Here is a 57,671-nt window from a genome sequence, read left to right as displayed (position 1 = left end):
AAGCAGAATGCTCAAATGCTTGCTGATTTTATTAGTAGGGCTCAGTCCGGCAAAGTGCAGCCAGTAACTAATTTTGTTGTAGCAGCAGGTAGTTCTGATCAGGCGGCTCAGCAAGTTGCAACACGAATCAATCAGGACGATCCGACCTTGCCACTGGAAGCATTAGAAAAAACGGATCGGACTATTGTAACGACTGTCCCTACGACTGAGCAGCAGAAAATAGAAATTGATAAGCAGAACGCTCAGAATGGAACGACGCTCAATGACCAGTACCAGGTGCAGGTATATAAAAACAATAATTATCGCAATTGGGAGTGGTCTGCTGGGTATGGCCAGCATGGCGGTGATCGGTATGTGCCAGTCGAAGTTCAGCGAAACTTTAGCAAAGACGCGGCTGTGAGTTATGAGCAGCATGTTGGTGGCCATCAATCTGGGTTTGAAGTTAAATACACAGTGAAGATTGATAAGCTATTTGGGTTATTTTGAATTTGGCCACTCAAAGTTTGAGTGGCTTTTCCTTATAGGAGGGATATATTGGAAATTATGGATTTTGTACCACTTGTAAAGAAATACACTTGGAATAAATCAGACGATGAAAAAGCCGAAGCATGGTTGGCAGTTGTTGAAGCATTTGCAACATATGACTCAAATAAAGGGGTGCGGTTGCCGGGATATGTTGAAAGTCGTGTTAAATATGCTGTATGGAATATGCTTAAGAAGCAACAGCGATATGTTAATCATGAAAATATTGAAAGTTGTTTTGAATCACAACCGGATCATATCGATGTAGCCGAAGTAGTAGAGCTAAAGCTATTGCGGAAAAGGCTTAGCAAAGCACTGGACACTCTTTCAATTAAGCAGCGGCAAGCGATAGTAAAAACAATAGTTTTAGGATACAGCCTGACGGAATATGCCCACGAATTGGGGGTTACACCGCAGGCTGTATTTAATTTGAGAAAATGTGGTTTGAATCGTTTAAAAAAGTATCTTACAAGAATGTATATAAGTGAAAGCCGATATACAGGATATACACAATTAAAATAAGAGATCCTTGGATATGCCGATTTCAATAAAATATTTGGAGGTAATAAAATGGCAGTAGATGACAAATATACAGTATCGTTATTACATTTTGATGGCGGAATCACAGACGAAAGTGGAAAAGTATGGACGGCAAATAATGGAACGGCTGTAAGCACAGCGAAAAGTGAGTTTGGAGAATCAAGTTTATATTTCAATGGTACAAGTCAATACTTAACTACACCTAACAGCTCAGACTTTGATTTTGGAACAGGAGATTTTACCATTGATTGGTGGGAATATAGAACTTCGACTGGTGGGAGCTGCGTTGCCGCAAGGAATTATAACGCCACAAATGGTTATCCAGCTTGGTTATTAGGCTGGGTATCAAGTGGGGTATGTTATTTTTATGCTACTAGTAATGGAATAAATTGGGATGCGGCTTCTGCGGTTTCTATGGGATCTATAATGCTTAATTCTTGGACACATTATGCAGTAGTTCGACATGGCTCGACTTTCTATACATTTCAAAATGGAACGTTAATCTCAACAGCAACATCATCATTATCGATATATGTACCTACTGGTACGCCTTGTATTGGATCATACTATTCAGGGTATTGGTTTCCGGGATATATTGATGAATTTCGTGTATCTAAAGGTATAGCTCGTTGGACCTCTAATTTTATTCCTCCAACGGCACCTTATTCACCACTAAATGCACCAACCAACCTAACTGCCACCGCAGGCGATTCCCAAGTAACTCTATCATGGACAGCAGTTACAGGCGTAACCGGCTACAATGTAAAACGTTCCATTATTGCGGGCGGCCCATATACTACCGTAGGTGCAAATGTATCGACTAATAGCTATGTAGATACCACCGTAACAAACGGTACCACTTACTATTATGTGGTAACAACTGTAGATGCTGATGGTGAAAGCGCAAAATCCAATGAGGCATCTGCTACGCCGGTCGCATCCAGCAAGGCATTGTTGCGAGTCACGATGAGCGATTCTAGCGAACGGGAATATCAGTTGTCGGAATCTGAAATTGATGGTTTTATTAATTGGGTAAAAGGTCATGTAAGTATTGATCCTAATTGCTATATGCTTAATAAAATTGAAGTTTTACAAAATAGTAAAGATTATTTAATGTTTGAAAAGATCATCAGTTTCGAGGTTATGCCGCTTACGAAGTAAAAACGCTGAAGCTCCTGTCTCAGCCGATTGGTTGGGATAGGAGCTTTTTTGTCATAAATTTGTCATATTTAATTGCTATAATTAACGCGAAGGGATTGTCAAAACCTTCTCTATTATTTCCACATGCCAGAGTTGACCGTTCTGGCAATAAAATCGAGGCTCATTCTCCGGCAGATGCTGGGGGATGGGCTTTTTATTTGTCTAAATAATATTTATAAATCTAATATAAAAAAAGCTCCAATGTTTGGATAGGGCAAACAACTGAGTAAAGACCAATTCGAAATAATGGAAGGCGTAATTTGGGAAACAGGACTTAGTAGAATTTTCAGAACTTGATGAAACAAATAAGATATAAACCCGCGAAGGGAAAATCTAAGCTAAAAGCCCAATATGGGGCTCTTTTATTGTCAATTATTCCAACTTGAATATCATTGAATATATGTTCTATAATTAGAGAAACAAACATATGTTCTAATGGGTGATGAATGATGGTTAGAACTATTCTGCATGTTGACTTAAATAATTTTTATGCCAGCGTCGAATGTCTTTATCGATCTGAAATACGAAATAAACCTGTTATTGTTGGTGGCGATGTCGAGGCTCGGCACGGCATTGTATTGGCTAAAAATAATATCGCTAAAGTTGCTGGTGTTAAAACAGGTGATGCAATTTGGCAAGCAAAACAGAAATGTTCGGGGCTTGTCGTAGTCCCTCCGGACTTTCGCAAATATCTCCGATTTTCGCGGATGGCTAAGGCCATTTATGCCAATTATACTGACCAGGTAGAGCCTTTTGGGATAGACGAATCATGGTTGGATGTTACCGGTTCTGTTCGATTGTTTGGTGATGGCCGAACGATCGCTGATACTATCCGGCAACGCATGAAAAATGAGCTTGGCGTTACTGTTTCCGTTGGCGTGTCATGGAATAAAATATTTGCAAAGCTTGGCAGTGATATGAAAAAGCCGGATGCCACCATTGTTATTAATAAGGATAATTTTAAGCAATTAGTTTGGCAGCTACCTGTTGGTGATTTGCTTTATGTTGGACGGTCAACGCGAAGGAAACTTGAACATAGAGCTATATTTACCATTGGCGATTTAGCTAAAGCGGACGTCCGTAATTTGAAACTTTTATTGGGCGTTTGGGGTGAAACGCTTTGGCAATTTGCAAACGGTTTGGATTCGGCACCTGTGCGAAAAGCTGGCATAGAAAGCATAGTGAAGTCCGTTGGTAACAGCACGACCACAGCGCGTGACCTGATTAATAATGAAGACGTAAAACTGATTATTTATGTGCTGGCTGAGAGTGTAGCGGTGCGGCTCCGAGCACATGGACTAAAATGCTCAACGGTTTCTATTTATGTACGGGACAATGAATTGTCGTCATTTGAACGGCAAGGAAAGCTGACTACATCGACTTATATTTCAGGGACAATAGCGCAGAAAGCTTTAGAATTGTTTTCTAGAAACTATCACTGGAATAAGCCTATTCGCAGTATTGGCGTGCGCGGTGCTGACCTAGTAACTGCTGATCAACATATACAGCTTGATTTATTTGGAGAAGATCCAACCACGAAAGAACAATTAGAAAAGACGATAGATGACATTCGCCGCCGATTTGGTCCGTACAGTATCCAACGCTGTTCCATGCTGAATGATAGACAACTGACTGGTTTTAATCCTAAGGATGATCATGTAATTCATCCGGTATCATTTTTTAGGTAGGAGAAGCAATGGGAAAGATATTTGTAAAAATAACAGCAGAGCACGATACGAATGGGACAGTTCGACCACTTGAAATGACATGGGGCGATGGCCGACATTTTTCCATTGATCGGGTTTTAGATGTTCGGCAGGCGGCTTCACTTAAAGGCGGTGGAGTGGGGATGAGGTATGTGTGCAGGATATGCGGTAAGCAAGTTCATTTGTTTGATGATGAAGGACGTTGGTTTATTGAAACGTAGTGAATGATAAAGAGGCTTTCAATCGATTTATTTGTATGTTTCTCAAAAGTATCATTTTACTTTCAGAGGTATCGTTTGAAAGCCCCATTCTCTGGCAGATGCTGGGGGGACTTTTTAGTTCTATAAGATAGTGTCATTTATGATTTTCTAGCATAATCTGTAGTAACTCAACATTTTTGCAGGTATTTGTTATTAATATTTGTATTCTTTTGTTGAGAGTTTCTGCCGCAACCAGGAACCGAAATCCCCTATCTCGGGTCGTGTCGGGATAGGGGATTAAAATTTTCCGTTTTGGCGGCGGGTTTGGGATCATTATCATTATTATTATTTTGCTCCTGTTCTTTTGTTGTGTAGGTAACGACTCAACTAGTTGTTAATTATTTTTGTACCACTCCAGTTGAGATCGACCGCCCAAATAGAACAGAATATCAAAGCCCATACTTAGCATTGTGCTAGGAATGGGCTTTCTTCATTTATTGCACACGCTTTCAGCATACGTACATAAAAGCACCGGAATACCAATATTACGAATTTGCTGTTACTTTCGTATCTTCAGAATCACACTCAGAATCGCATTTACCACCGATGGCAATAAATTGAACTTCGTTTACACTGATTGCGACAATTGTTCCTGCATCAAATTCTACACTATTAATGAGAGCGCTACATGCTAACTGGAGTAAGAAAAATACAGGGGCGTTATCACATTTTAAGTCCACATGAACCGGCGGACATTTTGTGCTACGTTCGTTTCTAAGCTCTCCTAAAAATGTTCCAATCAAGACTACATCTTCCAGAACAACGGTTATTAATAAACCGCAAGCCAGATCAAATCCTTTACCTTTTGGAATTTTCATAGTTTTCCTCTCGCGTTTTTTGCTAATGGGTATTTTCCGTTTATATTATTCACTGATTATGAGAAATGTGATATGTAAAGTAAGTGGAGGAAAACAGCCTTCAATCGATTCCGGTTGGTGGCTTTTTTTATTGTACATCAATTATTAGCTATTGTTTTTCTGTTAAGTATTGCAGTGGATTGGGTTCCTCCCTAGCGAATGCTGAGGGATGGGCCTTATTGGTTCATTAATTGAAGGAAAAAATGACTTTGCAGTCATAATTTTGTCATATTTCCATGGTATCGTTTACCTGAGGATATAAGAACAGTGGATTGGAGGGGTGTGAAAAACATAGTGAAGAAAATCATGTATATTCAACAGACTATTTTATTTTAGAAAGGATTGTTCAATAATGAAAACGAAAATTCTAGCTCTTATCGCCGGAACGATGCTGGTTTCAAGCATTGGTTTTGCCGCTCCGATTAGTGACTTAGCTCCAGGAGAAGCAACTATAGGCTATAATCATTACAACATGAGTAATGACACTGGTAATAATAGTATTTATCTAGAAGGTGCTGTCTCCGACAAGTTTACGCTGGGGATTGAGCATAACCACTATTCTGCCAATTCTGCAGACTGGAATACTACCGATATTTACGCTCAGTATAAGTTGGACCCGAGTGTTCACCTGATTGTCGGTGACCGTAGTTATGGTTATGACAATCAATCTGACAAAGTCTTTTACGGCATTGGAGTTACCACGAATTTAGCTCCCAAACTGGATGGTTATGCGTCGGTTATTACTAACAACTATACTACCGAATGGCAAGCTGGCGTTAATTATGCATTGAATGACAAGCTGGCGCTCAATGTCAATTATAAATCCAATAAAGATAATGATTATCCCACTTACGACGGGGTAGGCATCGGTCTTAACTGTAAGTTCTAAGCTTACTCTATTGAGACCCAGTATCTGCGCCCCTATCTCCAAGGAGAACAAATGGGCTAAAAGCTCATTCGCAAAATTCACATTTAAGAGGATAGTGGCTATAAAAGAGTCTTTATTTCAGTTAGCTGGGATAAAGACCTTTTTGTTTATGCATATTTAATAAATAATAGAAGTACTTCTGTTATGTTTTTATAGCTGTTATTTGCTGAATTAGTAGATACGACTTCAAAGGCGAGATGGCCAGCTATGGGGCCAATATCCAGAGATTTAAACTTTGATTAAGTCTAATTTGTATTGTTCCTTATTAATTTTAGTACGATAAAGAAGTGGTTCAAATTTCATTTTTTTTATCGTCTTTCGAAGTTCTTCAAAATTTGTATCATTCATTTTACAACCTGCGTAGATTGCTCTTAGATATGAGGCGGGATAAACTAGAGGGCCAACATATCTGTAGCAAATTATTCGGTATTCATTTTCAAGTTTCCATTCTTTACACTTAGAAGTAAGACTATTATAAAGTTCTTCCTGACCGATATTTAAAAAATGATATATAGGAAGTTCATTCCCGTATTTGATCGGGAAAGGTCCTCCAATTTTTATGTTTTGATTTCCGCTTAGTAGTGAAAAATCCGGTTTATTATTCGGAAAATTAAACTCTAGGCATACTCCGGTATCTTTATCTCCATAATATCCCCACATTAGTAATTTTTCTGGTGAGTTCTGAGAAAAACAGGTAACGCCTGTTTCTCTTCGACTTGTTAAAAAAGTGTTTATTATCATTTTTTGAAATGTCTTCTTACTCTTATAACGTTTATCCGTTTTCAGTATTTCCTTAAAATTTTTCATTGCCAATTTCTTAGGTTGCTTATACTGTTCCATAAATACTTTAATTCCAAATTTCTTCAATTCTTTCTCAGTATGTTCCGTTATTACTATTGGCAATGTATCAAATGGATCATTAAATTGTTTTGGTGAATTGAAGAAAAGCTTGGAATTTAATAGATTTTCCTTCGTATGGCATTTTTGTACAAGAACGCAATCCTTCTTCAAATCACAACCTTTTTCCAACGGACGCCAGGTTGTGTACTTATATAATTTCACAAAAATCCCTCCAAGATAATTATGCTGGAATAATTCGGAAAAAGGTATATTTACCTTAAAGAGGCGATTTACTATTATTTCAAGAAACTGTCGTCGGCGGTGAGAGTACGGGAATTGTTATAACTCTTGAACTATTATTCATAGAAAAGCCAGGACCTAATTGGTCCTGGTTGGAGAGAGAAACTTACGTTTATATTGTGCCTTGAAAATCGGCTTTTATACATGGAAAACCCCGAAGATAAAAATTTTATGCGGAAGGGGTTAGCTTTGACGCAAAGACAGGTGGATACAAAGAAAGTTACAGCAAAAGATAAAAGAGACGAGAAAATATACACATAGCAAGTAGGCAGTGCTAATTATTGTTTGATACGCTTTTGGTAGAAGTAAAGAGTGACAGGTAACTAAATCAAGTAATAAATGGGAGAAAATAAGATTTACTAATCGTTATGGATTCTAGCTTATTTAGTATCTGTTGTCTACAGAAGATGCATTGTTCATGGCCGTTTCATATTCGGATTCTGTTAATGATCCTGAACTGTCTGTATCGAAGCTATTATAGAGATTTGCAGCCATTTCTTCGGTAACGTTACTAGGACGTGCTGCTGCGAATTCCTCCGCGCTCACTGAGCCATCACCGTTGGTATCCATTTTACTGTAAATTTGCGCTGCAGACAACTGAGACGATGAGGTAATGTTAGATAATTGAAACGTATCACCATCAGTACTAATGCTGGTGATACCCGATAGACTGTCACTATTTGATGTGCTGGTACTGGCAGTATTTGTCGCTGCATTGGTGTTTTGATAAGCAGCATACTGATTTAATAATGTAGTCCAATCGCTGTTGTTTACAGATGATATACTCATACTTTTTCCTCCTTATTATTGACTCCCAATATTACTTGCTATTAGTATAGAAAAAAATAATTATGAATTCCTTAATTTTTATAGCCGTAATTATAAAAATCCCTGTATCATCAAAAATTGGCATCGAAAAAAGAAGTAGGACCAGTATGGCGGTGATCGAATGGCCTGCTAGGGGCGGCTTTTTTAATTACGTTTTAATCCCATTCTAAACCTATTCTAATTAGCGAGTATTATACAACTAGGTAATTATACAGTAATAAGGGGGCATTTAAATGTTTCTACATTTAGTGTATGTCTTTATTGGATTATGTTTTATTGCTATTGAAGTAATGATAAATAGATTGCTTGATATGCCATGAATTTAACCTTGAAGTATTATGTTAAGGCCCATTTTTCGGCGGGATGCTGAGGAATGGGCTTTTAAACATTTTTTGATACTAAATCGTGATCAGGATTAGCCGGGGCGTGTCGGGATATAGGATTAAAATTTTTTCAAGCGGAACCTATAGCATCATATGGCATAGACTATAATATCTAAATCTTTGCATTAATTTGGGAGGTGCTGTTATGGGATTTGGTGGTTTTGGTGGACGCGGCTTTGGCGGCAGCGGGATTATCATTATCATTATTATTTTACTCCTGTTCTTTTGTTGCGGAGATAACGACTCAACTAGTTGTTAATTAGCATTTTTGTACATGTCTGTTGTGAACGCTGGCCCAAATAGAACGAAATAGCAAAGCCCATACTTAGCATTGTGCTAGGAATGGGCTTGCTTGTTTGTTACACTATGTGGACCGCCGTTGAATCGTAGATTAAATTGTGAAGCAAGATTGAAATGTTAGATTTAATGGCTTCACTGAAAGGTGGTGGGGTAGGCATGTATAGTATAAAAGTTAAGCATTTTTTTTGTTAATCTTGTTTTTCGTCATCGCTTTTATCCAGTTTAGATGAAATGCGAGATGAAACATAACTAAAATGGTTAGGGCATAGCTTGTCCATTCATGCAAAGACTTGATGTGTATAGACATTAAAAATGGCATTAAGGATGGTGGTTTTATCGCCAAAGCAATTCCTGTAAGAACACAAATTGTTCCCAATACTAGCAGTATGATATTTAAATAATAATTTCTTTCGGGTTTTGATAGCATAAGTTGATCCTCCAAATTTTAAAAGTAATCCTAATTATACTTGATGAGGTCCATTATGACAAAACTATGACAAAAAATTTATAAACGTGGTGGGAACAACTCAAACAAAGCAATCTGGTAATATGTCAAGCAATAATAAATTTGTAAACAATTCGCAAAATGGACGCACTAAAACAAATCTCTTTTTCAGTGACAAGGGGGCATTTAAATGTATAGGCCTTTATTGGGTTAATTTTTCTGGCTATTGAAGGTGATAATCAATAGATTGTTTGATATGCCATGAATTTAACCTTGAAGTATTATGTTAGGGCCTATTCGCCGGGATGCTGGGGGATGGGCTTTAATGTTCATTAGATTTAAGAAGAAAATGACTATACAGTCATAATTTTGTCATATTTCCATGGTATTGTTTACATAAGGAGGAACAAATTGAAAATGATTAATAAAATTTCCCAAAAACTACATAGGGATCAATAAATTTAGAATATTATAAAGGTGGAATATTTTATGAGAAAAGTAGTGAAAAAGATAATTATTTATTCAATGGTAGGTATGATGCAGATTGGTCTTGGTGCCACTGTATTAGAAGCCTCACCATGGCACAATGATGATTCACAGCGAATTGTACAATTAGATGATAGACAGCAGCAAGAAAATGAGCGACACGAGTGGGAGATGCGGCGGCACCATCACGAAAGTGTACGGGAATGGCATGAACGTCAGTGCAGAGAAAATGAAAGGCATGAGCGGTATATTAGACAAGAAAACGAACGTCTAGAAAGAGAAAATCAGCGTCATGATAATACGATAAATGAAATTGCAGCTGGTGTAATTGGTTACTTAATTGGTTCAGCGAATAAATAAAATATCGCAAGGCCCTCAATCGTTTTTTTTCGGTTGGGGGCTTTCCCCTATCTCGGCTTATGTTGGGATAGGGGATTTATTTTACGAATGTTAGGTATTGGGGTGATTTGGTTGATTTATGCTGGCAATATATGCAGCATTTTTTATATCTTGTTCTTTTTCTTTTGTACTTCTTTGTTGCTGCTGTTGTTGTGCATTATTGGTCTTTTTAGCCATATAATCACCTCCTGGACCGTAGTATTTACTCGTGGTTATTGATATATGCAATTGATGGTTACCACGCTATTTTTGATCAAGCTATTAAAAATGGATGAATATTGTTATATAAGGACGTTAACTTTTTTCCAGTAACTACCATACATACTAGCTCTTAATACAAACCACGCTATTGTGGAAAGGAGCTGGTACATATGTCGGAGTTAAAGGCAATATTAGAAACAATTGAGGATCTAAGAAAAAAGTTGAACCAATTGTCTGAGGGCAAACCCTTAACAGATCCAGAAGTAATAGCTGCTAGTCAGATGTTGGATGCCGCTCTTAACGAATATCAAAGACTTATGAAAGATAAAAGGAATCACCCATAATTTTTGTGTGATTTCTTTATGTCTAAAGCGAGGTATATGGCCTAATTTTACTGACGGCAGATACTCGAGACTGCTGGTAATTAAGCGGTGTCTGCCATAAGTTATAGACCAAAGATTGTGGTGTGTAGTGAATTCTTAATTCCGATAATGGGTTTGACTCAGCGGGATTAAGACAGTGGCTTCAATTATTTTACGTTTCCAGTATTGTTGTTTGGTTTATCCTGATTTTGTTGCTTGAAGAAACTTTGAGGATTTTGTTGACTACGGACTTTGGGGTGTTTATTACGAGATTGGTCATTTTTCCATCTATGTTATATAATATGTAATATCACGTATTTACCTGGTGCGATGAATGGGATTAGCAATATGCAATTAGACGACCGCTCTATTAGAGCGGTTTTCTTATTGTACAAATTTTACAAATACTGTAAAATGATTATGAGGTGATTAGGCAAATGATTATTCATATGGTTTACTTTGGAGTTGGTGTGATTGTGGGGATATTCATTTGTTTATTAATAATATCACTTTTAATAGAGCATCGTGGTAAATAAAGTTTAAATAGAGAGAGCCTTCGAGGTTCTTTTCTTTTTGTCTAATAGGATGTACTGTGTCACTAATACTTTGTTATGGATTTTTTTATACATAAAAATTGGATTGATAGAATAAGTATGTAATAGCAAATGTCAATAAGGAGATTAGCGCTATGGATGTGCTTACTTTTATAGCAAATATAATTAATTCACTTGCTTGGCCTATTGTTGCAATATCGATAGCTTGGATGATGCATGGACCGATAGGTGATTTTCTAGTTGCTTTAAAAAGCAGAAGTATTGAAATAACATTTAAAAAATGGCGTATAAGTTTTAAAAATGAATTAACGGAACTTAGTCATTGCTTGGATTCTAGCAAGAGTGAAGATATTGTATTAGCTCAGCAAAAAATTAACAACATGTTAAAGCAAATGGAGGAAGATTCCGAGCTGTACGGTAATATTTTAAAAAGTCCATCAAGAGAAATTGAGAAGTTTTAAGTCAATCTTAAGCCGGAAGGCTTTTTTTCATGTTCGCTTATCATTTGGATAAAAAGTCCTGTTTATTAAAATGGAGCAGGAAACTATCCTCATTTATCGAAAATTGTAAAAACAACTGCCAATTGAATATATTATTATTTGCAGAGCAATGAGGGGGGATACAACAATGGCGACATTTCAGGAAAAATTAGAACACGCATGTCGTGTTTTTTCTGTAACCTTGGATGATGTGTGCAAAGCAACAAAAATAAGCCCGTTTGCTATGGAATTGCATGCAAATGGTCAAAGAAATTTAAGTCATAATGACATGGTACTTTTATGCCAATATTTTGATCTTAGGGGCGATTATTTTACAAACGATAATATTCGTTATGTTGCTGAAGATACTCTTCCGACCAAAGTACGGGAATTGTTATCTGAATCAGATGATAAGAGAGGAATAATGTGCTATCAAGTAGTTAATAATAATGATCCCGATGTGACTCCTGAGCAATTGGAGAAGTTCCTTGAATTTATTGAGGATAAGAAAAACCATTGAAAAATATTTACGGGATTTAATAGTGCCTTTTTGGGTGCTTTTTTTTGTATCCAGTAATCTATCATGCATTATTATTTCATTGTTAACTATGAAACTATTAATGATTGACAATACTTAAACATTGATTTATACTTGCCAGTAGTTGTTAAGGGGAACTTCAGGTAAACGTTTTTGTGAGGAGGGTAATATGTCTCGAAGAAATAAGTTGAATGATATTATTTATGCAGGACTTTTCGCGGCTCTGACAGCAGTATTGGGGCTGATTTCGATACCGCTGCCCATAAGTCCTGTGCCTATTAGTGGGCAGTCTTTGGCTATTATGCTGGCGGGCAGTATTTTAACAGTACGACAAGCAGCTTATAGTGTGTTGACGTTCCTGTTCGTTGGAGCAGCCGGAGTACCGGTTATTTCGGGGGGGAATGGGGGAATTGGGGTTATTGTTGGCCCTAGAGGTGGCTATTTAATAGGCTTTTTAGCAGGCGTGATTGTTATTGGTTTAATAAAGGGATCCGGTAATAATATATGGCGTCTGGCTTTGGGTAATATTATCGGCGGTATTGTAGTAGTTTATATAATGGGTGTGCTGTGGTTGAGCTTTACTACAGGCATTGATTTGCAAAAAGCACTGATAGCGGGTGTTCTGCCATTTATACCAGGAGATTTGTGCAAGGTTTTTATAGCTTCGGTAATTGGGGTTGCTATTAATAAACGATTACATCAGGCTAGGTAAGATGAATTATGTTAAAAAGCAAGAAGGAGCCAATAAAGTAATAACCAAACAATCTTTAAAAATAGCAGAACGATTGAGCGTAAAAATTTTAACCTCTATCCTGGGCAGTTCAGTTGGGATAGAGGTTAAAATTTTTCTTATTGTAATGGAGGCGAGAACGTGAGTGAAAACCATAGATATTCAAATTGTCAATGATGATTGCCTGAAAGCACTGTGTACAATACCTGAGTTCGTGAAGTACACCGAGTGTTGTATAGAAAAGGCCAGGACCCTATTGAGGGCCCTGGCTAAGGAAGCGGAAGTTAACGCAGGGATGTTTAATGGCGGGGAAAACAAGATTGCCGAGGGAAGCAAGATTGTCGAGGGAAGCAAGACTGTCGAGGAAAACAAAATTGCCTAGGGAAACAAAATTGCCTAGGGAAACAAAATTGCCTAGGGAAACAGAATTGCCTAGGGAAACAGAATTGCCTCGGGAAACAGGATTGCCTCGGGAAACAGGATCCGAAGAAAAATTGTCGCTCGTTTTGCCCTTCGTCTTCCCGATATTCCGGATCATCGTCCCAGTCCTCTATTTCCGGGCCCTCCCAATCATGAGAAGCCATGTTAATGTTTCACCTCCTAATCTAATAGAGAAGTAGTTTCTCCATACATAATATGATAATAGTTAGTTATGGGTGACAAGTATTTCTGGCTTATAGGCTCTGTGCTGCTTCGCGCTGTAACTTCCAACACTATATAAAATTTGGTAATCTAGTAATTATGTGCATATCCAGACTGGGTAGGCGTTTTTTTTGCTTTTGTAACTAATTTGTAATATTTAATTGCTATAATTGTCACTGATAGTGAAAATGTCATCAAGGATTACTAGAAATAATGACGGTAAATAATATGATTAAAATTTGGCTGGGAGGTATTCGTGATGGACAGTACATCGGATAGTACGGATAGTAATATATTAAGTGAGGAAGAATTGGAAAAATTGTTGGCGGACATATCAACTATTCTTGATGATTTGGAAAAAGTAAATGCGTCAGAGATAGAAAAATAGACGGGACGTTTATCAAGCGCTGCAGAGATACAACAGCACGATCATGAGCGGTGGGAAGCATGAATCTGATAATATGGAAGATTGTCATTAACGATTAAACGATTGCATATGATACTAGAAGGCGGTGGGCTTGTGGCACTGCATACATAAACAGGGAAAGGTTGTTGAACAAGATGTGAATGTGCCGTGAAAGCGGCGGTGATTGTTCAACCTTCCCTGCACTAAAGGAATCCGGGCTGCTCAGATGAGTGGCCTTTTATATTTGCCAAACAAAAAGAACTTTTTAATGTTTGTTATCGACCATTGAACAGTTCTGTCCGGCTTTGTTTAACAGGAATTTGGCTGCAACAAGAATAAAAATAAAAATTCCAATTCCCAAAGTCAGCCATAAAATCGAATAGCTACTTATCGAAAGCAACCAACTGTTGAACAGCGTTCCTAATCCGCCGCCACCAAAGAGACCTAAGCCAATTAATGCCGATGGAAGTCCCTTGCTGTTACTTGACACATCAAAAGCGATTGTTGCTAAGGTAGATTGAATGAAAATATAGCCAAAGCCCAAACTAATGGTTGCTAAGCATCCGGCTTCCCAAGAGGGGAACATTATTAAAAGAACAGTTGCAAATAAGGCTAGATAACCACCCATAATAACGGTCTCTTTTTGTCCAATCCGTTGTTCCAGTTTTCCGACCTGCCCACCAGCTAAAAAGCAGGAGAACCCAAAGAACATGATGACGATGCCAACTTGTAGATAATTTAGTTCAACCATTTCATGCAAGAATGCTCCTAAATAACTATATAGTCCAAGTAATAAAAATCCGGCCCCAAAAGCCAAGGGGAAGATAACTTTTCCCTTTGGAGAGCGTGTTACTCGGTTAATTTCCGAAAAAAACTTATGACTTGTGTGAATAGACATACCTGGAGGTAGTTTTTTCAAAAGAAATACTGTACAAGCAGCTGCTATGGCAAAAAAGGCAAAGGATGTTCGCCAGCTAATATACTTAGCAAACGCTCCACCTAGTCCTGCACTTAAACCTTGACCGAGAAAAACAATTCCAATAAATATTCCCACATACTTTTGCCGTTCTGAAATTGGAACGGTATCGCCAATTAATGCCAGTGAAACAGCAATGATTCCAGCAGCAAAAAAGCCTGTAACTGACCGCCAAAAGCATAATATCCATAAAGAGTTTGCCGAAAAACAGCCTATTGTGCCTAAGGAAAGCCCTGCGACAATCCATTGTAGTAGTTTTGCTTTTCCAAAGCAATCACTGAGAAAGCCGTAGACAGGCTGCATGATTCCGTAAGGTATCAGATAGGCAGTCAATATTGCTCCAGCCTGAGTGATTGAGATATCGAATTCGGATGCGATCGCTGGTAAGATGGGGGAAATAACCCAGTTATCTGCTGCGGAAATAAATCCTGCAACACTCAATTTCCAAATAAGTGTTTTATTATTTAATTCAGCCATATCGCCTCATCCCTTTCATAAAACTGATTCTCGTTATATGATATTAGTACAGTTTTAAGTATATATAAGGAAAAAGTGAACTTCAAGAAGTTCATTTTAAATTGTACCGGTACAAAGCGGGGACGGGAGAGTGGTTATGAAATATAATCAAATAATTAATTATATTCAAAATGAAATTGACAATAAGCGTTTGCACAGTGGGGATAAAGTACTTTCAATAAGGGAAATGTCTTTGCTGTTTCATTGCAGTAAAGCTACGGTTATTCGGGCTTATAGTGAACTTGAAACGAAGCATATTTTATATTCTGTTCCGCAGAGCGGCTATTTTGTCGTGAATAACAACAGGGTAAATGCTTCTGGCATGTCTGTTATTGATTTCGCGTCAATGATGCCTGAATCTTCCATGATTCCTTATGTGGAATTTCGTCATTGCATCAATCAGGCATTAGATGTATATCAAGAAAAATCATTTATGTATAACGAAAAACAAGGGCTGCCTGATTTACGGGCAGCCCTATCAAAACAATTGCAGGATGTTCAAATTTTTGAAAACCCGGAAAATATCTATATTACTGCCGGTGCACAGCAAACTCTCGATATTCTGGTTAGAATGCCATCTCCTAATGGTAAAACTACCGTGTTAGTCGAACAGCCTACTTATTCCGGTATGCTGAAATCTTTAAAAATTGCCGGAGTTACGGCAGTTGGTATTACGAGAAATTATAATGGAATCAACTTTGATAAGTTAGAAAGCTTTTTTAAAAATGGAAATATAAAATTCTTTTATACCATGCCTCGTTATCAAAACCCTACGGGGACATCTTATTCATGCCAAGAGAAAAAAATGATTTTGGATTTGGCGTGTAAATACGATGTTTATATTGTGGAAGACGATTATTTAGCCGAGTTTAATTTTGACACAAAAGCAGATCCTTTGTATGCAATGGATGATTCGGAACATGTTATTTATGTCAAAAGTTATTCTAAAGTTTGCTTGCCTGGTTTGCGCATTGGTGCAGTATTATTGCCAAGAGCGTTTAGAAATGTATTTTTAGAATATAAGTGTTGTGTTGATCCTTATGTTTCTTCTATTTTGCAAGGAGCCTTAACGATGTTTATGAAAAATGGTATGTTTACTCATCACGTAAAAACGATTAAAAAGTTTTATCATAATCGTGCTTCCACTTTTGTACTTGCTTGTAAACAACTGCCTGTCGAAGTCATTTGGCAATATTTTGCTCATTGTGCCTTCGCTTTTCTAGAATTGCCTGATGAAATAAATTTTTCAAGTCTTATCGCGAGTCTACAAACGAAAAATATATTTATTCAAGGTGGAGATCTGTGGTATTTGCCTAATTTTGAGAAGAAAAATGGACTGAGATTATGTGTCTATCAAACGAATGAAGAGCAAATCACTACAGGGATAGCGATTATTGCTGAAGAGATCCGACACTGTCTAAGCTCAAAAAAAATAAATCTGACCGAATTCTTATATGAAGGTTAATTGATCAAAAAGGGCTTTCTGACGGTGAGAACTTAAATTTAATAGAAAATAGCTAGAACCTCGGTTTTTCTCAAAAGGTCAGCTTTTATGTGTGGAAAAGCCAGAGTTCTGGTCGCTACAGACTTGGAACTCTGACCTTTAAAGAAGGACTGGCGTATCTGCCATCCATGTTAATAAGATATTCAAGAATAAAAGTATTATGCATGGAAAAGCCAGATTCATGTCATATGTAGTGAAATGATATTAGGTAGAAAAAGTGCTTAATAGTGAGAGTTTAGCATCATAAGAGTAAACTATTGCATATGATATATTAGGCAGTGACCATTTATGGCATTGACCAATTAGAACACAGGGAAGGGCGATGAGCCAGATGGTGCTACGCCGCGGAAAGCGGCTTTGATTGCTCACCTTCCCTGCACTATAAGGATAACGACCGCCAGACAAGGACGGCCGTTTTATTTTGTCTACTAATTTTCAAAAGGAGAATTAGTGATGCCGGAACTAGCTGATTTATTAAAGCGAATTGAAGAACTTCGAAAGATTCTCAGGGGCTCTTTTCTTATGTATGAATATGGAAAGTGGTATTTAAATAGCAATAAATAAGCTGTCAACATAACATAATAGGGGGGAGTTTGATGAGATTAGGAAGTTTAAGTGCAAAGTACAAAAGCAGCGGTGATTTTGCCACAGTATCTTATCAATTTTCCAGCGCAGCGGAGAAGGTACCAGGCCCTTTTGGGCACTGGAAAATTGGGCGTCAGAATGTCTTAAACAGGCTAGGGGAACAATAATGTGTCCCTATGCTTATGATTGTAGGCATATTTGTCATGTCAATAGCGAGCATTACGAAGCGTGTGCGCGCTATCAGTTGGCTCATGTTATCGGTATTCAATTTGTGCCGCACGATATGACGTCGATTGATTATGCGAAAATATCGGAATTGATTAGAAAATGGAGCTGCGGGGACTGAACCCAAAAAATGTATCTAGGAGCTTTGAAATCCTCTATTTCGGCCAAAGGGCTTGGATAGAGGATTTTGTAATTTATTAACAGCAAAAATAAGATGTTTGAGTTGTCCATTCAGTAGGAGTTATGTAAACTGTCGGCGAATAATTAATCTCACCAATATCGCTTTATAAAAGCAGAGGAAGATGAGGGTTTTAAAAAGTGAAAAGAACAATGTCGATAGTATTTGGCATGCTTGTATTGAATTCTGCAATAGCCCTAGCAGATTCAGTAGTGCCGGTGGATGTTTCATTTCAAAATTGGAATATAAAGGGGAACTTTGATTATACTTTACACTATATAAACTCATCTCAAGTGTTGTCAAAAATCAGTATGCCACAAAATCAAAATATGAGTATTTTGACTACAAAGGTTAAGACTAATGATGAAAGTTACATAAACATACGATATGGGTCGACTGCGTTTGAGAACAAAGGAGCGGGTTCTGATTCGGACTGGCAGAACCCCGGCTCTAGTACAATAACGGACTATGGCACGATGAATTTTAATGGAAAACAAAAAATGTATTCCATAGATTTTGGAACGAAAGTTTTAGAAGACGAAAGGAATAACACGAGCATTTTTATTGGGTGGGGCGAGAATACGACTGATAATGCGCTAACGAACGTAATATATCATTTAGAAAGTGGTATAAATGTAGGAAATGTGCCCCAGTCAGACAATGGCAGTTATTTAAACGGAACTTTTAGCGGGTTACGCCTGGGTGCAGAAACTAGGTATAAAATCAATGAGAAACTTACACTGAACGGCGGATTGACTACATCATTTTTAACAGCAAAGGCCAATGGCCATTGGGGCAATCATTCTCCTGCCTGGGACTGGACTGACTCAGGAGATACGTTTGGATATAATATGAATATTGGTTTAAAATATGTATTTACTCGTAATACCTTAGCAGAAATAGGCTATTATTATTCCTATGCGAAGATGACCAATGGTAGTGAAACTCTGAATTATAATAATGGAATATCAGATAAATTTTCAGGAATAGGCTTGGAATATAAGCAACGAGGATATTATTTCGGCTTAAATGCTAAGTTGTAATTTAAAAATAGGACTTATATTTAAATTTTATGGGGATTTTGTATAGCTGACATGGAAAATCTTCCTCACTGGCTAAAATAGTTTTTATTTCTATCCTTGTCAGTAAGGAAGATTTTTCATACCTAGTTAGACAAAAATTCTTGTATCCTCTTATTGAGCGACATGAGAAATGGATGACAAATTGCTGTTCACTTTCTTCTGTGTCTTCTTTTTTGCTTCTTTTTTCATTTTTTCTTTATTCTTAGGATTTTTATCTCCCATAATCAATACCTCCCTTTGATATGAACCCCCTGATATGCTCAAAAGTTTCATTAGCTGTCACATTGTAACAACTTGCTTTTATTATATCACTTTTACCAATAATATTATAATGGACGTATCATAATAGATTTGCCCTATTTATCCGAAAAAATGACCTTGTCACAGAAAAATACAGACTTTTAAAAGTTTTTCTATACAGAACATCTGGAATAAAGTATAATAGCGGATGGCCTGTAAAAGAGAGAGCTTTATAAAGGAGTGACTTAAAATGAAACATAAATTTGATATTGGAATTATTGGTGGCGGTCCTTCTGCAATATATGCGGCCTACGATTTAATCAACAAACATCCTACAGCGAAGATTATCATGGTAGAAGAGGGCAATGACATTTATGCGCGGCGTTGTCCTATTGCCGAAAAGAAAGTGACAAGCTGTATTCGCTGTACGCCTTGTGGGATTATGCGCGGTTTCGGTGGTGCAGGTGCTTTTTCTGATGGTAAATATAACTTTACAACGCAATTTGGCGGTTGGCTTAATGAATATATTCCCGATCAACGAGTTTTGGATTTAATTGATTATGTTGATGACATTAATACAAAATATGGAGCGCCTTCTGAAAGTTTTAGTACGGCTAACAGTAATATTGGCAATTTGGCTTTGCAGCATGACTTGCATTTACTTGATGCGAAGGTACGTCATTTAGGTACTGAGAACAATCTGAAGATATTAGAAAATCTTTATGAGTTTTTAAAAGAAAAAATCACGATGTTATTTCAATGCCATGTCGTGACAATTAAGCCTGAGCATCCAGGGTTTCACTTAGACATTGAAGGATCTTGTGATGCAGTGGAATGCGACTATCTAATTGCTGCCCCCGGACGTGCTGGGTCGGAGTGGTTTTCGAACCAATGTCATGATCTGAACCTTCCTCTTAAGAATAATCAAGTCGATGTTGGCGTTCGCGTGGAAATTCCAGCCGGAATATTTAATCATATTACAGATGAAGTTTATGAAGCGAAACTAGTTTATCGTACTAAGCAATATGGTGATTTAGTTCGTACTTTCTGTATGAACCCCAAAGGATATGTAGTAGCGGAAAATACGGATGGTATTGTTACGGTAAACGGTCATAGCTACCGTGATGAAAAGCTTCATAGCAAGAATACCAACTTTGCTTTGCTTGTCAGCAATACCTTTACAGAACCTTTCAATGAGCCTCATCAATACGGCAAGCGGATAGCTTCTTTTTCCAACATGCTGGGTGGTGGTGTATTAGTGCAGCGTTTTGGTGATCTAATTAAGGGTCGGCGCACAAATGAACATCGTTTGGAACAAAGTTTTACAAAACCAACCCTTAAGGCCACGCCAGGTGATTTAAGCCTTGTTCTACCGAAACGGCATTTAGATAATATTATTGAAATGATTTATGCTCTTGACGAAATTGCACCAGGCTTGGCTAATGATGACACTCTTTTATACGGAGTAGAAGTCAAGTTCTATAGCTCCCGTTTAAATCTTACGAGTGAATTAGAAACAGACATTGAGAATATGTTTGCAATTGGTGATGGTGCAGGGATTACACGGGGGTTGTCACAGGCCAGTGCGACGGGTGTTCTTGTTGCTGAGGCTATTGGCAAACGACTCGACTTGAAGTAAAAAATGAGAGCAGGATTTTGTTGCTTTGTGAAGAAAATATAGAATTAAATCAATCATTTTTTGAAAAATTTATGCTATGTGTGCCTACTCAAACGGATAATAAGGTTGGCATTTCTTCTAAATTTTGGAGAAATGCCTTTTTGAATGGTCCTATTAGGCTGTGGACATAATGAGAAAGTAGTTTTTGTTGATTGAAAGGAGGCCCCGAATGAATCATTCAGCACAATTGGGTGATGAAAAAATAGGCACACTTCTATGGAAATTTTCACTTCCTGCTATGGTTGGAATGATCGTCAATGCTTTATATAATATTATTGACAGTATTTTTGTTGGAAATGGTGTAGGTGAAGTTGGTCTCACTGCGGTTACCATCGCTTTTCCCATTATGACGATTTTAATGGCTTTTGGTATGCTGATTGGTGTGGGAGCTACGGCACTTATTTCCATTCGGTTGGGTGAAAAAAGAATTGATGATGCCGAGCGGATTCTTGGGAATGCCTTGTCGCTTGTTTTTTTAATTACAGTTCTTCTTACGCCTGTTGTGCTTTACTTTCTTGATCCCATTTTAATTGTCATTGGAGCGAGTGAGAACGTTTTACCTTATGCTCACGATTTTACGCAAATTATTTTAATTGGTAATATTTTTATGTTTCTTAGCTTTGGTTTGAACAATCTCATTCGTGCTGAAGGCAATCCGCGCTTAGCCATGTTCACGATGTTGATTTCGGCTGGACTCAATACGATATTGAATCCATTATTTATTTTTATTTTTCACTGGGGTATTCGTGGTTCAGCTTATGCGACGGTTTTATCACAGTTTGTTGCTGCCGTATGGGTGATGTCTTATTTTTTTGGTAAACAAAGTTTATTAAAGTTTCGCCGTAAAAATTTTTCTTTGAATAAGTCCATTGTTTGGGGGATTTTTTCAATTGGTCTGTCTCCCTTTTTGATGCAAATTGCGGCAAGTGTCATTAGCCTTTTGTCCAATGTTGCGCTGCTAACTTATGGTGGCGATTTGGCTGTGGCGGCAATGGGGATTATTACGCGTGTGACTATGTTGATTCTGATGCCTATTTTCGGGATACAGCAAGGTGTTCAGCCGATTATTGGCTATAATTATGGTGCGAAAAATTATGGTCGAGTGATTGAGGCACTCAAAAAAGCCATCCTTGCGGCGACACTTGTTTCTACAGGGGGATTTTTGATTGTTCAGTTATTTGATACGCACATTATGCGTATTTTTAACGGTAATCAGGAGCTCATTCAGTTTGGTTCGCAGGGATTACGTATTTATCTTGCCCTGTTGCCGATTATTGGCTTCCAAATTGTTAGCGCCAATTATTTTCAGGCTGTAGGCAAGGCGAAATATGCTATTCTTTTCAGTACATCCCGTCAGGTCATTATTTTGATTCCTCTGCTCATTATTTTACCTCACTTTTTAGGTGTCACTGGGATTTGGGTTGCCAGTCCGATTGCTGATTTTTTTGCTTCTCTGATTACGGGTGTGTATCTGTGGCGTGAATTAGGCAAGTTAACGAAAATGCATCAGCCTATCTGTTGATTGGATTCTTAGCCTTCTGTTTTTTGCATCACTGGACGATCTGTCCGGCAGATGCTTTTTTTTTGTATGAAAAGTAGGCAATTCAGATGATACATATAGGACTGCAGAAACTCTCTTACGGGGACCTAAATAGTCCCTATAAGAGAGAAAATGTCCCAATATAAGAATTTTTTTTATTATCAATTTTTTTATCCATAATAGCAGGAATTTTGAAAAAAGTGCCTAATTATAATTTTTGTAAACGTTTACAAGAAGAGGTGTCGTTATGACGGGACAGGAAAAAAATGATCCGATAACCCTTCATGACGTAGCGGAAGCAGCGGGGGTATCGATTGCGACTGTATCGCGAGTAATCAATGGTAAGCGTGTTTCGCTTCAGAAACAGCAGCAGGTTTTAGGGGCCATTAAAAGGCTTGATTATCGCCTCAATGTTGTGGCTCGATCGCTTAAAATACGTCAGTCGCAGTGTGTGGGTTTAATTATTCCTGATATTGAAAATCCCTTTTTTCCTGCTCTCGTGCGTGGAGTGGAAGACGTTTGTCGTGAAGCAGGTTATGCTGTTTTTCTGTGTAATACCGATGGCTTATTGGCAGATGAAGCACGTTATTTGGATTTTATGGCTAGCAGACAAGTGGACGGATTGCTATTTGCTGCCGGACAGTATCAATCGGATGCAATGGATTTGTTACAACAAATCGGGTTGCCTCTTGTGTTGATTGACAGGCAAGTCAGTGCGACTTTACCCTTGCCACGTGTGGGAACAGATAATTTCTCCGGAGCTTATGAAGCTGTGAAGCATTTGTTTGCTGTGGGATGTCAGAGGGTCGGCATGATTGGTGGCCCCGATCATTTGTCGACAAGTTGTGAACGTGAGGCAGGATTTCGTTCTGCTTGCTGTGAGCAAGGGAGAGAGAATAGCGCTGAATTGATCACGAAGGGCGACTTTTCATTTGAAAGTGGGTATGAAGGTGCTAAGAGCTTACTAGCTCAACATGTGGATGGCATTTTTGCAGCCAATGATATGATGGCAATTGGTTGTCTGGAATATGCTGCTGTGCAAGGTATTTCTGTTCCTCATGAATTGGCTATTATTGGTTTTGATGATATTCGTCTAGCAGCCTGGGTTAAACCTTCTTTGTCAACGATTCGGCAGCCTGTATATGAAATTGGACGCATGGCTTGTGAGAATTTGCTCGCCTTGCTTCGTGGTGAAAAAATTGAGCCTGTACATTTGTTTGTGCCTGAGCTTATTGCCAGGCAGTCTACGCGGAGAGGTGAATAGATAAATGGGCTTTGCCATTGTTGTTGTAGGTAGCTTAAATATGGATTTAGTTGCTCAAGTCGAAAAATTGCCTGAAACGGGTCAAACGGTGCCTGGTAGTTCTTTTGCTACCTATCCGGGCGGCAAAGGAGCTAATCAAGCTGTAGCTGCGGCTAAATTAGGCGGTCAAGTGATTATGGCAGGTTGTGTTGGTCAGGATGCTTTTGGCAAGGAGCTTATGGATAGTTTAGCGGATAGCCGTGTAAATACGCAGCATGTTCGTAAAACTGATCAAGTGACAGGCACGGCGCTCATTACGGTGGCAGAGGATGGTAAGAATACGATTGTTGTTGTGCCTGGTGCTAATGCGATTACATGTAGTCGTGATGTTGATGCTGCTCTTCAAGCAGTGAGAGATCCAGGAATTTTACTTTTACAGCATGAAATTTCCTCAGAAACAGTGGCTTATGCGATCAAAACAGCCAAAGCCGCAGGCTGGCGTGTCATGGTCAATCCTGCGCCAGCCCGACTGATTACTGATACGTTATATCCGCTTATCGATTTTTTAACACCCAATGAAACGGAAGCGGCTATGTTAAGCGGTGTAGCCATTACATCGCGGGAACAAGCAAAGCAGGCAGCGAAAGTGCTTTTGGCTAAAGGTGTTCAAAACGTGATTATTACCTTGGGAGAACAAGGCGCTTTATGGGCAACAAAGGAGAAGCAAGGTTTTGTTGAGCCTGTGTTTGTGCAGGCAGTCGATACAACGGCAGCGGGCGATGCTTTTAGCGGGGCTTTGGCAGCGGGATTATCTGAGGAAAAGACGCTTAGTCAAGCGCTTGAGTTCGCTTCTTATGCTGCGGCTATTGCTGTTACTCGGCCTGGTGCGCAACCCGCTCTGGCAACAACGTCGGAAGTTGAGCAATTGATGGAGAAAAGAGGAATCAAGCGATGAATAAACGGGGTGTATTAAATCCTTATATCAGTTCAGTTATTGCGGGAATGGGTCATGGCGATATGCTTGTGATTGGCGACGCCGGTCTACCTGTTCCAGAGGGGGTTTCTTGTATTGATGTATCTGTCATAGCGGGGATTCCACGTTTTACGCAGGTACTTACCGCTGTATTGGGGGATCTTGCTGTTGAAAAGGCTTATATTGCCTCGGAAATGGCGGGACAAAATCCTGCTGTTTATGAAGAGACAGTTAAGCAGCTAGATTCGATTGCCATACAGGCCATGAGTCATGAAGAACTGAAGGTCCTGTCAGATAAAGCGTGTGTTGTGATTCGCACAGGTGAATGCACGCCTTTTGCCAACGTAATTCTTGTGGCTGGTGTCACTTTTTAGAAGGGAGAAAGCCATGACAAATGAAGCGGCCTTGCTGACCATGAAGGGCATTACCAAGACATTTCCTGGTGTAAAAGCATTGGATAAATTTGATTTTGTATTGAAGGCCGGTGAAGTTCATGCATTGCTAGGGGAAAATGGTGCAGGAAAATCAACTCTCATGAAGGTTCTTAGTGGTGTTTATCAAGCCGATGAAGGGGAAATTCTGCTGAACGGGATGCAAGTAAAGTTGACAAGTCCCCGGTCTGCTCTTGATTTAGGCATTGGCATTATTCATCAGGAATTAAATCTTATTCCCGGACTTACGGTGATGGAAAATATTTATTTAGGCCGAGAACCCAAAAAATTTGGTGTTGTTGACTTTGACCGTATGCGTCAGAAGACGAAGCAGGTTTTGGATGAACTAGGCACGACCATGGCTCCTGAAACACTTGTCGCTGATCTCAGCATTGGTGAACAGCAACTCGTGGAAATTGCTAAAGCTTTGTCTTATGCCAGCCGCATCCTTATTATGGATGAACCGACAACAGCTTTGACAGAAACGGAGACATCCGGTCTGTTTGCGACCATTGAAAGACTGACCGAAAAAGGATTGGCCATTGTTTATATTTCTCATCGTATGGGTGAAATTTTTCGTATTTGCCATCGTGTGACAGTCATGCGTGATGGCAAATACGTTGGGACAGTGGTGACAGCTGGAACGACTTTTGAGGAGCTTATTCGCATGATGGTTGGCAGGGAACTTTCTTCTTTGTTTCCCAAAGAATCTGTTGTGATTGGTGAAGAGGTATTGAAAGTAGAAAATTTGTCTTCGGCTGCAGGTCTTCAGGATGTTAGCTTTTCTTTATGCAAGGGTGAAATTTTAGGTGTTGCGGGTTTAATGGGGTCCGGGCGAAGTGAGCTTGCTAGGGCTTTATTTGGCGCAGATCCTATGACGAGTGGAACCATTGCACTCAATGGCCAGCGTTGCAACATTAGCGGGCCTCAGGATGCCATTGATGCAGGCATAGGTCTTATTACCGAGGATCGCAAGCAACAAGGATTGGTTCTGGAAATGTCTGTGGGCCAGAACATGTCCTTGGCTTCGCTGAGGACATGGAGTCCATTCGGGGTGATTCATGAGAAAGAAGAAAAGTCTGCCATTGCTGCTTATATCAAGCAACTCAACATTCGCACACCAAGTGCTGAAAAGTTGGTCAATGAATTGAGTGGCGGCAATCAACAAAAAGTAGTGATTGCTAAATGGCTGGCGACTCAGCCGAAAGTATTGATCATGGATGAGCCGACACGCGGTGTTGATGTGGGAGCCAAAGCGGAAATTTATCAAATAATGAATATGCTTGTGACCCAGGGAGTAGGGATTCTTATGATATCGTCTGAACTACCGGAAGTATTGGGGATGAGTGATCGCGTCCTTGTCATGCAGGGTGGGAAGCTTGCGGCTATCTTGCCGATTGAGCAAGCTACGCAAGAATCAATTATGGCCTATGCCGCTGGCGGCGAAGGGGGGGATTCTAGATGAAATTTGATTATCACAGTATTATTCGAAAAATGGGTCCCCTATTGGGGCTATTACTCCTGGGCATTATCCTGACACTTTTGTCAGACCGGTTTTTATCTGTTAACAATCTATTGAATGTGGCCAGACAGGTTTCGATTAATGCTATTATCAGTGTAGGAATGACGCTTGTTATTTTAACAGGTGGCATCGACTTATCTGTTGGTTCTATTTTGGCTTTATCAGGCAGTATTACGGCAGGTCTTATGGCGGGGGGCACAACCCTGGTTGTTGCACTGATTGCTGGTATAGCTATTGGTTCGCTGCTTGGAATTGTCAATGGATTGCTTGTGACAAAAGGCAAAATTCAGCCGTTTATTGCGACTATGGGTATGATGACTATTGCCAGAGGAGTTACTTTAGTTTACACGGAGGGTCGTCCTGTTACAGGTATGGAAGGCGCTTTTCGCTTTTTAGGCGGCGGCTATGTGGTTGGTATTCCTTTTCCTGTGATCTTAATGGCAATTATTTTTGCTGTTGCTTATTTTGTTTTGAAGAAGACCTGTTTTGGACGGTATATTTATGCGATTGGCGGCAATGAAGAAGCCGCACGCCTGTCAGGCATCCGCACAGATCGGGTTATTGTTGCAGTTTATACCTTAGCTGGTTTTTTTGCCGGTTTAGGCGGTATTATTATGGCCTCGCGGTTAAATTCCGCTCAGCCCACAGCAGGTATGGGTTTTGAACTGGATGCCATTGCAGCTGTTGTGCTTGGCGGTACCAGCCTCTCCGGTGGTATTGGCACGATTGGTGGAACTCTGATTGGTGCATTGATTATTGGTGTCCTTGATAATGGTTTGAATTTACTGAATGTGTCTTCTTTTTATCAGCAAGTAGCCAAAGGTTTGGTTATTTTGATTGCTGTATTGTTAGACCGAAAACGCAATAAAGGGGGGAAATGCTGACTCATTTGTGGAGCGTCATCAAGATAACCCAAAAAAGAGGAGGAATTTTAATGAATCATTTTTTGCAAAAAAACAAGTTTGTTGTGATGTTCGTTATGGCACTCTTTAGCTTGAGCATTCTTGTGGCTGGCTGTGGTGGTACGACGGATCAAAAAGTCGCCGATAATAAAAAGGTCGTCATTGGATTGAGTATTTCTACGCTGAATAATCCGTTCTTCGTTGACTTGCGCGATGGTGCTCAGGAAGCAGCTAAGGCTCAAGGGGCAGAACTAATGGTGGAAGATGCCCAAAATGATGCGGGTAAGCAGTTGGCGAATATTGAAAACATGATTCAACAAAAAGTTAGCTTGATTATTGTGAATCCCGTCGATTCTAAGGCGATTGTACCGGCTATTGAGGCAGCAAACAAAGCCGGGATTAAGGTTATTACGGTAGACCGTGGCGCTGATGGCGGCCAAGTCGTTGCAGCCATTGCGTCAGATAATGTGGCTGGTGGAAATATGGCTGCCAAATACATGTTGGAAAAATTGGGCAACAAAGGCAAGATTGTTGAATTGGAAGGTATTCCTGGTACAAGTGCTGCCAATGATCGTGGAAAAGGTTTTCATGAAGGGCTGAAAGGTGCTGCCGATGTGACGGTTGTTGCTAAACAGCCAGCCGATTTTGACCGTGCCAAAGGGTTAAAGGTTATGGAAAATATTCTCCAAGCCAATCCTGACATCCAGGCTGTTTTTGCTCATAATGATGAAATGGCTTTAGGCGCTTTAGAAGCCATCAAAGCCGCTAATAAAACGGGTATTTTTGTCATCGGATTTGATGCTACAGCCGATGCTGTAAAAGCGGTAAAAGACGGTTCTTTACTTGCGACAGTGGCTCAAAAACCGAAAGATATGGGGAAAGTCGCTGTAGAAACGGCATTGAAGGTGCTAAAAGGTGAAACCGTTCCAGCATCTATTCCAGTGGGGTTAGATTTAATTAAATAATTGTCTGTTCGTCTTATTAAACAAGCTCTCGCTAACCATGCGGGAGCTTGTTTTCAAAAATGAGATTATGAAAAAGCAACGAGAATAGCTCCAATGCCAATGAGTGTGATGCCTGTTCCACCAAGGATACTCACTCGTTCTCCTAAAAAGATCATAGCTAAAATAGCCGCCATTACTACACTTAATTTGTCAATGGGTGCCACTTGTGTAACCTTGCCGTATTTCAGTGCCAAGAAGTAAAACAGCCAGGAAAGGGCTCCGGCTACGCCGCTGAGGACAATGAAGGTAAAGGCTTTTGTATCCGTTAAAACGTGGGGGATTTGTCGTAAATTTCCTTGACAGGCAATGACGATTAGTAAAAATACGGCCATAATGACAGAACGAATAGCCGTAGCTGTATTGGCATCGACGGATTGCAAGCCGATTTTGCCAAAGATCCCGACTAAAGAAGCCGTTAACGCCGATAAAAGTGCATAGACTAGCCAAAGATGATCCATGTGTAATCTCTCTCTTTCATATAATAGTGAAATGAAAAATTTACCATTATCGTAGCATGGGAGCAGGAAAATAACAACCAAAATGTTCTTTACTTTTTGTTCATTACCCCCTACAATAATATTGTTAACAACTCGCTTTTTATAAGTTAACTATTTTTTTATCTAATATGTTAACCTTAAATTATTTAATGGTTTACAAAAGGAGGAAGCCATGGATGGTCTAGCAATTGTGGCTTTAGGCGAAAAGGTATTGTCTGGTGTTCCTATGACTTATGCTGAGGCACTTGATTTAGAGACAGTCAAAAGTGAAGATATACCACTATTTTCTGCTTATGCTCATAAAATTCGCAGTAAGTTTGCGGGGAAAGACGTTGAATTGTGCGGCATCATTAATGTCCGTTCAGGAATGTGCAGCGAAGACTGTAAATTTTGCGCGCAATCTGTCTATCATGAGACGGATTGTCCCGTCTATCCGCTTATGGGGCAAGACGAAGTCGTCCAGAGGGCGGAGGATATTGCGGTGGCTGGAGCCAAACGGACGAGTTTGGTGACAAGTGGCAAGGGGATGAACGACGACCCTGATTTTCCAGAAGTTATAGCTGAACTGAAGGCGGTTAGGGTGAAAACGGGTTTAAAGGTTTGTGCAAATCTTGGTACACTCACGCTGGAACAGGCAAAAATCCTATTCCATGCGGGTGTAAGACGCTATGCTCATAATATTGAAACAAGCGCTCGCTTTTACCCTTATATCTGTACGACTCATCCTTATGAAGAACGTATTGCGACGATTAAGGCCGCTAAAGAAGCGGGAATGGAGCTTTGTACAGGCGGGATTATTGGGCTCGGTGAAACGTGGCAGGATCGCGTGGATATGGCTTTTTCCTTACAGGAACTTGAGGTTCATTCAGTTCCGATTAACATATTAAATCCCATTAAAGGCACGGCTTTAGAAGGGCAAGCACCGCTCAATGTGCTGGAAATATTAAAGACTTTTGCACTCTTTCGGTTTATTCTGCCTGATAAAATCATTCGTCCTGCCGGCGGGCGAGAAATGAACTTGCGCGATATGCAAGGGGCGTTGATGCTAGGCGGTGCGAATGGTCTGATTATCGGCAATTACTTAACATTTACCGGGCGCAATGCGGCGGCTGATTTTACCATGGTGAAAGATGCAGGACTAACGATTACGTCAGGCTTGGATTTGGATAAACAGGAAGGGTAGGTAAACAAAAATGAGTTACGATTTGATTTTTTCACTGGGTAAAAAAGTATTAGAAGGAGGCAACATTACTTTTGATGAGGCCATGGCTTTAACGGAAGTTGAGGAAGTCGATGTGCCTATTTTGCTTGCCATGGCCAACAAGGTACGTGAGAAATTCACGGGAAAAGCAGTGGATACCTGTCAGATTGTGAATGCCCGTTCAGGAGGATGCTCGGAAAACTGTAAATTCTGTGCGCAATCGGGTCATCATGAAGTCAAGCTTGATGTCTATCCTCTTATGACGGAAGAGGAAATTGTTCAGGCAGCTAAAAAGGCTGAAACAGCGGGGGCCTATCGCTTCTGTATTGTCACAGCTGGCAGAGGGATGGAAGACGATAAAGATTTTGAAAAAATTCTCGGTGCCATTCGTCGTATCGGCAAGGAAACCCATATCAATCGTTGTTGCTCCCTTGGTACCTTGCAAGACGAGCATGTGGCGGCACTGAAGGCCGCTGGTATTACACGCTATCATCATAATTTAGAAACCAGTTCCAGTTATTTTGACCACATCTGTACGACTCATACTTTTGAGGAACGTGTGGCAACAATAAAAAAAGTCAAGGCTGCTGGGCTCCAGGCCTGTTCGGGGGGGATTATTGGCTTGGGTGAATCATGGCGCAATCGGATTGAAATGGCTTTTACGTTAAAAGAACTTGATGTGGATTCTATCCCCATGAATATTTTAAATCCGGTGAAAGGCACGGCCTTGGAGGGTCAGCCGCAAATTCCGCCGCTGGAAATATTACAGTGTTTTGCTATTTTTCGGCTGATTTTGCCTACGAAGATTCTTCGGTATGCAGGCGGCAAGGAACGAAATCTCGGTGATTTAGTACCCCTTGGCTTCTTGTCCGGTATTAATGGTATGCTTATTGGTGACTATTTGACAACGAAAGGCCGTGGGGCTTCGAAAGATTTAACTACAGTCAATGAGCTTGGACTCAGTCCGTTATGTGCGAAAGAGGTATAAAGGCGATATTACTTGAATAAAGCAAAGGACCGCGCAAAAAAAACTGCGCGGTCCTTTGCTATTAACTGCCTTCACCGTGTTTGGCATGTGAGTGTTTGGCGTTTTTCATGCTCTTTGACCCCGTACGAGGTTCTTGTAAACGAGCTTCTTGAAAGCGCGAACTCAATTCCGGGAGTGGATTTACTGGCTGCGTTTTGTTTTTAGGCATTTGTATTCTCCCTCCTTGTTGCACGATTGTAAACGAAGGCGACTTTAGTTTGTGAATAATAATTTTTTATTATAATTAGTAATAAATGGAATAAATTTATATCAAGCAAGGAGATTGTAGTTTATAGGGCGAAACTTAAGAAAAGGTAATTTTGAGTCATGCTTTTACTTGTTAAGGGGGAACAAAATGTCTACTACTCGTATCTATGTTATGATGGTTTTTACAGCTTTATTTTGGTCAGGGGCATTTATTACAGGGAAATTGGCAATCAGAGAATTTCCCGCTTTTTCCTTAACATTTTTTCGATTTCTCTTCGCACTGCCCTTTATTTTTGCTGTTCTTTACTGGAAAGAACGGCCGCATTTTTTTCCAAACAGGAAAGCATGGCCATCACTCATTTTGCTTGGCGTGATGTGTACCTTTCTTTATCATGCATTGTTTTTTTCTGCTTTGCAATATACAACAGCCATGAACGCCTCACTGCTTGGCGCCACTAATCCCATGGTGACAGCCTTATTGGCCTGTTTATTTTTCAGGGAAAAACTGGGTCTATTGCAAGTCACAGGCATTGTTTTATCCTTTAGTGGCGTCGTTCTCATTGTAACGGATGGTGGAGCTTTGTTTACATCAGGACTAGAGGTTAATCCGGGTGATTTTCTAATGTTTGCTGCTGTGTCCAGTTGGGCTGTTTATGCACTTGTTAGCAGGAAAGTCATGCTCCTTTATAAGCTTTCACCGCTGATGATGACAGCTTATACTTTTTTAGTCTGTACGATTTTTGCCATTCCCTTTGTAGGATGGGAAAATCCCGCTGTATACTGGCAAGGCATTACCTTTGGCGGCTGGCTGTCTGTTTTATATATGGCTGTGTTTGCATCCGTTCTGGGCTATTTATTTCAGATGATGGCGATTCAGCAGATTGGAGCTCCGCGGACGGCTATATTTATGAATCTTGTTCCTGTGTTTACTGTTATTCAGTCTATGCTGATTCTTGGGGAGTCTTTCAGTTTACTTAAGGCTGTCAGTACTTTTTTGATTCTTATTGGCGTTTATTTTGCGACGCGGCCAGCGAAAGATTCTATGCCGATTCTTGTTGCCGTAAATTCTAAAAATGTTCGTTAAGTGAATTTTGTTACAAAAATACCTTGACAAAACCGTAACTTGTTGTAATAATGTAAAGCAAGTGATGAATGGGACATAGAAATTTTAACAAACAAATCAAGAGAGCTGGTGGATGGTGCGAACCAGTGCTGTTGTTAAGATTCACCTCACCCATGAACTCTTGTGCTGATTCTTTTTTGGACTAGGTACAAGCGCGCCGGGCGTTAACCGAAGGGCGTCTTTTTTGATGCCGGAGAAAAAAAGTAGGGTGGTACCGCGTATTCAGCGCCCCTATTGGCAATGATTTGCCAATAGGGGCGCTTTTTTATTCTAAAATCATGAAATTATGGAGGACTGGGAATGGCTGACAAACGAATTTATATTTTTGACACGACACTGCGTGATGGCGAGCAAACGCCTGGCGTATCGCTCGGGGCCGATGACAAATTGGAGATTGCCCGGGCCTTGGCTAAATTGAAAGTGGATGTGATTGAAGCAGGATTTCCTGTTGCTTCACCAGGCGATTTTGCTGCTGTACGCAAGGTTGCTACACAGATTAAGGGGCCTGTTATTGCGGCTTTGGCGCGGGCCAGTCGCAATGATATTCATGAGGCCTATGAGGCTCTTAAATATGCGGAGCAGCCGCTGATTCATACTTTTTTGGCTACAAGCGATATTCATATGGAATATAAGCTGAAGATGACACGGGCACAGGTGTTGTCTCATATTAGCGAAGCTGTTCGTTACGCTCGTACACTTGTCGATGAGGTGGAATTTTCCGCTGAAGATGCGTCACGTTCCAATTGGGATTTTCTTTGCATGGCTTATAGCCAGGCTATTGCAGCAGGGGCTACTGTCATTAATGTGCCTGATACGGTGGGATATATGGTTCCCGAGGAATTTGCTAAACTGATTGTTTATTTGCGTGAAAATATTACGGATGTGGATAGCGTCAGAATGAGCGTACACTGCCACGATGATTTGGGCATGGCTGTGGCCAACTCATTAGCTGGAATCGGCGCGGGAGCGCTTCAGATTGAAACAGCGATGAATGGTCTTGGCGAACGTGCGGGGAATGCGGCTCTGGAGGAAGTGGTCATGGCCCTCGCTACTCGCAAGGATTATTTTGGCTGTGTAACAGGTCTTGATACACAGCAGATTTATCGCACTTCAAGGCTTGTCAGTACTTTGAGTGGTATTTTGACGCCCCCGAATAAAGCCATTGTAGGTGACAATGCTTTTGCCCATGAGTCAGGTATTCATCAGCATGGTGTGCTGAATAATGTGGAGACTTATGAAATTATGCGCCCTGAATCGATTGGCATTAAGAAAAGCCGCCTTGTTCTTGGTAAGCACAGCGGACGTCATGCTTTTGAAGAACGCCTGCAAGAACTGGGCTATCAATGTTCAGAGGAGCGCATTCACGAATTGTTTATGAAGTTTAAGGAATTGGCTGATCGTAAGAAAACAATTTTTGATGAAGACCTTGAGGCTTTGATTACCGAAAAAACGACCGAAATATACGAGAAGTTTAGACTGCTGTCTCATCAAGTTATTAGTGGTAATGAGGCGATGGCCACCGCTACGGTACGGATCGAGACAGATCATGGAATTATTGAAAAGGCCTGTGCGGGTTCAGGTCCGCTTGATGCACTCTTCAATGCGATTGCGGCTAGCATGAATCAGGATATTGTTTTGAAAGACTTTCAACTCAAAGCGGTAACTTCTGGGGAAGATGCCTTAGGTGAAGCCCTTGTCAGGGTGGAAAGAGACGGACGGATTTATAGTGGACGCGGCATTAGTACGGATATTATTGAATCAAGTGCGAAGGCCTATTTGCAGGCCGTAAATAAATTATGTGCAGCAAGTGGCACAGTTGCTGCTAATGTAGGAGTGAATTAGTATGAGATCGATGACGATGACGGAAAAAATTTTAGCCAGCCATGCCGGAATGGACAGTGTAGAGCCAGGGCAGCTTATTGAATGTCACGTAGATATTGTTCTTGGTAACGATATTACAACGCCGCCAGCCATTAAGGAATTTAACAGAATTGGCAAAGGGGTTTTTGATAAAGACAAGATTGTTCTTGTACCTGATCACTTTGTACCTAATAAAGACATTAAATCCGCTGAAATGGTGCGTGCTGTTCGGGAATTTGCCCGCAAGCATGATATTACCCATTTTTTTGAGGTGGGGCGCATGGGCATTGAACATGTGTTGCTACCTGAAAGTGGCTTGGTTGCGCCAGGTGAGGTTATTATTGGCGCTGATTCTCATACCTGTACCTATGGCGCATTGGGGGCTTTTGCAACAGGTGTCGGTTCCACAGATATGGGAGCTGCTATGGCGACAGGCCGTACGTGGTTTAAAGTGCCCTCGTCCATTAAAGTTGATGTCATTGGAAAATTACCGCGGTGGGTGAGTGGTAAGGATGTTATTTTGACGCTCATCAGTCGTGTCGGTGTTGAAGGCGCCCGTTATCAGTCACTGGAATTTATAGGTCCTGGTATCCAAGAGCTTACGATGGCTGATCGATTCACTATTTCTAACATGGCCATTGAAGCCGGGGCGAAAAATGGAATTTTTCCTGTTGATGAGCAGACGGAAAAGTATCTGGCAGGCCGGACGAACAAGGTGTGGAACAAGGTTGTGGCGGATGTTGGGGCGGCCTATGACCGTCAGATTACCCTGGATTTATCGGCATTACGGCCTGTTGTTGCTTTGCCGCATTTACCTGAAAACGTGAAAGCTGCTATCGATTTGTCTGATACGGCCATTGACCAAGTTGTCATTGGTTCCTGTACGAACGGACGGATTGAGGACTTGGCGCAAGCGGCTGAGATTTTTCAAGGAAGAAAGGTTCATCCGAAAGTTCGAACCATTATTATACCAGGCAGTCAGGCCGTTTATTTAGAAGCAGTGAAAAAAGGTTATGTTGAGATATTTATTACGGCGGGTGCTGTTGTGAGTACGCCTACTTGCGGTCCTTGTCTTGGCGGCTATATGGGCATACTTGCCAAGGGGGAAAAAGCTGTTTCCACAACGAATCGCAACTTCCGCGGTCGTATGGGACATATTGATAGTGAAATCTATCTGGCCGGTCCGGCTGTTGCGGCAGCAAGTGCTATTGCGGGTAAAATTGCAAGTCCTGAGGAGGTATTCGTATGTTAACGGGAAAAGTATGGCGTTATGGAGATAATGTAGATACAGATGTGATTATTCCTGCTCGTTATTTAGTGACAGCTGAACCACGAGAATTGGCCAAACATTGCATGGAAGATATTGATGCGTCTTTTGCCGGAAAGGTAGCAGCAGGCGATATTTTAGTGGCAGGTCGGAATTTTGGCTGCGGTTCGTCACGGGAACATGCGCCTCTTGCTATCAAAGGTTGTGGCGTACCTTGCGTGATTGCGGAGAGCTTTGCACGAATTTTTTACCGTAATGCCATTAATATTGGGCTTCCCATGCTGGAAATCGGTACTCAAGTTAAGGAAATTCATGCCGGAGACGAACTGGAAATCGATTTAGCTGCTGGACAGATTCATAATGTGACAACCGGAGATACTTTTCAGGCTGAACCTCTGCCGGAATTTATTCAAAAAATTGTTACAGCCGGTGGATTGATTGAATATCTCAAGGAGGCGGAATCATGAGTTATGATGTTGCAGTCATTGGCGGCGATGGAATCGGTCCGGAAATCGTAGCTGAAGCGCAGCGCGTACTTCAAGCGGCACTCAAGCAGTATGGAAAATCGGCTGAGTTTACGTCTTGTCTAGCAGGAGGTGCGGCCATTGATGCTGTCGGTCATCCCTTGCCTAAAGAGACGCTGGCAGCAGCGCACAAGGCTGATGCCGTACTGCTTGGTGCTGTGGGCGGACCTCAATGGGATACTGTCGAGCCGGAACTACGGGCGGAAAAGGCCATTTTAGGGTTACGGCAGTCATTGGAGCTTTATGCAAATTTACGCCCCATTCGGGTACCTGCCATACTTGCGGAACGTTCTCCCCTCAAGGCTGAAAAGGTTACAGGTGTGGATATTCTCATTGTTCGGGAATTGAGTGGTGGCATTTATTATGGTGAACGGCAGGAAGGGGCTGTGCAGGATGGTGTGGAACAGGCATTTGACAAGGAAAGTTACAGTGTGCCTGAAATAGAACGGATTACGCGGTTTGCTTTTCGAGCGGCAAAGTTGCGTCGGAATAAGGTGACATCTGTTGATAAGGCCAATGTTTTGGCAACGTCACGTTTATGGAGACGGACAGTTGAAAAATTGGCAGCAACTGAACCGGAGATTAAGGTCAATCACTTGTACGTTGATAATTGTGCCATGCAGCTGATTTTAGCGCCCAAGCAATTTGATGTGATTGTGACAAATAATTTGTTTGGTGATATTTTAAGTGATGAGGCGGCCGTGATTGCCGGGTCGATTGGCATGTTGCCTTCGGCAAGTATTGGTAGCGGTACGGGGCTTTACGAGCCTATTCACGGTTCGGCACCGGATATTGCGGGCCGTGGTCTGGCCAATCCTCTGGGAACAATTCTTTCTGCTGCGCTTTTACTGCGTTATTCTTTAAAGGAAGAAGCAGCAGCTTGCCTGATTGAGGCGGCTGTAGATAAGGTACTTGAAGAAGGGTATGGTACAATTGATTTAGTTCAATCGGGTATGACGCAAGTGACAACAAGCGAAATGGGAAGGCTTGTTGAACGCCAAATAGGTAAAATTTAAAAATAAAAAAGTATTGACAGCTTTGTAAAGTAAATGATAACATTAATTTAATGTTACACGATAATTTAATATTACTGTGACTCTTATCCAGAGTGGTCGAGGGACTGGCCCAATGACACCCGGCAACCTGCAGCAATGCGGTGGTGCTAAATCCAGCAGGACAATTTTGTTCTGGAAGATGAGGGGAAAAGTGGAACGCAACTAAACGTTTACCCCTTTCCTCGGAAGGGGGTTTGTTTTATTTAATACGGATTCTTTAGCTTTGTTTATTCTATCATTAAAATTAGTATGACTGGAAAGGGTGTTTATAATGAAAAAGTTTATTGGTATTTTTTCGTTAGTCTTATCTTTCGTATTTCTATTAACTGGCTGCGGCGGTAATACAGCAAATAATTCAAATAATGGGACTCAGGCTAAAACCGTTCTCAAAGTGGGGGCTACGGCTGTACCTCACGCGGAAATTCTAAACTTTGTGAAGCCGCTATTAGAAAAAGAAGGAATTGATTTACAAATTGTTGAGTTTAGTGATTATGTTCAGCCCAATACGGCATTAGCTGATAAGGAATTAGATGCTAACTTTTTTCAACACATTCCTTATTTAGAGAAATTTGCTTCAGAGCATAATTTGCCATTGACCTATACGGTTCCTGTACACATTGAGCCCATGGGTGTTTATTCGAAAAAGGTGAAAAACCTTGCTGACATTGCTTCGGGTGCTGAGATTGCTGTGCCGAGTGATCCGACAAATGCCGGACGGGCTTTGGCTTTGCTGGAAAAAGCCGGTCTGATTAAACTGAAAGAGGGCGTGGGTATTAAAGCGACAGTAAGCGATATCGCCGAGAACCCCAAAAATTTAAAGTTTCGTGAATTAGAAGCACCACTTTTGCCGCGGGCCTTGGATGATGTGACTGCCGCTGTGATCAACACGAATTATGCTCTGGAGGCCAAGCTTGTGCCAACAAAGGATGCACTTATTATTGAAGATAAGAATTCTCCTTACGTGAATATTTTAGCCATCCGGAAAGGTGACGAAAATCGTCCGGAGATTCAAAAGTTATCAAAAATCTTAAATTCTGATGAAGTAAGGAAATTTATCCAAGATAAATATCAAGGAGCTGTTGTACCAGCCTTCTAAAGAATGATAAGCAGATAAGCGACTTTATTGCATCATGTGATAAAGTCGCTTTTTTATGACTTTTATAACAAAAAAACGAAAGGCAAAAATTTCCGTATAAGCAAATAAATTATTATCTAAAATAATTTCGTAATACTATTTTAATTGATTTATGAACAGGGGTGAGTTTGCACTAGACCAAGCAACTTTTTTTGTATAGGCGAATAAAAATAGATACAAGATAGTAACATGAAGGTGACGTATGTGATGGAACAACTGCTTGTTATTATTATTTTCTTGATCATTGTTTTACTTATTACGCGTATTACGCGGCATATTCGGTTGAGTCAGGTTCCGCTGGTTTCTTTAGATCAAGTTGAAGTTGCCTGTCACGAATCGAGGGTACTCATTCTGGATGTACGAACAACAGACGAGTATCATGCGGGCCATATTTTGGGCGCTCTTTCACTTCCCTTTTATGAACTTGCTGAAAGAATAGACCAAGTACCAAGAGAGCGTCCTGTCTATGTTATTTGTCAGACTGGCCGACGAAGTTTTCAGGCCGTAAAATTTTTAATGTCCCAAGGCTATAGTCAAGTTTTTAGCGTATCACAAGGCATGGAAAAATGGCGGGGACCTTTAGTCAAAGAAACGATGTGAAAATAACAGGAAATCATTCTCTTTGCAACAGGAAAATGAACAGGCCTTTGGCGAAGTACTTATAAACGATAAATGTGTAACTTAATGGTTATCAGTTGTAATGGAGAGATGTCTGTGAATATATGCGACAATCATTTAGAACATGTACGAACCCTGCCGTTTTCAAAGGTTTTGACGCTTGCGCCAGCTGAGATGGCTCAGTCTTCCTATATTATTGCGCAGCATTTTGAGTACTTAAAAAGACAAGCTCAATCGATTTGTCAAAGCGATCTGCGTGAAAAAGTATTGGCCATCTTAATGAATCCGTCACCTACTTTTATGAAAAAGTTAGCTAGGCAGTCAATGCAGCAACAGAAGATAGAACAATTAGGGGCCGAGGGCTTTTATCAGCGTCAGCGCTATGGAACGCGTATTATTCCGCTTTTTCCTGCCTGTGATGATTTTCTCGTTGCGCCACAGTCTTTTGATAGTGCGCCAGGAAGTGGTTATTTTCGTCATCATGCTTATCCCGGCGGCCTTGTACTCCATACGTCTGTTAATTTACAGTCGGCGCTTGGCATGAAGGCCGTTTATGAGCAGAGTTATGGATTTTCAGTCAATGCCGATGTGTTGATTGCGGCGCAAATTTTGCATGATTGTCAAAAAACTTGGGTGTTGCAGTGGCTTGACAATGGCCGGATTTTTCCTCAGGCCAGTTTGGCTCGAACGGGGAGCCATCATGTTTTCGGTCTGGCTGAATCCATTACACGTTGTTTTCCAGCCGAAGTCATTATTGCGCAGGCTTGCGCCCATAATCATTTAGGTGCGAAAGATGCGGAAGGCGATATTGTGGGGTGGATTCGTGCTGCTTGTATTTTGACAGATACAGATCCCGTTCACGAGGGATATCTATCACTAGATGGCTGGACTTTGCCGAAACCACGGCCGCTAGAAAACTGTATTACTCATCTTGGTGATCATAATTGGGTAGTTAGTCTGCCAGCCAGCCAGTGGATGAATCCGCTGCTGGAGAAAATTGCACAAGATGAATATGGATTGACTATCAATGATATTAATGGGCGTCCCTATTATCAGTTGCGTAATTATCTTTATTCCCAGATTACGACGTTACTATTTTATCAGGTGTATGCTACGCAAGGTGAGCAAGCAGTAAGACAATTAGTTCGTAAATTGGTAGTACCTGATTAAAATTGTTTATAAAAAGTGCCAACAGGAAATGCAGGGTCCTGTTGGCACTTTCTATACAATCTTTTCTTTAGTTACTTTAATACAGCACCTGTGTTGGCTGATGTCACCAGACGAGCGTAACGCGAGAGATAACCTGTTTTCACCTTCGGTTCAGGCTGAACCCAGGCTGCTTTACGGCGGGCAAGTTCTTCCGGGCTGACGAGGAGTTCTAATTTACGATTGGGAATGTCAATATGAATGGCATCCCCGTTTTTAACTAAACCAATTGTGCCGCCTTCCATAGCCTCAGGGGAGATGTGACCGATACAAGCGCCTTGTGTGGCACCACTGAATCTTCCATCTGTTAATAAAGCAACATGGAGGCCCATACCTGTAATGACGGCTGTAGGATTGAGCATTTCACGCATGCCTGGTCCCCCTTTGGGGCCTTCATAACGGATGACAACCACATTACCATCCATGACTTGGTTGTCCATGATGGCGTCAATAGCTTCTTCTTCGGAATTATATACCTTGGCTGTGCCATTAAAGACAAGCATATCTTCTTTTACGGCACTTTCTTTGACAACGCCACCATCTTCGGCGAGATTGCCTCTTAGTATGGCGATTCCGCCACGATTACGATAGGGGGCATCAATACTGTGAATGACATCGCTGCGTAGGATTTTACCTGCTTCGATACGATCGGCAATGGTACCTGTTACTGTTTTACATTCTGGATGGATGACACCTGTTTTATTCAGTTCATTTAATACGGCATTAATACCGCCGGCTTCATTGAGGTCAATCATGTGGTGTGTGCCACTGGGACTTAGTTTAGTAATATAAGGTGTTTTACGGCTAATTTCATCAAACAGCTCAAGGGGGAGCTCAATACCTGCTTCATGTGCAATAGCTGTCAAATGAAGGACTGTATTTGAAGAGCCGCCGATACCCATGTCAACAGCCATAGCATTTAAAAAGGCTTCTTTTGTCAAAATATCGCGCGGCAGGATTTGTTTGGTAACGAGGTTCATCATAACGTGACCAGCCTGTTTGGCTAAGGCGCGTCGGCCACCAAAATAGGCGGCTGGAATGGTGCCGTTGCCAGGTAATCCGAGCCCTAAGGCTTCTGTCAGGCAGTTCATGGTATTTGCTGTAAATAGTCCGGCACAGGAACCGCAGCCGGGGCAGGCGGCATGCTCAATTGCCGAGAGTTCTTGTTCGTCAATTTTGCCTGAAGCAAATTTTCCGGCAGCTTCGAATACCGTGCTGACGCTAATGTCGCGTCCTTCATAGCGGCCAGGCAGCATAGGGCCGCCGCTCACGACAATGGCAGGGATATTGATGCGGGCCGCAGCCATTAACATACCGGGTATGATTTTATCACAGTTTGGGATGAGAATAAGACCATCAAATTTGTGGCCAATGGCCATGGCTTCGATGCTGTCAGCAACTAATTCGCGCGACGCAAGAGGGTATTTCATGCCACTATGTCCCATGGCGATGCCATCACAGATGCCGATGGCTGGAAATTCAATCGGTGTCCCACCAGCAGCCAGGACACCATATTTGGCTGCCTCTGCTATCGTATTTAGATGCATGTGGCCAGGGATGATTTCATTTTGCGCATTGACAATACCAATGAGTGGTTTTTCCAGTTCATCAGGTGTATAGCCCATGGCATAAAAGAGCGAGCGGTGTGCCGCCCGGGTGGGGCCGAGTTTTACTTCATTACTTAACATGGTCATCCTCCTCTAAAGTAAAAAGATAGTAGCCTAGAATCTTTATTTATTCTCTTATTGAATACACATATCCTGCATACAAAATCAACATTACACATTTTTATGTGTAAACATGTAATTGTCAAGTTCGATGAAATGCTTTTTAAAGATGAACAAGCTCTGTTTTTTTTTTGCTTTTTCGTATAAAATATAAGCAGAGGTGAGCGATATGAAGGAAGATAATTATACACAAGAGGCCTTGGCCGTTTTACAGGAGGCACAGCAAATTACTGCGCTAGCCTATCATCAGGAGATGACGACTAAGCATTTGTTATTATCACTTTGTAAAGAGCACGACGATTTATTTGATGCAGTGTTAGAAAAATGCCAAGTGAAGCGCCGTGCTTTAGTAAAAGGTGCTGAGAAATTAGTTGGATCGATTCCAGCTGTACGCGGTCAGGAGACAGCACTTAGGATGGGCACGGATATGCTTCGTGTAACAGCGAAAGCCAGTCAGATTGCGCAATCCATGAAAGATAGTCTTGTTGGCAAAGAACATTTGTTGCTTGCTGTTGTCGAAGAAGGAGATAAAGATGTTACGGCCCTGTGCACATCACTCGGTCTTGATGCCCATAAATTGCGCCAAGCCATTATGGAGTACCGCGCAAGTCAAGGCGAAGGTGAAGGGGAATATAAGGAACTCTTGAAGTACGGACGTGACCTTACGCAGTTAGCCAAACAAGGAAAAATTGATCCAGTCATCGGCCGGGATGAAGAGATTCGGCGTGTTGTTGAGATTTTATCGCGGCGAACCAAAAATAATCCTGTCCTTATTGGCGAACCCGGTGTAGGGAAAACAGCCATTGTCGAGGGGTTGGCACGGCGTATTGTCGCAGGAGATGTACCGGAAAGTTTAAAAGATAAAATGCTTTATTCTCTTGATTTAGGTTCGCTTTTAGCGGGGGCTAAATATCGCGGTGAATTTGAAGAACGTCTTAAAAAGGTGCTCAATCAAATTTCTCATTCTGATGGTTATATTATTTTATTTATTGATGAAATCCACACTGTTGTGGGGGCAGGAGCTGCTGAAGGCGCGATGGATGCCGGCAATATTTTAAAGCCCATGCTGGCTCGTGGAGAATTACGCTGTATTGGGGCAACAACCCTGAATGAATATCGCAAGCATATCGAAAAGGATGCTGCTCTAGAAAGGCGCTTTCAGCCTGTTTTGGTCAACCAGCCTTCAGTGGAAGACACCATTTCTATTTTAAGAGGATTGAAAGAACGTTATGAAGTTCATCATGGCGTTCGTATTAAAGATGCTGCCCTTGTTGCGGCGGCCGTCATGTCTGATCGTTATATTACGGATCGTTTTTTGCCTGATAAAGCCATTGATTTAATCGATGAATCAGCGGCTAAGCTGCGTACCGAAATTGATTCTATGCCTGCTGAACTTGATGAGGTTTCGCGGCGTATATTGCAACTTCAGATTGAAGAGCAGGCCTTAAAAAAGGAACAAGACAGCACGTCACAGGAAAGGCTTTCAGGCATTGAAAAAGAAATTGCTGAGCTTCAGGCAGAATCGGCTGCGCTTCGACAACAGTGGCAGAATGAAAAGGCGGGAATTACGAAAGTCCGGGCCATTAAGGCTGAAATGGATCAGGTCCGCACGGAAATGGAAGCAGCCGAACGTGTTTATGATCTGAATAAATTGGCCGAACTGAAATATGGTCGGTTGCCTGAACTTGAGAAGGCCATGCAACAGCAAACTCAGGCATTACAAGACAGTGCTGAGCAGAAGGTATTGCTTAAGGAAGAAGTGGACGAAGACGATATTGCCAAGGTTGTCAGTCGCTGGACGGGGATTCCTGTGCAGCGCATGCTGGCAGGTGAAAGACAGAAGCTGCTTAGTCTGGAAGACACCATGCATGAACGCGTCGTTGGACAAGACGAGGCCATTACGGCTGTGACCGAAGCCATTATTCGGGCCAGAGCAGGATTAAAAGATCCGACGCGTCCGATTGGTTCGTTTATCTTTTTAGGGCCGACAGGTGTGGGGAAAACAGAGCTTGCCAAAACGCTTGCTGAAGTATTATTTGATGATGAAAAGAACATCATTCGTCTCGATATGAGTGAATATATGGAAAAACATACAGTCGCGCGGCTTATTGGAGCTCCTCCAGGTTATGTCGGCTATGATGAAGGGGGCCAATTAACTGAAGCCGTTCGGCGCAAACCCTACAGTGTCATCTTGCTTGATGAAATTGAAAAAGCCCATTATGACATTTTTAATATTTTGCTGCAAATGCTAGATGATGGTCGCTTAACAGATAGTCAAGGCCGGACTGTTGATTTCAAGAATACCATTATTATTATGACATCCAATTTGGGGTCAGCAGATATCTTACAAGAACAAGATTTTTCAGTGGCTAAGGCCAAAGTCTTAGATTTGCTTCATAAGCATTTTCGGCCGGAGTTTTTAAATCGTATTGATGATACGATTGTGTTCAAAGCACTGAGTCAGCAGCAGGTAGGACGAATTGCTGAATTGCTCCTCGAACAGCTTAATAAAAGAATACAAAAGCAGCTGAAGCTTACGCTGTCCTGGGAGGATTCAGTACCAACCTATTTGGCGCGCAATGGCTTTGATGCGCAGTTAGGCGCGCGTCCGCTCCGCCGGTTTATTACACGAGCTGTGGAAACGAGAATCAGTCAGCTTATTGTGCAGGGAGAAGTGGCTGATGGAAGTACCATTTACTTAACGGCGGATACAGAACTTCATTTTACTATTCAAGGGGCTGCGAATTAGCAGCCTTTTTTTCTGTGGCAAAAGAATCTCTCCTTTCATAGATTATCTTATAGTGCATGGAAAGAGCACGGTCTCAAGAATGAGGGAGATGAGCCGTTTTGTGTGGAATAACAGGTTGGATTGACTGGGAAAAGCCTGTCAAACAGGTGGAACCGATTCTTTCGGCTATGGTGGAGACTTTGGCCGTGCGAGGACCGGATGCGTCAGGGACGTATCTCAAAGGCTGTACAGCCCTGGGTCACCGCCGTCTCAGTGTGGTTGACCCTATCGGGGGAGCGCAGCCAATGATTCGGCGGCAAGGTGATTACGAATATGCCATTACTTATAATGGTGAACTTTATAATACTTCGGAAATTCAGCATGAATTGGTGCTGAAAGGACATTCTTTTACGACCCATTCGGATACGGAAGTGTTGTTAAAGGCCTATATGGAGTGGGGACCTGAGTGTGTTGAGAAATTTAATGGCATTTTTGCCTTTGCCATTTGGGATGAGAAAGAGCAGCGATTGTTTATGGCGCGGGATCGTATTGGTGTCAAACCTTTTTTCTATGCGAAGCGGGGAGCATTATTTCTGTTTGGTTCAGAAGTAAAGGCTCTCTTAGCTCATCCGTTGATTCAGCCTATTGTCGATAGTGAAGGTTTGGCGGAAATTTTTGCCCTTGGACCGGCTCGGACTCCGGGTCATGGTATTTATTTAGGTGTTCATGAATTAAAAGCTGGCCATATGGCGATTTATACCAAAGCAGGACTAAATATCCGACGCTATTGGTCGTTAGAATCGAAAGAACATGAAGACAGTTTTGACAAAACTGTTGACACGGTGCGTACTTTGGTCCAAGATGCCGTTGTTCGTCAATTAGTTGCTGATGTGCCTGTATGTACGTTACTTTCCGGTGGACTGGATTCTAGTGCTTTAACTGCCATTGTTGTGAATGAATATCGTAAACAGGGGGGAGAGAAGCTTCATACTTATTCAGTGGATTACCCAGACAATGAGCAATTTTTTACAGCGAATGCTTTTCAGCCCAACAGTGATACTCCCTGGGTTAAGCGAATGGCAGACTTTTTGCAAACTCATCATCATAATATTATTGTCACCATTCCTGAACTTGCCCAAACTCTTCAAGCGGCTACGATTGCCCGCGATTTTCCGGGCATGGCTGACGTGGATACATCACTTTATCTGTTTTGCAAAGAAATACGTAAGGGTGCTACGGTTGCGCTTTCTGGCGAGTGTGCTGATGAAATATTCGGGGGGTATCCTTGGTTTCGCCGTCCTGACATGATTGCGGCAGATACTTTTCCCTGGTCTAATCATGTAGCTTATCGAAGTGAATGGCTGCGACCGGAGATACGTGATTATATTAAACCCGAGGCCTATTCGCGCGCGCGCTATGAAGAGGCTCTTGCTGAAGTTCCTGCCTTGCCTGGCGAGGAAAAGGCAGCAGCCAGGATGAGAGAAATTTTCTATTTGAGTTTAACGCGGTTTATGCCAACGTTGCTTGATCGAAAAGATCGGATGAGTATGGCTTTTGGGCTGGAAGTGAGGGTTCCCTTCTGTGATCATCGCATTGTCGATTATGTTTGGAATGTTCCCTGGCCGATGAAAAATTACCAAGACCGCGAAAAGGGTTTACTTCGTCATGCTTTGACAGGCTGGCTGCCTGAAGATGTATTATGGCGCAAGAAAAGCCCCTATCCGAAGACTTATCATCCTTTATATTATGAATTAGTAAAAACAGAGGCTTTGGAGATTATTAATGATACTCAGGCACCGCTCAATCGGTTTATTGATGGGAATAAAATTCGCCAGTATGCTCAGACGGATGAGCCGAACGCGAATATTCCCTGGTTTGGACAGCTCATGAGTAAGGTGCAGCTCTTTGCCTATCTTATTCAGGTAAACGCTTGGCTGAAGACCTATCACGTTGAGGTTGTTTAGCCCAAGATATATGGAAATAATAGACTACAAGTAGAATTAAATAATTAAGTTACTGGGGAGCTAGATGAATCTGGCTGAGCAGGAACTATTTTACCTTGTTTCGAACCGCATAACCGGTTCTGGATAATGCCAGCGAAGGGAGTGCAAAGCGATTAAGGCTATACGTTTCAACCTGCGTATAGCAAAACCGCAGCTTACACAAGGGGAGGTATATATATATCTTATGTACAAGAACAAGTAAGTCCGTATCGAATGATACGGACTTACTTGTTTTTGTTACAAAATGTTACTGAAAGACAACAATGAGCAGCATTTTGAAATTTTCTGTAGCAGTTAGACCGTGCGGTGTGTTTGAAGGCATGACGAGGGCTTCGCCTGTTTTTACAGTATGGCTGTCCGTACCAATCGTAATATCTGCTTGACCATCCAGAATGTAGACGAAGGCATCGCCAGGTGAAGAATGGGTACTAATGCTTTCTCCTTTTGAAAAAGCAAATAGCGTCATGGAAAGAAAATCTTTCTGGACTAAGGTGAGACTAACTACTCGGCCTTGCTGATATTCAACAAGCTGGGCAAATGGTAAAACTTGTCCAAATTCAATATTCTTTAAAAAGGATTGACTCATTGCATGGACCTCCTTGTGAATTGTTTAGTATAATTGTTACTTTTAGTATACTATCAAGATTAACTTTTTTATGTGATAACTATCACATAAAATTTGACCTGTATGAATGGTGAATTCTGCATGGAAACAATTACATATGACGGCTAGTTTTGTTTATTATATACTATACATAATAAGTTTACTTAAAATAACAAGGGGTTGAATCTATGTTTCATGATATGAGAAAATTTTCTTTACTTAGTGTGCTTGTAATAGTCTCATTCTTCTTGCTTGCCGGTTGTAGCGGCCCTGCGGCGCAACGTGTTCCTGATCTTGCACCAGATGCAGTTGTTAAAACAGTGTATGATGCTGCGAAAAATAATCGTCTGACTGAAGCGGCTTTGTACATTTCTCCCGAATCTTTGGCTGACAGTTCGCCATACAGTGCGTTAACAGGTCAAAACGATGTGACAAGTTTAAAAAATACGAACTTGTTATCATTGAATCAGGTAACCCAGCAAGGAACGTATGCCGTTGTTGTGGCAACGTTGCAACAAAAGGACAGTCTGGCTATTCAGGTAAAACCTGTGGGGCTGGAAAAAGTAGGCGGCGAGTGGTACATTGTCGATATGAGTAAAATTTACAAAGAAGCGAAGTATCAATTGCTGGCACAAATGTTACTCAGTATATAAAGAGGAATAGTTAAAGGAGTTGCATGGAAACGTAAATTTCCATGCAACTCCTTTTTAATGGATTGAAAGTATAAGTTGAAAAAGTAAATTTTTTTAGCCTTTTTGTGAGCGGGAACTCCAGAAACCAGCGAGAGTCGATCCAGTCAGATTGTGCCAGACACTAAAAATTGCACCAGGAATGGCGGCAATTGGATCGAGATGAACTAAAGCCAAGGCTACGGCGAGACCGGAATTTTCCATGCCAATTTCAAAAGCAATGGCGCGTGCTTGTTGTTGTCCTAGTCCAATTGTGCGTGATGCGCCATAGCCAAGAAGTAAACCAAAGGCATTATGAAGGGCTACAGCTAAAAAGACCAGACCGGCTACTGTGGCTAATTTGGCGGCGTTCAGTGCAACAACGACGGAGATGACGAAAATAATTGCCACAACGGATACAACAGGGACAATTTTCATGATACTGTCAACAAATCCTGAGGCAATTGTGCGCAGTCCAATGCCAAGGGCAATGGGCAGTAGCACGATCTTTAATATATCAATGAGCAAGGCTTCGGCATTAATTGGTAGTAGCGTACCAGCGAGAAGTAAAAAAATGTAGGGCGTGAGTAGCGGGGCCAGTATGGTATTGATACTGGAAACGGTAACAGATAAGGCTGTGTCGCCTTTGGCAAGGAAGGTCATGACATTTGAGGCTGTTCCACTGGGGCAACATCCAACAAGAATGAGCCCGGCTGCCAGTGAGGGTGGTAAGTCTAGTAGTTTCGCTACAGTGTACCCTACCAAAGGCATAATGAAATAGCGAAGGCCTACGCCGCATAGTACATCTTTGGGACGCGAAAGTACGAGTTTGAAGTCGTCAATGGACATGGTAAGGCCCATACCAAGCATAATAATACCTAAAAAATAAGGAATGGTTGATGAAAACGGTTTGAAAGGATCAGGGGCAAAAAAGGCAATGAGCGCAATAATTACGACCCAAAGGGGAAATAATTTGGTGATTGTTTTGGATATTTTTTCTAATAATTCCATGAAGTAACCTCCTCAATGTGTATAGAGCAGACCGAGAATATTATTTTCAATATATTACATAGATTTAAGACGAATCCTGTTAGAAAATAAAAATATTATTTAATTTTTAAATTTGGCACAATAAAAAGGATTTTCAGATTCCTGTCGAATTAATTGTTCTTGTGATGAATATCACGTTGAAAATAAGGGGGAGACAGAGTGAACGATTTTGGGAAAAAAATGCTGGAAATTGCCTTGAAACTGACGCATATTTCTAGCATTGTCGGTACAGCAGGGGAAGTATTAATTGCTGAGACACTATATCAAGATTTACAGGAGCTGCCTTATTTTCAAAGCAAACCGGAATTACTCAGTTTGTCGCCTATTCCAGGTGATAGGATCGGGCGCAAATATGTTATGGCTATTGTGGAAGGAGAATGTATTTCCCAAGCTGCTATTCCGACTATTCTTTGTCTGGGACATATTGATACCGTGGGCATTCAGGATTATGCAGAACTTAAAGAGTATGCGACAGATTCAGATGAATTGAAAAAGCGGTTGAAAACCATCCAATTTAATGCGGAAACGCTAGTCGAAATTGAGTCGCCTGACTGGATTTTTGGTCGTGGCATGCTTGATATGAAAACAGGTGTTGCAGCTCAGCTTGTGATGCTGGAACATTTTTCGACGCGCACAGCAGAATTAACAGGTAATCTGGTTTTTGTATTTGTTCCTGATGAAGAGGGAGATTCAGCCGGAATGCTTGCTGCAGTTAAAGCAGTAGCGGCTCTTGCCAAAAATCAAAATCTCCAGTTCCTTACAGCTATTGATACGGATTACACGACGACACACTATCCAGGTGATGATCATCGTTATGTCTATGTTGGGACAGTAGGCAAACTTTTGCCTTGCTTTTATTTATATGGTGAAGAAACACATGTGGGGGAAGCGTTTAATGGTATTGATGCCAATTTGCTTGCTTCAGAAGTGCTTTATCAAATGGATTATAATACGGATTTATGTGACTATGCCGATGGGGAGGTGACTCTGCCACCTGTCAGCTTGTATCAAAGAGATTTGAAGACAGAGTATTCCGTGCAGACAACGAATGCCGTTACGATGTATTTTAATTTTTCCACTCATACCAGTCAACCGTCTGAGGTGTTGGAGAAATGCCGAAAGGTAGCACAGTCGTCGTTTGACAGTGTGATTGTACGTTTAAACGACCAATATAAAAAGTATTGCTCACTTACTCATATTCCCTTTCATTCCTTGCCGTGGGAAACAAAGGTACTGACATATGAAGAACTTTATCAAGCGGTGAAAGGCGAATTAGGTGATGAAATTGATCAGATTATTACCTGTTTATCCGAAAAATTATTAGCTCAAGGCGTCGATGATCGTGAATTTTCATTGAAAATTGTCGAAGAAGTTCATCGACATTATTCCAATCAAAATTCTAAAATTATTGTGTACTTTGCGCCCCCTTATTATGCTCACAACTATGTGACAGGAAAAAACGCTAAAGAACAAGCATTATTTGATGCGTTAGATGGGGCGATTGCGACTGTTAAACAGGAGTATTCCTATGATGTGGTCGTTAAGAAGTTTTATCCCTTTATTTCTGATTTGAGTTTTTGTAATATCAGTAAAGACCCTGGCAATGTTAAGCGCTTGACGCGTAATATGCCGGCATGGGGCAAAAAATATCGGCTTCCTGTCGAAGAAATTCAGTCCATTAATATGCCTGTTGTAAATATCGGGCCTTTTGGCAAGGATGCTCATAAGCTTTCTGAGCGACTCAGTATTCCCTATTCATTGGATGCTATGCCGCTGATATTGAAAAAAACCATTGAAAACCTGCTTATTGTCTGGGAGTAATTGCCTTTGACTCGGCTTTATGCTACAATTTTGTCAAACAAGTAAACGAGTTTGGCTAAAGCAGGTTATTGAGCAATAGAATGAACCTAAGGGAGCGAAAAATTGTGCGCGTATTAGCTGCTGTTATTTTCTTTACTTTGTTATATATCTTTTTCCATTTGCCAGTTTTGTCATATGGTTTTATTGATTGGTCGCCACTTGCCCTACTTTGGGGTGGAGGTTTGCTATTTTATGCAGTCACACATATGATAAAAAATCTCTCGGCCTATATGTCAGAGCGGCGCTGGCTGGCTGTTTTATTAAAAATGTTCGGGATAGAGCTTAAGAATCCTGATCAGGTCATTGATATTTCAGTCAAACGGTCTGTATCTAGCAGGAAAGTTAAAATCATTCTTGGGTTAGGCGGATTTTTTGTTGTCATTGGTTTGGTAAATTTATTTGTGTTGCCTTTTTTGACAAGTACACCGCTTTTTTATAGCCAGGCATTTCGGAACCTCCTTGGACCTGTAACAGAGAGTTCTTTTACAACCGATGTGGCACCGATATCTCTGTCACAAATTCGCATTGTAGATGAAGAAACGGCTCGTAAACTTGCTGATAAAAAAATTGGTGAAGTTCCAGCTTTAGGCAGTGAAGTTCAATTAGGTGAACTTGTGCTGCAAAAAGTCCGTGATAAACTTTATTACGTGGCGCCGCTTGAACATCGAGGCTTTTTTCAATGGCTCATGAATCATCAGCTTGGCAGTAAAGGCTATGTCATGGTTTCCGCAACGAATCCACAAGATGTTCGATTAGTACAGACTGTAGATGGACAAGATGTTCATATTAAGGTTCAAACACAAGGATTTTTATTCGATCTTTTGCCACGTTACCTTTATTTTCATGGCATTATGAATGTAGGAATGACAGATTTTTCTTTTGAAATTGATGATGATTATCATCCTTATTGGGTGGTAACACTCTATAAAAATAAAGTAGGTTACCAGGGGGCGGATGCAGTAGGAGTGGCGACTGTTAATGCTCAGACAGGTGAAATACAAACTTATGCGTTAGATCAGGCTCCAGCCTGGATTGACAGGTTACAGCCGGAAGCAACGATTTACCGTCAGATTGTTCATTGGGGTGAGTATATTAATGGTTATTGGAATGCTCTCTTGACTAAGACAGGAACGTTGAAGCCAGCAGGAAATGGTCTTAATCTTATTTATGGTGATGACAATAATGTGTACTGGTATACAGGAATTACTTCTTCTGGTAAGGATGAAAGTACAGTAGGTTTTATTTTGGTTAATTCGCGCACGAAAGAAGCTAAGTGGTATAAGGTTTCGGGGGCGACAGAAGAGGGAGCAAAAAAATCGGCTGAAGGTCAGGTTCAAGAAAAAGGGTATCGGTCAGCAGAACCAATTTTGTACAATATTTATGGTGTACCTACTTATATTGCTCCACTCAAGGATAAGGAAGGATTGTTAAAAGCTGTTTCATTTGTTTCGGTAGAAAATTACAATCTCGTCGGTGTTGGAGCTGACGTTGAATCCGCACTGCGTACTTATCGTCAGACACTGGCCAGTCAGGGAAATCAATTTGTACCTGGCAGTGAACAAAAAGATGTAAAACTTACGGGGAAAATTGTTCGGTTTACATCCGCTGTGAAAGGCGGAGAATCTTACTTCTACTTTATGATTGAAGGCGATCCGAGGGTTTTTGTTTCGACGGTTCAAGTTTCGCCGCGACTTCCCTTAACGCAAATCGGCGATAAAGTGGATATCGGTTTTTTAGACAGCCAGGAACCCATTGTTACAGTACGAGAATTTCAGAATTCACTGTGATGGAGGAATAGCTCATGACAACACCAATCATTGCTGTTCAATATTGCCCCTTTTGTGGTGAAAAGTTAACGATTTCTGATGTGTTTCGATTTTGTCCCTATTGTGGTAAAAAGATTCATGAAAAAAAGCACAAAGATAAGCATAAGGTAAAACAACGAAAACTTGCTAAACAAGAAATCAGCGTTGCTATGCCGGATCTTTCATTTAATCTTCAAGTACCGGAAGCTACGGCAGCATTGTTGCCTGTGGCGGATGAAAATTGTACGCTTGTTTTAAAATATTGTCCAAATAAAGAAGAATTGTTTTGTAAGCTTACAGGTTTACTTCAGCGGGAACGTTTCGCTGTTCGGTTGGCCGTCGATATGACACCGGCTATTTTGATGTATAAGAGTCATTGGGTAGATGTATTGCCTGTCATGAAGGCGTGTCAGTCAGTCGGTGCCTTATTTTCGGTTGTTCGTGGTGAAGTCGTTTCTCATGATACATTCCCTGACTCACTGTTGCGTGAGCTAGCTGAAAGTGAGCAAGATCTCATAAAAAAAAGTCCCCCAGCCTTATGGCTGGGAGAGACATTTTATTGTGTTGTCGGTCAGGTTGAATCGAAGGCTAAACGCGGTGTTCTGATATTGTCCAGCCATTACTTGTATTTTGTTTTCAATGACAGTCAGCATATAACATATGAAATGACTCCGCTCGATCAGATGGTTCGTATTGAATGTGCCCCGCGCAAAGAATTTACCATTTTAGTAGTTCAGCGGCAAGGACAAGAGGACGAAGATCTTTATGCTACAGCTGCTCAGCAACAGAAAATTACTGCGTTACAGCAAGTGTTGCAAACAGCTGCTACAGCGCGGACTGAGCAGCAGGCAGTACTGTAGCACTAGCCATTTTTGGGAGTATGAAGTGTAGCTGCGGCGTTCATGGCAATGTTGAGTGCTCTGAGTTGGGGAGCCTTCTTATATTGATGGTGTTGCATGCGTTCTAGAATGTCAGCAAGTATTTCGACTGCTTGGACAATAAAAGGGCCTTTGTTTAACATGACACATTCCGCCCTTTCTCCCATGGCTGCGTCCGTGATTTCAGCTCGTGAGGGTGTGCCGTTTTTGATCAGATTTTCTAAAACTTGTGTAGACCAAATGACGGGTACATGAGCAGCTTCGCAAATCCACAAGATTTCTTCTTGCAACTCTGATAAGCGGCGATAGCCCACTTCAACAGCTAAGTCGCCACGGGCAATCATGATGCCAAGGGGCTGCTTGGAAGCCGCTTGTACAATGATTTCAGGCAAGTTTTCCATGGCTTGACTTGTTTCAATTTTGGCCACAAGGGAAATGGTACGGTAAAAATTTCCGACTCGTTGAAATAATTCATTTTGCAAGAGCTCAATATCATGGGCTGTTTTAACAAAAGAGTAACAAATAGCGTCAGCATGAGTGGCAATAAAGTTAAGATCTTTTAGATCTTTGGGTGTTAGTGGCGATAAATCGAATGGAGTCTGAGGGAAATTAAGGCTTTTTTGGACTTTGATTTTATTTCCATTTGGCCCGGCATGGGTTATTTTTATGTAAGCGCCTTGTTTGGTCAGGGCGCTTACTTTGGCTTCAATTTTTCCATCGTCAATTAAGAGGGGATCCCGGGGCTGTAAGTGGGTGAAAATTTCGGGAATATTACACGTAATAATGATGGAACCGCGATATTCTGTAGGGTAATCGGTGATTTTACCTGAAGCGAGAAAGAATTCATCGCCTGTAAATAGCTTGGTTTCGGGTGCAAGGGCAAGAAGCTCAGCAATGCGTACTTTTGGTCCGGCAAGATCCATAAAAATTTTGCAATGTTTGCCTGTTGCTTGTTCAGCTTGACGGATATGGGCAATCATTTTTTCCCATTGCGCTGCAGTGTCATGGGCGCAATTAATGCGTGCCGCATCCATTCCGCTCTTCATGAGTTTTTTAATGAGGGAATAATTTGCTGCTGCTTCTGTGGGGAGTGTCACCATGATTCCCACGTGACGGCGAGAATCAGGACTGCCAAGAAGCCTCCTGGTGTTGCGTGTCAGAATTTTATCGCCGCGAAAGAAAGTTCGTTCATTTGGATAGTCCATCAGTTCTGCCTGAGGCTTATTGCAAATACGTCCAAGTGAAGCAAGGACTGCATCAAGGCTGGCTAAGGCCTGGGCTTCGCTTTTGCCGAGTGAGGAAAGTCCGAATGGAAGCAATGCTTTTTGTAGCGTCCTTAAATCCCGACAGCGAAGCGCTAAATAAAACGATAAATTGAGTGCGCTAAGTAAAAAGGATTTACGGTAAATGGAGGGTTTCCAACGGGAAAAGAGTGTCATTCCTTCATGAAATACTTCGTTGCGCAATTCATATAATGTCTCGTATAAATCCACCGATGTCACTCCTTGTAACGAATCCATTTTCTGAATATTAAATTCTGCGAAAAATAGATGATTCCTTTATCATGCGCACATGAAAAAAGCATGATCCCTTGGGTTAAGAGATTCACGCTTTTAACTATGGATGATGATGTTGTTGTGCGGTGTTTTTATCGGGTGGATAGGTGAAATCAATGTCTGTCAAAGTAATCTTTGCGAAAAAAGAAACTGGCTTTCCTGTATCAAGGTTAATGGCTGGATCGTAGCTCCAATGGCTAAAGGCCGTAATAGCTGCGTTGTCTAGTTCTTTGTTTCCTGAGGATTGTTCTACCTTAATAACAATAGGCTGGCCTGATTCTAAGACAGCAATGTCTAAAATAATTTTAAAAGGCTGTTGGGTTGGAGTGAAGTTTTCAGGATATATTGGTTTGACTATTGGTTTTTTTACCTTGGGTTCTTGTATATTTTTTTTGATGTTTGGCGGGATGTCGAGCGGTTTGATGTCAGGAAGGGGAGGATTCAGATTTTGTTCGGACTCTTGCGCTTTTTTTTCATTCTGCGGCGTTTTGGAAGGATTAATTGCTAACATCTGTTCATCTTCAGGCGGGACACTGTCAGACGGAGTGTTTGCCGTAGGTTCGGACGGATCTGCTAACGATTGCGTCAGATCCATTTCATAGAGTTCTGTTATTTCTGGCTGTGAATCAGGTGGGGCAGTTTGCAAACAAAAAAGTATGAATATGAACAAACTGTGACAAAAAATAGAAATAAAAAGTGCTTTTGTCCAAGAAGAGAGTGTTCCTTGCGTGTTCATCTTTATTTGACCTCTGTGGCAAAAGATATTTTTTTGACACCCAATTGCTTTAGGTTGTCGAGAAGAGTAATGACCTTGCCGTATTCAATCTGACGGTCTGCTTTTAAAATGAAGGGAGCATTAGGATGGTTTGTCAGGGCCATACTGATTGTTGCAGAGAGCGCTCCAGGGGGAATTTCCTGATTGTTGAACAATAATTTATTGTCGGCAGTCATAAGAAGTGTCAATGGTTGATCCACTGTTTCTTTCGTTGCTGTGGCCGCAGAAGGTAGATTAATCGCAATGCTTTGTTGATCATGCATATATAAGGTACTCATCATGAAAAAGACGAGTAAAAAGAAGATAATATCAATCATAGGAATAATCATAATCCGTGGTTGATGTTCTAGACGCAAATTACGCAGTTTCATTATTTTCCATCCTTGTTGCCTGATCGACAAGCAGTGTTGAGACTTGTTCGATATCCGTAATAATGTTGTCCAGCCATTGGGCAAAAATACTGTGGATAACTAAAGCGACGATGGCAATACAGAGACCTGTTGCGGTGGCTATTAAGGCCTCGCCGATTCCGCCGGTAATAGCAGAGGGCTGGCCTGCTTGAATGGTAAGAACGCTGAAGGTATTAATCATCCCTGTTACTGTCCCAAGTAGTCCAAGTAGAGGTGATAAGGTAACAATCATATCGAGATAATTCAGTCGGTTCCTGAGCAGAGAAGACCAGTGAGTTGCTGCACCTTCTAAAGAATTTGTCAGTCCGTCGACATGATGTGTTACAATGAAATAAGTAAGACCTGTGGCGATGACTTTTGCCACGACTCCTGTTTCATTATGACAGATTGTTTCTGCTTCCTGCCACTTTCCGACAGCAAACAGCGGTGTTAGTTTGTTTAAGAGTGAAGTAACAGGGGTCTGTGCTTTACGGTAAAACCAAAAACGCTCTAGCCCAATGGTTATCACGAAAATGGAGCAAATTAGAAGCGGTATCATGACGATGCCGCCTTTTTCAAAAATTGTAAATAAATTTTGCATGTTTTCACCTCGTAATTAAGATACAATTCTTTAATCAGTTCTTGATTGTGAGGTAAAGTCCTGCTTATTGTCAGGCGGCTATTTATGGTAAAATAGTTTTACTGTAAACAAAAGTTTAAGCGAGCAGGTAGTTTTTTTGACATTAGAAGGGATGAGAATGTATGAATAGGCCACCTAGTGGTATAAAATAACAGGGAGAAGGAGAATGACAATATGAGTAGTTTTTTAAAGCTTGGTTGTACCGAAGTGGTGCAACAAGTGTTGGTAAAACAGGGGATTATAGATCCTACTGAGATTCAGCAGCAAGCAATTCCCCTCGTTGCTGCGGGGCAAGATGTGATCGGACAGGCTCCAACAGGTACGGGGAAAACGCTGGCTTATGTGTTGCCCTTACTTCAAAAATTGCAGCAGGGGAAGTTACCCAATGAAGTCATTATTATCGCACCAACCTATGAATTGGCAGCACAGATTCATGGTGTAGCAAGCACTCTGATTAAAGCAGCAGCATTATCGATTACAACGGCTTTAATTGTTGGTAGTGGTAATATAGCTAGGCAGATGGACAAGCTGAAAAGTAAGCCGCAGCTGATTGTTGGTTCAAGTGGACGAATTGTCGAATTGATTAAAAAGAAAAAAATTCATGCTCCAAGTATGCGAACTCTTGTCATAGATGAAGCCGATCGGTTATTCAGTGACGAGCAGCTGACGAGTGTGAAGGAACTTGTTAAAAGTACATTGAAAGATCGACAGATTCTTTGCTTTTCGGCAACGTTTTCAGTTAAAACGTTAAATATTGCCAAGG

Annotated in this window: 57 protein-coding genes, 1 riboswitch and 1 other annotated feature (2 of these 59 cut by a window edge); of the genes, 42 read left to right on the top strand and 15 right to left on the bottom strand. The window is 41.2% G+C overall.

Annotated features, from left to right (window positions below):
* The 5 genes from Ga0466249_RS16400 to Ga0466249_RS16380 all read left to right on the top strand — a co-directional run.
* Positions 1-486, top strand: partial view of a hypothetical protein gene (locus tag Ga0466249_RS16400; RefSeq protein WP_215830564.1) — the 3' portion only. Its footprint begins 231 nt before the window's first position; the window shows 486 of its 717 coding nt (coding positions 232-717); its start codon lies off the left edge, out of view; it ends in the stop codon at positions 484-486.
* 57 nt (positions 487-543) lie between these two features.
* Positions 544-1,044 (top strand): RNA polymerase sigma factor, encoded by a 501-nt coding sequence (locus Ga0466249_RS16395; RefSeq protein ID WP_246588807.1) that lies wholly within the window; start codon positions 544-546, stop codon positions 1,042-1,044.
* A gap of 48 nt (positions 1,045-1,092) precedes the next feature.
* Positions 1,093-2,223, top strand: coding sequence for a LamG domain-containing protein (locus Ga0466249_RS16390; protein ID WP_215830562.1), 1,131 nt, complete (start codon positions 1,093-1,095; stop codon positions 2,221-2,223).
* Positions 2,224-2,708: 485 nt separating this feature from the next.
* Positions 2,709-3,950, top strand: coding sequence for a Y-family DNA polymerase (locus Ga0466249_RS16385; RefSeq protein WP_246588799.1), 1,242 nt, complete (start codon positions 2,709-2,711; stop codon positions 3,948-3,950).
* A gap of 8 nt (positions 3,951-3,958) precedes the next feature.
* Positions 3,959-4,189: a hypothetical protein gene (locus tag Ga0466249_RS16380; RefSeq protein ID WP_215830561.1), complete on the top strand. Its 231-nt coding sequence runs from the start codon at positions 3,959-3,961 to the stop codon at positions 4,187-4,189.
* 524 nt (positions 4,190-4,713) lie between these two features.
* Here Ga0466249_RS16380 and Ga0466249_RS16375 read toward each other — a convergent pair.
* Entirely contained in the window at positions 4,714-5,046 is a 333-nt protein-coding gene (locus Ga0466249_RS16375; protein WP_215830560.1) for a hypothetical protein, read from the bottom strand.
* Positions 5,047-5,437: 391 nt separating this feature from the next.
* Here Ga0466249_RS16375 and Ga0466249_RS16370 point away from each other — a divergent pair, with 391 nt between their 5' ends.
* The gene (locus tag Ga0466249_RS16370; RefSeq protein WP_215830559.1) at positions 5,438-5,974 is read left to right on the top strand and encodes a hypothetical protein; all 537 of its coding nucleotides are present in this window, start codon (positions 5,438-5,440) and stop codon (positions 5,972-5,974) included.
* Between the two features lie 267 nt (positions 5,975-6,241).
* On the opposite strand, the gene Ga0466249_RS27555 is transcribed toward Ga0466249_RS16370, so the two are convergent.
* The 3 genes from Ga0466249_RS27555 to Ga0466249_RS16355 form a co-directional block, all read right to left on the bottom strand.
* Positions 6,242-7,075: a DUF2971 domain-containing protein gene (locus Ga0466249_RS27555; protein ID WP_215830558.1), complete on the bottom strand. Its 834-nt coding sequence runs from the start codon at positions 7,073-7,075 to the stop codon at positions 6,242-6,244.
* A gap of 462 nt (positions 7,076-7,537) precedes the next feature.
* Positions 7,538-7,942, bottom strand: a complete 405-nt coding sequence (locus Ga0466249_RS16360) for an EF-hand domain-containing protein (RefSeq protein ID WP_215830557.1) — start codon at positions 7,940-7,942, stop codon at positions 7,538-7,540.
* Between the two features lie 894 nt (positions 7,943-8,836).
* The gene (locus Ga0466249_RS16355; protein ID WP_215830556.1) at positions 8,837-9,091 is read right to left on the bottom strand and encodes a DUF4405 domain-containing protein; all 255 of its coding nucleotides are present in this window, start codon (positions 9,089-9,091) and stop codon (positions 8,837-8,839) included.
* A gap of 507 nt (positions 9,092-9,598) precedes the next feature.
* Here Ga0466249_RS16355 and Ga0466249_RS16350 point away from each other — a divergent pair.
* Positions 9,599-9,955 (top strand): hypothetical protein, encoded by a 357-nt coding sequence (locus Ga0466249_RS16350; RefSeq protein ID WP_215830555.1) that lies wholly within the window; start codon positions 9,599-9,601, stop codon positions 9,953-9,955.
* Positions 9,956-10,045: 90 nt separating this feature from the next.
* Here Ga0466249_RS16350 and Ga0466249_RS27255 read toward each other — a convergent pair whose 3' ends face one another.
* Positions 10,046-10,171 carry a hypothetical protein gene (locus tag Ga0466249_RS27255; protein ID WP_281422659.1) on the bottom strand — a complete coding sequence of 42 codons (126 nt, stop codon included), beginning with the start codon at positions 10,169-10,171 and terminating at the stop codon, positions 10,046-10,048.
* A 194-nt stretch (positions 10,172-10,365) separates the two neighbouring features.
* Between Ga0466249_RS27255 and Ga0466249_RS16345 the strand changes: the two genes are divergently transcribed.
* The 6 genes from Ga0466249_RS16345 (at position 10,366) to Ga0466249_RS27250 (ending at position 13,888) form a co-directional block, all read left to right on the top strand.
* Entirely contained in the window at positions 10,366-10,539 is a 174-nt protein-coding gene (locus Ga0466249_RS16345) for an aspartyl-phosphate phosphatase Spo0E family protein (protein WP_215830554.1), read from the top strand.
* A 706-nt stretch (positions 10,540-11,245) separates the two neighbouring features.
* Positions 11,246-11,572 carry a hypothetical protein gene (locus Ga0466249_RS16340; RefSeq protein ID WP_215830553.1) on the top strand — a complete coding sequence of 109 codons (327 nt, stop codon included), beginning with the start codon at positions 11,246-11,248 and terminating at the stop codon, positions 11,570-11,572.
* A gap of 166 nt (positions 11,573-11,738) precedes the next feature.
* Complete coding sequence (locus Ga0466249_RS16335) at positions 11,739-12,110, top strand: hypothetical protein (protein WP_215830552.1); 372 nt, start codon at positions 11,739-11,741, stop codon at positions 12,108-12,110.
* A gap of 187 nt (positions 12,111-12,297) precedes the next feature.
* Positions 12,298-12,840, top strand: coding sequence for a biotin transporter BioY (locus tag Ga0466249_RS16330; RefSeq protein ID WP_215830551.1), 543 nt, complete (start codon positions 12,298-12,300; stop codon positions 12,838-12,840).
* 163 nt (positions 12,841-13,003) lie between these two features.
* Positions 13,004-13,240: a hypothetical protein gene (locus Ga0466249_RS16325; protein ID WP_215830550.1), complete on the top strand. Its 237-nt coding sequence runs from the start codon at positions 13,004-13,006 to the stop codon at positions 13,238-13,240.
* Between the two features lie 519 nt (positions 13,241-13,759).
* Positions 13,760-13,888 carry a hypothetical protein gene (locus Ga0466249_RS27250; protein WP_281422658.1) on the top strand — a complete coding sequence of 43 codons (129 nt, stop codon included), beginning with the start codon at positions 13,760-13,762 and terminating at the stop codon, positions 13,886-13,888.
* 283 nt (positions 13,889-14,171) lie between these two features.
* Here Ga0466249_RS27250 and Ga0466249_RS16320 read toward each other — a convergent pair whose 3' ends face one another.
* Positions 14,172-15,359, bottom strand: coding sequence for an MFS transporter (locus tag Ga0466249_RS16320; protein ID WP_215830549.1), 1,188 nt, complete (start codon positions 15,357-15,359; stop codon positions 14,172-14,174).
* Positions 15,360-15,495: 136 nt separating this feature from the next.
* On the opposite strand from Ga0466249_RS16320, the gene Ga0466249_RS16315 reads away from it, so the two are divergent.
* The 12 genes from Ga0466249_RS16315 (at position 15,496) to rbsB (ending at position 28,466) form a co-directional block, all read left to right on the top strand.
* Positions 15,496-16,863, top strand: coding sequence for an aminotransferase-like domain-containing protein (locus Ga0466249_RS16315; protein WP_215830548.1), 1,368 nt, complete (start codon positions 15,496-15,498; stop codon positions 16,861-16,863).
* Between the two features lie 635 nt (positions 16,864-17,498).
* On the top strand, positions 17,499-17,654 hold the full coding sequence (locus Ga0466249_RS16310; protein WP_215830547.1) for a hypothetical protein: 156 nt from the start codon (positions 17,499-17,501) through the stop codon (positions 17,652-17,654).
* Positions 17,654-17,833 (top strand): hypothetical protein, encoded by a 180-nt coding sequence (locus Ga0466249_RS16305; RefSeq protein WP_215830546.1) that lies wholly within the window; start codon positions 17,654-17,656, stop codon positions 17,831-17,833. Before Ga0466249_RS16310 ends, Ga0466249_RS16305 begins: the two co-directional genes overlap by 1 nt.
* A gap of 197 nt (positions 17,834-18,030) precedes the next feature.
* Positions 18,031-18,933 (top strand): hypothetical protein, encoded by a 903-nt coding sequence (locus tag Ga0466249_RS16300; protein ID WP_215830545.1) that lies wholly within the window; start codon positions 18,031-18,033, stop codon positions 18,931-18,933.
* A 529-nt stretch (positions 18,934-19,462) separates the two neighbouring features.
* On the top strand, positions 19,463-20,851 hold the full coding sequence (locus tag Ga0466249_RS16295) for an NAD(P)/FAD-dependent oxidoreductase (RefSeq protein ID WP_215830544.1): 1,389 nt from the start codon (positions 19,463-19,465) through the stop codon (positions 20,849-20,851).
* A 208-nt stretch (positions 20,852-21,059) separates the two neighbouring features.
* Positions 21,060-22,412 (top strand): MATE family efflux transporter, encoded by a 1,353-nt coding sequence (locus Ga0466249_RS16290; protein WP_215830543.1) that lies wholly within the window; start codon positions 21,060-21,062, stop codon positions 22,410-22,412.
* A 265-nt stretch (positions 22,413-22,677) separates the two neighbouring features.
* Positions 22,678-23,694, top strand: a complete 1,017-nt coding sequence (locus Ga0466249_RS16285) for a LacI family DNA-binding transcriptional regulator (protein WP_215830542.1) — start codon at positions 22,678-22,680, stop codon at positions 23,692-23,694.
* 4 nt (positions 23,695-23,698) lie between these two features.
* Positions 23,699-24,628: a ribokinase gene (gene rbsK, locus Ga0466249_RS16280; RefSeq protein ID WP_215830541.1), complete on the top strand. Its 930-nt coding sequence runs from the start codon at positions 23,699-23,701 to the stop codon at positions 24,626-24,628.
* Positions 24,625-25,020 carry a D-ribose pyranase gene (rbsD, locus tag Ga0466249_RS16275; protein ID WP_215830540.1) on the top strand — a complete coding sequence of 132 codons (396 nt, stop codon included), beginning with the start codon at positions 24,625-24,627 and terminating at the stop codon, positions 25,018-25,020. The genes rbsK and rbsD overlap by 4 nt, the downstream gene beginning before the upstream one ends.
* Positions 25,021-25,033: 13 nt before the next feature.
* The gene (locus tag Ga0466249_RS16270; protein ID WP_215830539.1) at positions 25,034-26,542 is read left to right on the top strand and encodes a sugar ABC transporter ATP-binding protein; all 1,509 of its coding nucleotides are present in this window, start codon (positions 25,034-25,036) and stop codon (positions 26,540-26,542) included.
* A complete protein-coding gene (locus tag Ga0466249_RS16265) occupies positions 26,539-27,483 on the top strand; it encodes an ABC transporter permease subunit (protein WP_215830538.1) in 945 nt (314 codons plus the stop codon). Before Ga0466249_RS16270 ends, Ga0466249_RS16265 begins: the two co-directional genes overlap by 4 nt.
* Before the next feature lie 50 nt (positions 27,484-27,533).
* Positions 27,534-28,466, top strand: coding sequence for a ribose ABC transporter substrate-binding protein RbsB (rbsB, locus tag Ga0466249_RS16260; RefSeq protein ID WP_215830537.1), 933 nt, complete (start codon positions 27,534-27,536; stop codon positions 28,464-28,466).
* A gap of 65 nt (positions 28,467-28,531) precedes the next feature.
* Here the strand turns inward: rbsB and Ga0466249_RS16255 are convergent, their stop codons facing one another.
* Positions 28,532-28,963: an EamA family transporter gene (locus tag Ga0466249_RS16255; protein ID WP_215830536.1), complete on the bottom strand. Its 432-nt coding sequence runs from the start codon at positions 28,961-28,963 to the stop codon at positions 28,532-28,534.
* Between the two features lie 211 nt (positions 28,964-29,174).
* Here Ga0466249_RS16255 and bioB (Ga0466249_RS16250) point away from each other — a divergent pair, with 211 nt between their 5' ends.
* Together bioB (Ga0466249_RS16250) and bioB (Ga0466249_RS16245) are read left to right on the top strand one after the other, a co-directional pair.
* Positions 29,175-30,185 (top strand): biotin synthase BioB, encoded by a 1,011-nt coding sequence (gene bioB / locus Ga0466249_RS16250; RefSeq protein WP_215830535.1) that lies wholly within the window; start codon positions 29,175-29,177, stop codon positions 30,183-30,185.
* A gap of 10 nt (positions 30,186-30,195) precedes the next feature.
* On the top strand, positions 30,196-31,191 hold the full coding sequence (bioB, locus tag Ga0466249_RS16245) for a biotin synthase BioB (protein ID WP_215830534.1): 996 nt from the start codon (positions 30,196-30,198) through the stop codon (positions 31,189-31,191).
* A gap of 61 nt (positions 31,192-31,252) precedes the next feature.
* On the opposite strand, the gene Ga0466249_RS16240 is transcribed toward bioB (Ga0466249_RS16245), so the two are convergent.
* Positions 31,253-31,399 carry a hypothetical protein gene (locus tag Ga0466249_RS16240; protein WP_215830533.1) on the bottom strand — a complete coding sequence of 49 codons (147 nt, stop codon included), beginning with the start codon at positions 31,397-31,399 and terminating at the stop codon, positions 31,253-31,255.
* 186 nt (positions 31,400-31,585) lie between these two features.
* Here Ga0466249_RS16240 and Ga0466249_RS16235 point away from each other — a divergent pair, with 186 nt between their 5' ends.
* The 8 genes from Ga0466249_RS16235 to Ga0466249_RS16200 all read left to right on the top strand — a co-directional run bounded on the left by Ga0466249_RS16235 (position 31,586) and on the right by Ga0466249_RS16200 (position 40,189).
* Positions 31,586-32,521, top strand: a complete 936-nt coding sequence (locus Ga0466249_RS16235) for a DMT family transporter (RefSeq protein ID WP_215830532.1) — start codon at positions 31,586-31,588, stop codon at positions 32,519-32,521.
* A gap of 55 nt (positions 32,522-32,576) precedes the next feature.
* Positions 32,577-32,796, top strand: a binding site (T-box leader).
* A 64-nt stretch (positions 32,797-32,860) separates the two neighbouring features.
* A complete protein-coding gene (locus Ga0466249_RS16230; RefSeq protein WP_215830531.1) occupies positions 32,861-34,402 on the top strand; it encodes a 2-isopropylmalate synthase in 1,542 nt (513 codons plus the stop codon).
* A 1-nt stretch (position 34,403) separates the two neighbouring features.
* Complete coding sequence (gene leuC / locus Ga0466249_RS16225) at positions 34,404-35,672, top strand: 3-isopropylmalate dehydratase large subunit (RefSeq protein WP_215830530.1); 1,269 nt, start codon at positions 34,404-34,406, stop codon at positions 35,670-35,672.
* Complete coding sequence (gene leuD, locus Ga0466249_RS16220) at positions 35,666-36,154, top strand: 3-isopropylmalate dehydratase small subunit (protein WP_215830529.1); 489 nt, start codon at positions 35,666-35,668, stop codon at positions 36,152-36,154. The genes leuC and leuD overlap by 7 nt, the downstream gene beginning before the upstream one ends.
* Entirely contained in the window at positions 36,151-37,227 is a 1,077-nt protein-coding gene (gene leuB / locus Ga0466249_RS16215; protein WP_215830528.1) for a 3-isopropylmalate dehydrogenase, read from the top strand. The genes leuD and leuB overlap by 4 nt, the downstream gene beginning before the upstream one ends.
* 80 nt (positions 37,228-37,307) lie before the next feature.
* Positions 37,308-37,412, top strand: a riboswitch (SAM riboswitch).
* 125 nt (positions 37,413-37,537) lie between these two features.
* On the top strand, positions 37,538-38,362 hold the full coding sequence (locus tag Ga0466249_RS16210; RefSeq protein ID WP_215830527.1) for a MetQ/NlpA family ABC transporter substrate-binding protein: 825 nt from the start codon (positions 37,538-37,540) through the stop codon (positions 38,360-38,362).
* Positions 38,363-38,608: 246 nt separating this feature from the next.
* On the top strand, positions 38,609-39,001 hold the full coding sequence (locus tag Ga0466249_RS16205; RefSeq protein WP_215830526.1) for a rhodanese-like domain-containing protein: 393 nt from the start codon (positions 38,609-38,611) through the stop codon (positions 38,999-39,001).
* Positions 39,002-39,115: 114 nt separating this feature from the next.
* Positions 39,116-40,189 (top strand): hypothetical protein, encoded by a 1,074-nt coding sequence (locus Ga0466249_RS16200; protein WP_215830525.1) that lies wholly within the window; start codon positions 39,116-39,118, stop codon positions 40,187-40,189.
* A 71-nt stretch (positions 40,190-40,260) separates the two neighbouring features.
* Here Ga0466249_RS16200 and ilvD read toward each other — a convergent pair whose 3' ends face one another.
* Positions 40,261-41,913 carry a dihydroxy-acid dehydratase gene (gene ilvD / locus Ga0466249_RS16195; protein WP_215830524.1) on the bottom strand — a complete coding sequence of 551 codons (1,653 nt, stop codon included), beginning with the start codon at positions 41,911-41,913 and terminating at the stop codon, positions 40,261-40,263.
* Positions 41,914-42,121: 208 nt separating this feature from the next.
* Here ilvD and clpB point away from each other — a divergent pair, with 208 nt between their 5' ends.
* Both clpB and asnB read left to right on the top strand, forming a co-directional pair.
* On the top strand, positions 42,122-44,701 hold the full coding sequence (clpB, locus tag Ga0466249_RS16190) for an ATP-dependent chaperone ClpB (protein ID WP_215830523.1): 2,580 nt from the start codon (positions 42,122-42,124) through the stop codon (positions 44,699-44,701).
* A 98-nt stretch (positions 44,702-44,799) separates the two neighbouring features.
* Positions 44,800-46,644, top strand: coding sequence for an asparagine synthase (glutamine-hydrolyzing) (gene asnB / locus Ga0466249_RS16185; RefSeq protein ID WP_215830522.1), 1,845 nt, complete (start codon positions 44,800-44,802; stop codon positions 46,642-46,644).
* A 286-nt stretch (positions 46,645-46,930) separates the two neighbouring features.
* On the opposite strand, the gene Ga0466249_RS16180 is transcribed toward asnB, so the two are convergent.
* Positions 46,931-47,269 (bottom strand): cupin domain-containing protein, encoded by a 339-nt coding sequence (locus Ga0466249_RS16180; protein ID WP_215830521.1) that lies wholly within the window; start codon positions 47,267-47,269, stop codon positions 46,931-46,933.
* A gap of 206 nt (positions 47,270-47,475) precedes the next feature.
* Between Ga0466249_RS16180 and Ga0466249_RS16175 the strand changes: the two genes are divergently transcribed.
* Entirely contained in the window at positions 47,476-47,940 is a 465-nt protein-coding gene (locus tag Ga0466249_RS16175) for a hypothetical protein (protein WP_215830520.1), read from the top strand.
* Positions 47,941-48,033: 93 nt separating this feature from the next.
* Here Ga0466249_RS16175 and Ga0466249_RS16170 read toward each other — a convergent pair whose 3' ends face one another.
* On the bottom strand, positions 48,034-48,966 hold the full coding sequence (locus tag Ga0466249_RS16170) for a bile acid:sodium symporter family protein (protein ID WP_215830519.1): 933 nt from the start codon (positions 48,964-48,966) through the stop codon (positions 48,034-48,036).
* Positions 48,967-49,164: 198 nt separating this feature from the next.
* On the opposite strand from Ga0466249_RS16170, the gene Ga0466249_RS16165 reads away from it, so the two are divergent.
* The 3 genes from Ga0466249_RS16165 to Ga0466249_RS16155 all read left to right on the top strand — a co-directional run bounded on the left by Ga0466249_RS16165 (position 49,165) and on the right by Ga0466249_RS16155 (position 53,530).
* Positions 49,165-50,826, top strand: a complete 1,662-nt coding sequence (locus Ga0466249_RS16165) for a M20/M25/M40 family metallo-hydrolase (protein WP_215830518.1) — start codon at positions 49,165-49,167, stop codon at positions 50,824-50,826.
* Positions 50,827-50,930: 104 nt separating this feature from the next.
* Positions 50,931-52,652, top strand: coding sequence for a hypothetical protein (locus Ga0466249_RS16160; RefSeq protein ID WP_312889788.1), 1,722 nt, complete (start codon positions 50,931-50,933; stop codon positions 52,650-52,652).
* A 14-nt stretch (positions 52,653-52,666) separates the two neighbouring features.
* On the top strand, positions 52,667-53,530 hold the full coding sequence (locus tag Ga0466249_RS16155) for a zinc ribbon domain-containing protein (RefSeq protein ID WP_215830516.1): 864 nt from the start codon (positions 52,667-52,669) through the stop codon (positions 53,528-53,530).
* Between the two features lie 2 nt (positions 53,531-53,532).
* Here Ga0466249_RS16155 and Ga0466249_RS16150 read toward each other — a convergent pair whose 3' ends face one another.
* The 4 genes from Ga0466249_RS16150 to Ga0466249_RS16135 all read right to left on the bottom strand — a co-directional run bounded on the left by Ga0466249_RS16150 (position 53,533) and on the right by Ga0466249_RS16135 (position 56,869).
* On the bottom strand, positions 53,533-55,041 hold the full coding sequence (locus Ga0466249_RS16150; RefSeq protein ID WP_215830515.1) for a pyruvate kinase: 1,509 nt from the start codon (positions 55,039-55,041) through the stop codon (positions 53,533-53,535).
* Positions 55,042-55,165: 124 nt separating this feature from the next.
* The gene (locus Ga0466249_RS16145) at positions 55,166-55,840 is read right to left on the bottom strand and encodes an energy transducer TonB (RefSeq protein ID WP_215830514.1); all 675 of its coding nucleotides are present in this window, start codon (positions 55,838-55,840) and stop codon (positions 55,166-55,168) included.
* 2 nt (positions 55,841-55,842) lie between these two features.
* The gene (locus tag Ga0466249_RS16140; protein ID WP_215830513.1) at positions 55,843-56,250 is read right to left on the bottom strand and encodes an ExbD/TolR family protein; all 408 of its coding nucleotides are present in this window, start codon (positions 56,248-56,250) and stop codon (positions 55,843-55,845) included.
* Positions 56,237-56,869 (bottom strand): MotA/TolQ/ExbB proton channel family protein, encoded by a 633-nt coding sequence (locus Ga0466249_RS16135; protein ID WP_215830512.1) that lies wholly within the window; start codon positions 56,867-56,869, stop codon positions 56,237-56,239. Before Ga0466249_RS16135 ends, Ga0466249_RS16140 begins: the two co-directional genes overlap by 14 nt.
* A 213-nt stretch (positions 56,870-57,082) precedes the next feature.
* On the opposite strand from Ga0466249_RS16135, the gene Ga0466249_RS16130 reads away from it, so the two are divergent.
* A protein-coding gene (locus tag Ga0466249_RS16130; RefSeq protein ID WP_215830511.1) for a DEAD/DEAH box helicase crosses the window boundary here: on the top strand, positions 57,083-57,671 show its 5' portion. 551 nt of this gene lie beyond the right edge of the window; only the first 589 of its 1,140 coding nucleotides appear in the window; it begins with the start codon at positions 57,083-57,085; its stop codon lies off the right edge, out of view.

Source organism: Pelorhabdus rhamnosifermentans (assembly GCF_018835585.1).
GTDB lineage: Bacteria > Bacillota > Negativicutes > UMGS1260 > UMGS1260 > Pelorhabdus > Pelorhabdus rhamnosifermentans.
This window is presented reverse-complemented; position numbering and strand designations above follow the sequence as displayed.

Excerpts from the sequence above, each read along its gene's own strand:
- Ga0466249_RS16360 (WP_215830557.1), bottom strand. The coding sequence starts at position 7,942 with ATGAGTATATCATCTGTAAACAACAGCGATTGGACTACATTATTAAAT.
- Ga0466249_RS16330 (WP_215830551.1), top strand. The coding sequence starts at position 12,298 with ATGTCTCGAAGAAATAAGTTGAATGATATTATTTATGCAGGACTTTTC.
- Ga0466249_RS16155 (WP_215830516.1), top strand. The coding sequence starts at position 52,667 with ATGACAACACCAATCATTGCTGTTCAATATTGCCCCTTTTGTGGTGAA.
- Ga0466249_RS16395 (WP_246588807.1), top strand. The coding sequence starts at position 544 with ATGGATTTTGTACCACTTGTAAAGAAATACACTTGGAATAAATCAGAC.
- Ga0466249_RS27250 (WP_281422658.1), top strand. The coding sequence starts at position 13,760 with ATGGACAGTACATCGGATAGTACGGATAGTAATATATTAAGTGAGGAA.
- leuC (WP_215830530.1), top strand. The coding sequence starts at position 34,404 with ATGAGATCGATGACGATGACGGAAAAAATTTTAGCCAGCCATGCCGGA.
- Ga0466249_RS16140 (WP_215830513.1), bottom strand. The coding sequence starts at position 56,250 with ATGAAACTGCGTAATTTGCGTCTAGAACATCAACCACGGATTATGATT.
- leuB (WP_215830528.1), top strand. The coding sequence starts at position 36,151 with ATGAGTTATGATGTTGCAGTCATTGGCGGCGATGGAATCGGTCCGGAA.
- Ga0466249_RS16320 (WP_215830549.1), bottom strand. The coding sequence starts at position 15,359 with ATGGCTGAATTAAATAATAAAACACTTATTTGGAAATTGAGTGTTGCA.
- Ga0466249_RS16265 (WP_215830538.1), top strand. The coding sequence starts at position 26,539 with ATGAAATTTGATTATCACAGTATTATTCGAAAAATGGGTCCCCTATTG.
- Ga0466249_RS16210 (WP_215830527.1), top strand. The coding sequence starts at position 37,538 with ATGAAAAAGTTTATTGGTATTTTTTCGTTAGTCTTATCTTTCGTATTT.
- Ga0466249_RS16305 (WP_215830546.1), top strand. The coding sequence starts at position 17,654 with ATGTGTCCCTATGCTTATGATTGTAGGCATATTTGTCATGTCAATAGC.
- Ga0466249_RS16355 (WP_215830556.1), bottom strand. The coding sequence starts at position 9,091 with ATGCTATCAAAACCCGAAAGAAATTATTATTTAAATATCATACTGCTA.
- bioB (WP_215830534.1), top strand. The coding sequence starts at position 30,196 with ATGAGTTACGATTTGATTTTTTCACTGGGTAAAAAAGTATTAGAAGGA.
- bioB (WP_215830535.1), top strand. The coding sequence starts at position 29,175 with ATGGATGGTCTAGCAATTGTGGCTTTAGGCGAAAAGGTATTGTCTGGT.
- Ga0466249_RS16290 (WP_215830543.1), top strand. The coding sequence starts at position 21,060 with ATGAATCATTCAGCACAATTGGGTGATGAAAAAATAGGCACACTTCTA.
- Ga0466249_RS16335 (WP_215830552.1), top strand. The coding sequence starts at position 11,739 with ATGGCGACATTTCAGGAAAAATTAGAACACGCATGTCGTGTTTTTTCT.
- Ga0466249_RS16315 (WP_215830548.1), top strand. The coding sequence starts at position 15,496 with ATGAAATATAATCAAATAATTAATTATATTCAAAATGAAATTGACAAT.
- Ga0466249_RS16375 (WP_215830560.1), bottom strand. The coding sequence starts at position 5,046 with ATGAAAATTCCAAAAGGTAAAGGATTTGATCTGGCTTGCGGTTTATTA.
- Ga0466249_RS16175 (WP_215830520.1), top strand. The coding sequence starts at position 47,476 with ATGTTTCATGATATGAGAAAATTTTCTTTACTTAGTGTGCTTGTAATA.
- Ga0466249_RS16235 (WP_215830532.1), top strand. The coding sequence starts at position 31,586 with ATGTCTACTACTCGTATCTATGTTATGATGGTTTTTACAGCTTTATTT.
- Ga0466249_RS16345 (WP_215830554.1), top strand. The coding sequence starts at position 10,366 with ATGTCGGAGTTAAAGGCAATATTAGAAACAATTGAGGATCTAAGAAAA.
- Ga0466249_RS16170 (WP_215830519.1), bottom strand. The coding sequence starts at position 48,966 with ATGGAATTATTAGAAAAAATATCCAAAACAATCACCAAATTATTTCCC.
- clpB (WP_215830523.1), top strand. The coding sequence starts at position 42,122 with ATGAAGGAAGATAATTATACACAAGAGGCCTTGGCCGTTTTACAGGAG.
- Ga0466249_RS16385 (WP_246588799.1), top strand. The coding sequence starts at position 2,709 with ATGATGGTTAGAACTATTCTGCATGTTGACTTAAATAATTTTTATGCC.
- Ga0466249_RS16295 (WP_215830544.1), top strand. The coding sequence starts at position 19,463 with ATGAAACATAAATTTGATATTGGAATTATTGGTGGCGGTCCTTCTGCA.
- Ga0466249_RS27255 (WP_281422659.1), bottom strand. The coding sequence starts at position 10,171 with ATGGCTAAAAAGACCAATAATGCACAACAACAGCAGCAACAAAGAAGT.
- Ga0466249_RS16340 (WP_215830553.1), top strand. The coding sequence starts at position 11,246 with ATGGATGTGCTTACTTTTATAGCAAATATAATTAATTCACTTGCTTGG.
- Ga0466249_RS16240 (WP_215830533.1), bottom strand. The coding sequence starts at position 31,399 with ATGCCTAAAAACAAAACGCAGCCAGTAAATCCACTCCCGGAATTGAGT.
- Ga0466249_RS16380 (WP_215830561.1), top strand. The coding sequence starts at position 3,959 with ATGGGAAAGATATTTGTAAAAATAACAGCAGAGCACGATACGAATGGG.
- Ga0466249_RS16205 (WP_215830526.1), top strand. The coding sequence starts at position 38,609 with ATGGAACAACTGCTTGTTATTATTATTTTCTTGATCATTGTTTTACTT.
- Ga0466249_RS16285 (WP_215830542.1), top strand. The coding sequence starts at position 22,678 with ATGACGGGACAGGAAAAAAATGATCCGATAACCCTTCATGACGTAGCG.
- Ga0466249_RS16230 (WP_215830531.1), top strand. The coding sequence starts at position 32,861 with ATGGCTGACAAACGAATTTATATTTTTGACACGACACTGCGTGATGGC.
- Ga0466249_RS16180 (WP_215830521.1), bottom strand. The coding sequence starts at position 47,269 with ATGAGTCAATCCTTTTTAAAGAATATTGAATTTGGACAAGTTTTACCA.
- rbsD (WP_215830540.1), top strand. The coding sequence starts at position 24,625 with ATGAATAAACGGGGTGTATTAAATCCTTATATCAGTTCAGTTATTGCG.
- Ga0466249_RS16145 (WP_215830514.1), bottom strand. The coding sequence starts at position 55,840 with ATGAACACGCAAGGAACACTCTCTTCTTGGACAAAAGCACTTTTTATT.
- rbsB (WP_215830537.1), top strand. The coding sequence starts at position 27,534 with ATGAATCATTTTTTGCAAAAAAACAAGTTTGTTGTGATGTTCGTTATG.
- Ga0466249_RS16370 (WP_215830559.1), top strand. The coding sequence starts at position 5,438 with ATGAAAACGAAAATTCTAGCTCTTATCGCCGGAACGATGCTGGTTTCA.
- leuD (WP_215830529.1), top strand. The coding sequence starts at position 35,666 with ATGTTAACGGGAAAAGTATGGCGTTATGGAGATAATGTAGATACAGAT.
- Ga0466249_RS16255 (WP_215830536.1), bottom strand. The coding sequence starts at position 28,963 with ATGGATCATCTTTGGCTAGTCTATGCACTTTTATCGGCGTTAACGGCT.
- rbsK (WP_215830541.1), top strand. The coding sequence starts at position 23,699 with ATGGGCTTTGCCATTGTTGTTGTAGGTAGCTTAAATATGGATTTAGTT.
- Ga0466249_RS16390 (WP_215830562.1), top strand. The coding sequence starts at position 1,093 with ATGGCAGTAGATGACAAATATACAGTATCGTTATTACATTTTGATGGC.
- Ga0466249_RS16135 (WP_215830512.1), bottom strand. The coding sequence starts at position 56,869 with ATGCAAAATTTATTTACAATTTTTGAAAAAGGCGGCATCGTCATGATA.
- Ga0466249_RS16270 (WP_215830539.1), top strand. The coding sequence starts at position 25,034 with ATGACAAATGAAGCGGCCTTGCTGACCATGAAGGGCATTACCAAGACA.
- Ga0466249_RS16310 (WP_215830547.1), top strand. The coding sequence starts at position 17,499 with ATGAGATTAGGAAGTTTAAGTGCAAAGTACAAAAGCAGCGGTGATTTT.
- Ga0466249_RS16350 (WP_215830555.1), top strand. The coding sequence starts at position 9,599 with ATGAGAAAAGTAGTGAAAAAGATAATTATTTATTCAATGGTAGGTATG.
- ilvD (WP_215830524.1), bottom strand. The coding sequence starts at position 41,913 with ATGTTAAGTAATGAAGTAAAACTCGGCCCCACCCGGGCGGCACACCGC.